Annotated in this window: 53 protein-coding genes and 2 tRNA genes (1 of these 55 running past the window's edge); 40 read left to right on the forward strand and 15 right to left on the reverse strand. The window is 63.2% G+C overall.

Features of this window, described 5'->3' with window-relative positions; all coding sequences use genetic code 11:
• Positions 1-160: 160 nt before the first annotated feature.
• The 7 genes from ectA to RXV95_RS09250 are packed head-to-tail and all read left to right on the forward strand — an operon-like array spanning position 161 to position 7,462.
• The gene (ectA, locus tag RXV95_RS09220; protein WP_338465758.1) at positions 161-727 is read left to right on the forward strand and encodes a diaminobutyrate acetyltransferase; all 567 of its coding nucleotides are present in this window, start codon (positions 161-163) and stop codon (positions 725-727) included.
• Between the two features lie 29 nt (positions 728-756).
• Entirely contained in the window at positions 757-2,061 is a 1,305-nt protein-coding gene (ectB, locus tag RXV95_RS09225) for a diaminobutyrate--2-oxoglutarate transaminase (protein WP_338465759.1), read from the forward strand.
• Between the two features lie 14 nt (positions 2,062-2,075).
• The gene (locus RXV95_RS09230) at positions 2,076-2,486 is read left to right on the forward strand and encodes an ectoine synthase (protein ID WP_338465760.1); all 411 of its coding nucleotides are present in this window, start codon (positions 2,076-2,078) and stop codon (positions 2,484-2,486) included.
• A gap of 33 nt (positions 2,487-2,519) precedes the next feature.
• Entirely contained in the window at positions 2,520-3,437 is a 918-nt protein-coding gene (gene thpD, locus RXV95_RS09235; protein WP_338465761.1) for an ectoine hydroxylase, read from the forward strand.
• Complete coding sequence (locus RXV95_RS09240; RefSeq protein WP_338465762.1) at positions 3,434-4,873, forward strand: aspartate kinase; 1,440 nt, start codon at positions 3,434-3,436, stop codon at positions 4,871-4,873. The genes thpD and RXV95_RS09240 overlap by 4 nt, the downstream gene beginning before the upstream one ends.
• A gap of 17 nt (positions 4,874-4,890) precedes the next feature.
• Positions 4,891-6,129 carry an MFS transporter gene (locus tag RXV95_RS09245; protein ID WP_338465763.1) on the forward strand — a complete coding sequence of 413 codons (1,239 nt, stop codon included), beginning with the start codon at positions 4,891-4,893 and terminating at the stop codon, positions 6,127-6,129.
• A 4-nt stretch (positions 6,130-6,133) separates the two neighbouring features.
• Positions 6,134-7,462: an MFS transporter gene (locus tag RXV95_RS09250; protein WP_338465764.1), complete on the forward strand. Its 1,329-nt coding sequence runs from the start codon at positions 6,134-6,136 to the stop codon at positions 7,460-7,462.
• A gap of 43 nt (positions 7,463-7,505) precedes the next feature.
• On the opposite strand, the gene RXV95_RS09255 is transcribed toward RXV95_RS09250, so the two are convergent.
• Both RXV95_RS09255 and RXV95_RS09260 read right to left on the reverse strand, forming a co-directional pair.
• Positions 7,506-7,853, reverse strand: a complete 348-nt coding sequence (locus RXV95_RS09255) for a PilZ domain-containing protein (protein ID WP_338465765.1) — start codon at positions 7,851-7,853, stop codon at positions 7,506-7,508.
• 154 nt (positions 7,854-8,007) lie between these two features.
• A tRNA-Ser gene (locus tag RXV95_RS09260) sits at positions 8,008-8,097 on the reverse strand.
• 188 nt (positions 8,098-8,285) lie between these two features.
• On the opposite strand from RXV95_RS09260, the gene RXV95_RS09265 reads away from it, so the two are divergent.
• Genes RXV95_RS09265 through RXV95_RS09305 form a run of 9 tightly spaced genes read left to right on the forward strand, consistent with a single transcriptional unit; the run spans position 8,286 to position 16,523 of the window.
• Entirely contained in the window at positions 8,286-9,278 is a 993-nt protein-coding gene (locus tag RXV95_RS09265) for a lytic murein transglycosylase (RefSeq protein ID WP_338468541.1), read from the forward strand.
• Positions 9,262-10,404, forward strand: coding sequence for an SPOR domain-containing protein (locus tag RXV95_RS09270; protein WP_338465766.1), 1,143 nt, complete (start codon positions 9,262-9,264; stop codon positions 10,402-10,404). Before RXV95_RS09265 ends, RXV95_RS09270 begins: the two co-directional genes overlap by 17 nt.
• A 46-nt stretch (positions 10,405-10,450) precedes the next feature.
• The gene (locus RXV95_RS09275) at positions 10,451-11,620 is read left to right on the forward strand and encodes a D-alanyl-D-alanine carboxypeptidase family protein (RefSeq protein ID WP_338465767.1); all 1,170 of its coding nucleotides are present in this window, start codon (positions 10,451-10,453) and stop codon (positions 11,618-11,620) included.
• 13 nt (positions 11,621-11,633) lie between these two features.
• Positions 11,634-12,263 (forward strand): dTMP kinase, encoded by a 630-nt coding sequence (gene tmk / locus RXV95_RS09280; RefSeq protein WP_338465768.1) that lies wholly within the window; start codon positions 11,634-11,636, stop codon positions 12,261-12,263.
• Positions 12,260-13,225, forward strand: a complete 966-nt coding sequence (locus tag RXV95_RS09285; RefSeq protein WP_338465769.1) for a DNA polymerase III subunit delta' — start codon at positions 12,260-12,262, stop codon at positions 13,223-13,225. The genes tmk and RXV95_RS09285 overlap by 4 nt, the downstream gene beginning before the upstream one ends.
• Before the next feature lie 25 nt (positions 13,226-13,250).
• Positions 13,251-14,816 (forward strand): methionine--tRNA ligase, encoded by a 1,566-nt coding sequence (metG, locus tag RXV95_RS09290; RefSeq protein WP_338465770.1) that lies wholly within the window; start codon positions 13,251-13,253, stop codon positions 14,814-14,816.
• Complete coding sequence (locus tag RXV95_RS09295) at positions 14,816-15,592, forward strand: TatD family hydrolase (RefSeq protein WP_338465771.1); 777 nt, start codon at positions 14,816-14,818, stop codon at positions 15,590-15,592. The genes metG and RXV95_RS09295 overlap by 1 nt, the downstream gene beginning before the upstream one ends.
• Positions 15,589-16,356, forward strand: a complete 768-nt coding sequence (locus RXV95_RS09300) for an MBL fold metallo-hydrolase (protein WP_338465772.1) — start codon at positions 15,589-15,591, stop codon at positions 16,354-16,356. The genes RXV95_RS09295 and RXV95_RS09300 overlap by 4 nt, the downstream gene beginning before the upstream one ends.
• A 2-nt stretch (positions 16,357-16,358) precedes the next feature.
• Complete coding sequence (locus RXV95_RS09305; RefSeq protein WP_338465773.1) at positions 16,359-16,523, forward strand: hypothetical protein; 165 nt, start codon at positions 16,359-16,361, stop codon at positions 16,521-16,523.
• A gap of 155 nt (positions 16,524-16,678) precedes the next feature.
• On the opposite strand, the gene ppdK is transcribed toward RXV95_RS09305, so the two are convergent.
• From ppdK to RXV95_RS09320, 3 genes are all read right to left on the reverse strand, one after another.
• Positions 16,679-19,342, reverse strand: a complete 2,664-nt coding sequence (gene ppdK / locus RXV95_RS09310) for a pyruvate, phosphate dikinase (RefSeq protein WP_338465774.1) — start codon at positions 19,340-19,342, stop codon at positions 16,679-16,681.
• Between the two features lie 60 nt (positions 19,343-19,402).
• A complete protein-coding gene (gene glyS, locus RXV95_RS09315; protein WP_338465775.1) occupies positions 19,403-21,763 on the reverse strand; it encodes a glycine--tRNA ligase subunit beta in 2,361 nt (786 codons plus the stop codon).
• 93 nt (positions 21,764-21,856) lie between these two features.
• Entirely contained in the window at positions 21,857-22,786 is a 930-nt protein-coding gene (locus RXV95_RS09320) for a glycine--tRNA ligase subunit alpha (protein ID WP_338465776.1), read from the reverse strand.
• Between the two features lie 127 nt (positions 22,787-22,913).
• Between RXV95_RS09320 and RXV95_RS09325 the strand changes: the two genes are divergently transcribed.
• The 8 genes from RXV95_RS09325 (at position 22,914) to RXV95_RS09360 (ending at position 29,602) form a co-directional block, all read left to right on the forward strand.
• A complete protein-coding gene (locus RXV95_RS09325; protein WP_338465777.1) occupies positions 22,914-23,858 on the forward strand; it encodes a TraB/GumN family protein in 945 nt (314 codons plus the stop codon).
• A gap of 9 nt (positions 23,859-23,867) precedes the next feature.
• Positions 23,868-24,761 carry a TraB/GumN family protein gene (locus RXV95_RS09330; protein ID WP_338465778.1) on the forward strand — a complete coding sequence of 298 codons (894 nt, stop codon included), beginning with the start codon at positions 23,868-23,870 and terminating at the stop codon, positions 24,759-24,761.
• Positions 24,762-24,911: 150 nt separating this feature from the next.
• Positions 24,912-25,556, forward strand: coding sequence for a 50S ribosomal protein L25/general stress protein Ctc (locus RXV95_RS09335; protein ID WP_338465779.1), 645 nt, complete (start codon positions 24,912-24,914; stop codon positions 25,554-25,556).
• 66 nt (positions 25,557-25,622) lie between these two features.
• Positions 25,623-26,192 (forward strand): aminoacyl-tRNA hydrolase, encoded by a 570-nt coding sequence (gene pth / locus RXV95_RS09340; RefSeq protein ID WP_338465780.1) that lies wholly within the window; start codon positions 25,623-25,625, stop codon positions 26,190-26,192.
• On the forward strand, positions 26,189-26,614 hold the full coding sequence (locus tag RXV95_RS09345) for a GNAT family acetyltransferase (protein ID WP_338465781.1): 426 nt from the start codon (positions 26,189-26,191) through the stop codon (positions 26,612-26,614). The genes pth and RXV95_RS09345 overlap by 4 nt, the downstream gene beginning before the upstream one ends.
• Positions 26,615-27,715: a redox-regulated ATPase YchF gene (ychF, locus tag RXV95_RS09350; protein ID WP_338465782.1), complete on the forward strand. Its 1,101-nt coding sequence runs from the start codon at positions 26,615-26,617 to the stop codon at positions 27,713-27,715.
• A 57-nt stretch (positions 27,716-27,772) separates the two neighbouring features.
• Positions 27,773-29,038 (forward strand): ectonucleotide pyrophosphatase/phosphodiesterase, encoded by a 1,266-nt coding sequence (locus RXV95_RS09355; RefSeq protein ID WP_338465783.1) that lies wholly within the window; start codon positions 27,773-27,775, stop codon positions 29,036-29,038.
• Between the two features lie 111 nt (positions 29,039-29,149).
• Positions 29,150-29,602, forward strand: coding sequence for a MaoC family dehydratase (locus RXV95_RS09360; protein ID WP_338465784.1), 453 nt, complete (start codon positions 29,150-29,152; stop codon positions 29,600-29,602).
• Positions 29,603-29,620: 18 nt separating this feature from the next.
• Here the strand turns inward: RXV95_RS09360 and RXV95_RS09365 are convergent, their stop codons facing one another.
• Positions 29,621-30,079, reverse strand: a complete 459-nt coding sequence (locus RXV95_RS09365) for a hypothetical protein (RefSeq protein ID WP_338465785.1) — start codon at positions 30,077-30,079, stop codon at positions 29,621-29,623.
• Positions 30,079-31,932, reverse strand: a complete 1,854-nt coding sequence (gene mutL, locus RXV95_RS09370) for a DNA mismatch repair endonuclease MutL (RefSeq protein WP_338465786.1) — start codon at positions 31,930-31,932, stop codon at positions 30,079-30,081. The genes RXV95_RS09365 and mutL overlap by 1 nt, the downstream gene beginning before the upstream one ends.
• Before the next feature lie 189 nt (positions 31,933-32,121).
• On the opposite strand from mutL, the gene RXV95_RS09375 reads away from it, so the two are divergent.
• The 6 genes from RXV95_RS09375 to RXV95_RS09400 all read left to right on the forward strand — a co-directional run bounded on the left by RXV95_RS09375 (position 32,122) and on the right by RXV95_RS09400 (position 38,043).
• Positions 32,122-33,168, forward strand: a complete 1,047-nt coding sequence (locus tag RXV95_RS09375) for a rod shape-determining protein (RefSeq protein ID WP_338465787.1) — start codon at positions 32,122-32,124, stop codon at positions 33,166-33,168.
• A gap of 78 nt (positions 33,169-33,246) precedes the next feature.
• Positions 33,247-34,146: a rod shape-determining protein MreC gene (mreC, locus tag RXV95_RS09380; protein WP_338465788.1), complete on the forward strand. Its 900-nt coding sequence runs from the start codon at positions 33,247-33,249 to the stop codon at positions 34,144-34,146.
• Positions 34,146-34,703, forward strand: coding sequence for a rod shape-determining protein MreD (gene mreD, locus RXV95_RS09385; RefSeq protein ID WP_338465789.1), 558 nt, complete (start codon positions 34,146-34,148; stop codon positions 34,701-34,703). The genes mreC and mreD overlap by 1 nt, the downstream gene beginning before the upstream one ends.
• Positions 34,704-34,706: 3 nt before the next feature.
• Positions 34,707-36,785 (forward strand): penicillin-binding protein 2, encoded by a 2,079-nt coding sequence (gene mrdA, locus RXV95_RS09390; RefSeq protein ID WP_338465790.1) that lies wholly within the window; start codon positions 34,707-34,709, stop codon positions 36,783-36,785.
• A gap of 2 nt (positions 36,786-36,787) precedes the next feature.
• Positions 36,788-37,900 (forward strand): rod shape-determining protein RodA, encoded by a 1,113-nt coding sequence (gene rodA / locus RXV95_RS09395; RefSeq protein WP_338465791.1) that lies wholly within the window; start codon positions 36,788-36,790, stop codon positions 37,898-37,900.
• A gap of 67 nt (positions 37,901-37,967) precedes the next feature.
• Positions 37,968-38,043, forward strand: a tRNA-Lys gene (locus RXV95_RS09400).
• Between the two features lie 191 nt (positions 38,044-38,234).
• Here RXV95_RS09400 and RXV95_RS09405 read toward each other — a convergent pair.
• Positions 38,235-41,168: a TonB-dependent receptor gene (locus RXV95_RS09405; RefSeq protein ID WP_338465792.1), complete on the reverse strand. Its 2,934-nt coding sequence runs from the start codon at positions 41,166-41,168 to the stop codon at positions 38,235-38,237.
• 240 nt (positions 41,169-41,408) lie between these two features.
• Between RXV95_RS09405 and ribB the strand changes: the two genes are divergently transcribed.
• Genes ribB through RXV95_RS09420 form a run of 3 tightly spaced genes read left to right on the forward strand, consistent with a single transcriptional unit; the run spans position 41,409 to position 44,024 of the window.
• On the forward strand, positions 41,409-42,680 hold the full coding sequence (gene ribB, locus RXV95_RS09410) for a 3,4-dihydroxy-2-butanone-4-phosphate synthase (protein WP_338465793.1): 1,272 nt from the start codon (positions 41,409-41,411) through the stop codon (positions 42,678-42,680).
• 4 nt (positions 42,681-42,684) lie between these two features.
• On the forward strand, positions 42,685-43,104 hold the full coding sequence (ribH, locus tag RXV95_RS09415) for a 6,7-dimethyl-8-ribityllumazine synthase (RefSeq protein ID WP_338465794.1): 420 nt from the start codon (positions 42,685-42,687) through the stop codon (positions 43,102-43,104).
• Positions 43,101-44,024 carry an aldo/keto reductase gene (locus tag RXV95_RS09420; protein ID WP_338465795.1) on the forward strand — a complete coding sequence of 308 codons (924 nt, stop codon included), beginning with the start codon at positions 43,101-43,103 and terminating at the stop codon, positions 44,022-44,024. The genes ribH and RXV95_RS09420 overlap by 4 nt, the downstream gene beginning before the upstream one ends.
• On the opposite strand, the gene RXV95_RS09425 is transcribed toward RXV95_RS09420, so the two are convergent.
• From RXV95_RS09425 to eno, 3 genes are all read right to left on the reverse strand, one after another.
• On the reverse strand, positions 44,013-45,107 hold the full coding sequence (locus RXV95_RS09425; RefSeq protein ID WP_338465796.1) for a hypothetical protein: 1,095 nt from the start codon (positions 45,105-45,107) through the stop codon (positions 44,013-44,015). The two genes, RXV95_RS09420 and RXV95_RS09425, sit on opposite strands and share 12 nt — an antisense overlap.
• Positions 45,107-46,198 (reverse strand): phosphotransferase, encoded by a 1,092-nt coding sequence (locus RXV95_RS09430; RefSeq protein WP_338465797.1) that lies wholly within the window; start codon positions 46,196-46,198, stop codon positions 45,107-45,109. The genes RXV95_RS09425 and RXV95_RS09430 overlap by 1 nt, the downstream gene beginning before the upstream one ends.
• 135 nt (positions 46,199-46,333) lie before the next feature.
• A complete protein-coding gene (gene eno / locus RXV95_RS09435; RefSeq protein WP_338465798.1) occupies positions 46,334-47,620 on the reverse strand; it encodes a phosphopyruvate hydratase in 1,287 nt (428 codons plus the stop codon).
• 239 nt (positions 47,621-47,859) lie between these two features.
• Here eno and RXV95_RS09440 point away from each other — a divergent pair, with 239 nt between their 5' ends.
• From RXV95_RS09440 to RXV95_RS09460, 5 genes are all read left to right on the forward strand, one after another.
• A complete protein-coding gene (locus RXV95_RS09440) occupies positions 47,860-48,480 on the forward strand; it encodes a hypothetical protein (protein ID WP_338465799.1) in 621 nt (206 codons plus the stop codon).
• Between the two features lie 30 nt (positions 48,481-48,510).
• Positions 48,511-48,927, forward strand: a complete 417-nt coding sequence (locus RXV95_RS09445; protein WP_338465800.1) for a phage holin family protein — start codon at positions 48,511-48,513, stop codon at positions 48,925-48,927.
• Positions 48,924-49,274, forward strand: coding sequence for a hypothetical protein (locus tag RXV95_RS09450; protein WP_338465801.1), 351 nt, complete (start codon positions 48,924-48,926; stop codon positions 49,272-49,274). Before RXV95_RS09445 ends, RXV95_RS09450 begins: the two co-directional genes overlap by 4 nt.
• Positions 49,271-49,819, forward strand: a complete 549-nt coding sequence (locus tag RXV95_RS09455) for a hypothetical protein (RefSeq protein ID WP_338465802.1) — start codon at positions 49,271-49,273, stop codon at positions 49,817-49,819. The genes RXV95_RS09450 and RXV95_RS09455 overlap by 4 nt, the downstream gene beginning before the upstream one ends.
• 88 nt (positions 49,820-49,907) lie before the next feature.
• Complete coding sequence (locus RXV95_RS09460; protein WP_338465803.1) at positions 49,908-50,132, forward strand: DUF4170 domain-containing protein; 225 nt, start codon at positions 49,908-49,910, stop codon at positions 50,130-50,132.
• A gap of 64 nt (positions 50,133-50,196) precedes the next feature.
• Here RXV95_RS09460 and greA read toward each other — a convergent pair whose 3' ends face one another.
• The 4 genes from greA to carA form a co-directional block, all read right to left on the reverse strand.
• The gene (gene greA, locus RXV95_RS09465; RefSeq protein ID WP_338465804.1) at positions 50,197-50,673 is read right to left on the reverse strand and encodes a transcription elongation factor GreA; all 477 of its coding nucleotides are present in this window, start codon (positions 50,671-50,673) and stop codon (positions 50,197-50,199) included.
• Between the two features lie 117 nt (positions 50,674-50,790).
• Positions 50,791-54,129 (reverse strand): carbamoyl-phosphate synthase large subunit, encoded by a 3,339-nt coding sequence (carB, locus tag RXV95_RS09470; RefSeq protein ID WP_338465805.1) that lies wholly within the window; start codon positions 54,127-54,129, stop codon positions 50,791-50,793.
• Positions 54,129-54,353, reverse strand: a complete 225-nt coding sequence (locus RXV95_RS09475) for a hypothetical protein (protein ID WP_338465806.1) — start codon at positions 54,351-54,353, stop codon at positions 54,129-54,131. The genes carB and RXV95_RS09475 overlap by 1 nt, the downstream gene beginning before the upstream one ends.
• 10 nt (positions 54,354-54,363) lie before the next feature.
• Positions 54,364-55,551 carry a glutamine-hydrolyzing carbamoyl-phosphate synthase small subunit gene (gene carA / locus RXV95_RS09480; RefSeq protein WP_338465807.1) on the reverse strand — a complete coding sequence of 396 codons (1,188 nt, stop codon included), beginning with the start codon at positions 55,549-55,551 and terminating at the stop codon, positions 54,364-54,366.
• A gap of 165 nt (positions 55,552-55,716) precedes the next feature.
• Between carA and RXV95_RS09485 the strand changes: the two genes are divergently transcribed.
• The gene (locus tag RXV95_RS09485) at positions 55,717-56,169 is read left to right on the forward strand and encodes a GatB/YqeY domain-containing protein (RefSeq protein WP_338465808.1); all 453 of its coding nucleotides are present in this window, start codon (positions 55,717-55,719) and stop codon (positions 56,167-56,169) included.
• 97 nt (positions 56,170-56,266) lie between these two features.
• Positions 56,267-56,940: the start of a DNA primase gene (gene dnaG / locus RXV95_RS09490; protein ID WP_338465809.1), read on the forward strand. The gene runs 1,165 nt beyond the window's last position; the window shows 674 of its 1,839 coding nt (coding positions 1-674); the start codon lies at positions 56,267-56,269; its stop codon lies off the right edge, out of view.

Here is a 56,940-nt window from a genome sequence, read left to right on the forward strand (position 1 = left end):
ATGAAAGAAATATGACGGCAAACTTTGCTGCAGTGCAAAAACCTTTGACCCATTATGGGTTGATAAACAGGGATGAATGCGCATATAGAGCGCGCCGCAGGGGGAGTTTGGTCGCTCCCGACAGACAATCAAATCCTTCGGGAGATGAAACATACTTGGAATGGAAAACCCCGCGACGGGTGCGTCGAACGGGGAAATTGCCGACAGTTCGGCAGGGGATGGCGACCCTCTCAGTTTTCGCTGCCCCACAGCCGAGGACGGTCCCGCCGTCACGGCACTGATCGCGGCCTGTCCGCCGCTCGACCGGAATTCGGCCTATTGTAACCTGTTGCAATGCAGCGACTTCGCGGAAACCTGCGTCGTCGCGGAGCAGGGCGGCAGTATCGTCGGGTGGATCTCCGGATATCGCCCGCCAGAGCGCCGGCACGAGTTCTTTGTCTGGCAGGTCGCAGTCTCCGCCGCCGCGCGCGGGCAGGGGCTTGGCGGACACATGCTGGACGAACTGATCGCAAGGCCCGCCTCCGCAGGCGTGACCGACCTGATCACGACCGTCACGGCCGACAACCAGCCGTCGCGCGCCATGTTCGCGGGCTTCGCCCGGCGCCATGGCGCAGAGCTCACCGAAGAGCCGCGCTTCGAGGAAGAAGCCCATTTCGCAGGGGCGCACGCAACCGAATACCAGTTGCGCATAAGCCCCATCAATTCGGCATCCCGCACCACGCGGTGAGGCCAGTAAAGTACGGAGCAAATACCGTCATGACGATGAAGCCCCAACCCACTCGCATCCGTCCCGATACGGATATCTACAAACGTCGCGAATCCACCGTTCGCAGCTATTCCCGCTCAATGCCGCGTCAGTTCGACAAGGCGCTGGGCTCGTGGCTCTACAGCAACGACGGTGGCCGCTACCTGGACTTTCTCGCCGGTTGCTCGACGCTCAACTACGGGCACAACCATCCGGTTCTGAAGGACGCGCTGCTCGAATACATCGAAAGCGACGGCATTGCCCACGGGCTCGACCTGCACACCGATGCCAAGGAACGTTTCCTCAAGACGCTGGAAGAGGTGATCCTCAAGCCGCGCGGGCTTGATTATCGCGCGATGTTCACCGGCCCGACCGGCACCAACGCGGTCGAAGCCGCGATCAAGCTGGCGCGCAAGGTGACGGGCCGCGAAATGGTGATCGCCTTCACCAACGGCTTCCACGGTATGACTCTGGGCGCGCTGGCCTGCACCGGCAACGCGCAGAAGCGCGGCGGTGCGGGTGTGCCGCTGAGCCATGTCAGCCACGAACCGTTCGACGGTTATTACGGTCCTGACGTGGACACTGCCGACCTGCTGGAACAGCGTCTTGCCGATCCTTCGAGCGGTCTCGATGCGCCTGCCGCGATCCTGGTCGAAACGGTACAGGGCGAGGGCGGCCTAAACGCCGCGTCGCCCGAATGGCTGCGCAAGGTGGCGAAGATTGCCAAGCGTCACGGCGCCTTGCTGATTGTTGACGATATTCAGGCCGGCAGCGGCCGTACCGGCAGCTTTTTCAGCTTCGAAGGCATGGGGTTCGTGCCCGACATGGTCACGCAGGCCAAGTCGCTTTCCGGCATGGGCCTGCCTTTCGCTCTCACGCTTGTGCGTCCCGAGCTGGACCAGTGGACGCCGGGCGAACACAACGGCACCTTCCGCGGCAACAACCATGCTTTCGTTACCGCCGAGGCGGCGCTGCGCCATTTCTGGAGCGACGACAGCTTCGCGCGCGACATCAACCGCCGCGCCGGCATCCTTGAGGACCGGCTTGGCCGGATCGCCAGGCGCCATGATCTCCAGACTCGCGGCCGTGGCATGATGCGCGGCGTGGTGATGCCTTCGGGCGACGCCGCCGACGATGTGACGTCAGCCTGCTTCGACCGCGGCCTTATCATCGAAACCAGCGGTGCGCATGACGAGGTGGTGAAGGTTCTTTGCCCGCTCACCATCGACGATGCCGAACTGGGCGCCGGGCTCGACATTCTTGAGGAATGCGTGAGCGACGTGCTCGCTCCGGCCCTTGCCGTCGCCGCAGAATAATAAGGAGTTACACCATGATCGTCCGTGATCTTAAAGACATTCGCAATTCCGATCGCAATATCAAGTCGAAGGGCTGGGAAAGCGCCCGTCTCCTGCTGAAGGGGGACGACATGGGCTTTTCCTTCCACGTCACCACGCTCTACGCCGGTGAAAAGCTGGAAATGCACTATCGCAATCACCTTGAAGCCGTGCTGATCCTGAAAGGCACCGGCACGATCGAGGATCTGGGCACCGGCAAGACGCACAAGCTTTCGCCGGGCGTGATGTATGCGCTGAACGAGCACGACAATCACATCGTGCGTCCCGAAACGCAGATCACCTGCGCCTGCGTGTTCAATCCGCCGGTGACCGGCAACGAGGTGCACGACGAGACGGGCGCCTATCCCGCCGATCCCGAGGCAACGCCGGAAACGGCTGACGCCTGATAAGGTCTTGAATTCGAATTATTCGGTAACGCGATGACAGATTATTATCCGTCCCGCGTCGCGGCGCAGCCCCGGATGCTGCCGCGCGATTACCCGGTCGTGCATTCGGCCTGGGATTCCTCGGCACCACTCAGTGCCGGGCAGACCGCGCAATTCGACCGCGACGGCTATCTTGTGCTGGAGGACGTCTTCTCGTCCGGCGAGATCGATTTTCTCCAGCGTGAAATGAGTTCGATCCTTGCCGATCCGGCAAGGCTCGACGCCGAAACCGTGATCAGCGAGCCGGATGGCAAGGAAATCCGTTCGGTCTTCGCGATCCATGACCAGAACAGGCTGATGGCGCGCCTTGCCGCCGACGAAAGGCTGGCAGGCGTCGCCCGCTTCCTTTTGGGCGACGAGGTCTACGTCCACCAGAGCCGGTTGAACTACAAGCCGGGATTCTTCGGCAAGGAGTTCTTCTGGCACTCGGACTTCGAGACCTGGCACGTGGAAGACGGCATGCCCAACATGCGCGCGCTTTCCATGTCGGTGCTGCTGGCGGAAAACACGGTCAACAACGGTCCGCTGATGCTGATCCCGGGGTCGCACAGGATCTTTGTGTCCTGCATCGGCGGGACGCCCGAGGACCATTACAGGATGTCGCTGAAGCGTCAGGAATTCGGCATTCCAGACGAACTCACTCTTGCAGAACTCGCAGCAGACAAAGGGATCGTCGCGCCCACGGGGAAACCCGGGACGGTCGTGATCTTCGACTGCAATACGATGCACGGGTCGAACGGAAACATAACTCCGTTCCCGCGTGCGAACGCGTTCTTCGTCTACAACGCGGTCTCCAACAAGGTCACGGCGCCATTCGGTGCCGACCGGCCGAGGCCCCGTTTCGTTGCGGCGCAGGACGCGAACCCGATCGCGCCCGTCAGGGGCGATCTCAGAGGGGAAATGGCAATATGACCGGACATAGTGTTGAAAAGATCGGCGGGACTTCGATGTCCGCCACCGCAACCTTGTTCGACAACGTCCTGATCGCAGGGCGCAAGGGGGCGGACCTTTATAACCGCATCTTCGTCGTTTCGGCCTATGCCGGGATGACGGACCTTTTGCTCGAGCACAAGAAAACCGGCACGCCGGGCGTCTATGCCCGCTTCGTGGACGAAGACGACGATGCGTGCTGGCGCGAAGGCATGGAAGCCGTGCGCGAGGCGATGCAGGCCCGCAACGCGGAAATGTTCGCCCGCGACGAAAGCCGGGCAAAGGCGGACGCCTTCGTGGACGAGCGCATCGGCACCATCGCCGCTTGCCTTGAAGACCTTGACCGGCTTCGCGGCCACGGTCGCTTCAGCCTGAGCGAACAACTGCTTACGGTGCGCGAACTGCTTGCGGGGCTGGGCGAAGCGCACAGCGCGCATTCGACCACGCTGTTGCTGAAAGAGCGCGGCGTGAACGCGGTGCTGGTGGACCTGACGCTGTGGGACCAGGACGACCTGCCCACGCTAGACCGCCGGATCGAGGAAGCTTTCAGCGGCATAGACCTTTCCGCGCAAATGCCGATCGTTACCGGTTATGCCGGTTGCAGCGAAGGCATGGTGAAGCGCTATGCCCGCGGTTATTCCGAACTCACGTTTTCGCGCATCGCGGTGCTGACCGGCGCGCGCGAAGCGATCATCCACAAGGAATTCCACCTGTCGAGCGCCGATCCCAGGCTGGTTGGCGAGGACAAGGCGCGCAAGATCGGCCGCACGAACTATGACGTGGCGGACCAGCTTGCGAACCTTGGCATGGAAGCCATTCACCCGCGCGCGGGCAGGGGGCTTCGACAGACGGAAATCCCGCTGCGCGTGCGCAACACCTTCGATCGGGAAGACGGTGGCACGCTGATCTGCGGCGATTATGTTTCCGACACGCCGCGCGTGGAAATCGTCACTGGCGTCAGCACGATCCACGCCCTGCAGTTCTTCGAACAGGACATGGTGGGCGAAAAGGGCTATGACGCAGCGATCCTGAAGGTCATCGCGAAATACAGCGCCTGGATCGTCAGCAAAAGTTCGAACGCGAACACGATCACGCACTATCTCACGGCGGACAGCCGCACGGTGGCGAAGATCGCGGAAGAGCTGCGCGATCTCTATCCGGGTTCTGCCGTTTCCACGCGGAAGCTTTCGATGGTCAGCGTGATCGGAAGCGACATCTCGCGCCCCGGCCTTGCGCAGGAAGCGTTGAAGGCACTGGCGGACGAGAACATCTCGATCCTGGCGTTGCAGCACCAGATCCGGAACGTCGATATCCAGTTCGTTGTCGAACCGGAATCGTTCAAACCCGCGATCCGCGCGCTGCACCGGGCGCTGGTCGAGGGTGAGGACGACGTGCTAGCGGAAAAGCAGGCCGCCTAGCTTAGGACTCGCACACCATGCTCACCGCCATCCTGCCGGTACGCAGCCTGCTGCTGGCAATCTTCATGCTGATGGCGGGGAGCGGGGTGCTTCCCACCCTTATCGGGCTGCGGCTTGAAAAGGCAGGGAATGGCACGCTTGCCATCGGTGCGGTGGCGACCGCGTATTTCCTGGGGTTGACGGTCGGCGCGATGCGGGCCGGGAACTGGGTGAAACGCGTGGGGCACGTGCGCTCCTTCGCGGCTTTCGTGTCGGTCTTTTCGGCCAGCACGCTTGCTTATGGAATATACGTTTCGCCCGTCGTCTGGGGCGCTTTGCGCGCGGTCGACGGGTTCTGCGCGGCGGGTGTGTTCGTGTGCCTGGAAAGCTGGCTGAACGAGCGCGCCTCTCCCGAAACGCGCGGCGGCATCCTGGCGGGTTACATGATCTGCCTCTATTTGGGGCAGGCGGTGGGGCAATACCTGCTCAACCTGGGCGGCGTGTGGCCTGCATTGCCGTTCGTCGTTGCCTCTATCCTGATCTCGCTGGCCGCCGTGCCGGTCCTCATGACCCTGATCCCGGCACCCGAAATCGCGGAAAATACGCCGTTTTCCCTGAAACGCCTGTACAGCGCCTCACCGCTGGGTCTCGTCGGTGCGACTGTAACCGGTGTGATGCTGGGGGCATTCTATGGCCTTGCAGCCGTCTATGCGCGGCGGCTTGGCATGGGACTGGGGCAAACCTCGCTGTTCATGAGCGCGGTAATCCTTGGCGGCGTTGCGCTGCAATGGCCGCTCGGCTTTTTGTCCGACCGCCTTGACCGGCGTAGTGTGATCGTCGCGGTCCTGATCGGGACGGCGTTCTGTGCGTTCGCCGTTGCCTTCACCACCACCGGCGGCGCCATGTTGCTCGGCCTTGGCGCGCTGTTCGGCGGGCTGAGCTTCGCGCTCTATCCGTTATGCGTCGCGCACACCAACGACCACCTCGAACCCGACGAACGCGTTGGCGCGAGCGGGGGGCTTGTCCTCCTCTATTCGGCGGGCGCGGCACTGGGGCCGATGGCGGGCGCAACCGCAATGTCTGTGCTGACGGCGTCCGGCCTGTTCTTCTTTATCGCGGCCTGTGCGACGGGCGCAGCCATATTCGGCCTTTGGCGCCAGATCACCTCGCCGCCCGTGCCGGTCGACGAACAGCAGAGCTACCAGATCCTGCCCCGCACCACGCCCGTGGCTGCAACCCTTGACCCCTATTCGCCCGAAGAGGGCATGACGGAGTGATCCCATGAGCAACTTTGCTCCCACCACCGCCATAACCGGCGATCCCGAACGCGATGCAACGCTGCGCCGGGCGATCGCGGCGTCGGCCATCGGCAACGCAACCGAATGGTTCGATTACGGGATCTATTCCTACGGCGTTGCCTATATCTCTGCCGCGCTGTTCCCGGGAACCACCGAACAGGCCACGCTCTTCGCGCTGGCGACGTTTGCGATCTCGTTCCTGATCCGGCCGCTGGGCGGGCTGTTCTGGGGGCCGCTTGGCGACAAGTTCGGCAGGCGGTCCGTGCTTGCCGTCACGATCATCGTGATGGCTGCCGCAACGTTTTTTGTGGGGCTTATTCCGTCTTACGAGCGGATCGGGTTCTGGGCGCCGCTGACGCTGATCCTGCTGCGCATGATCCAGGGCTTTTCAACCGGCGGGGAATACGGTGGTGCCGCGACGTTCATGGCCGAATACGCACCCGATGACAGGCGCGGGCTTGCAGGCAGCTTCCTTGAGGTGGGAACCCTGGCCGGGTTTTCCGGCGGTGCGCTGCTGATGCTGGGCTTCTCGCTCGCCTTCGGGGATCAGGCGATGTTCGATTGGGGCTGGCGCCTGCCGTTCCTCGTTGCCGGGCCGCTGGGGCTTGTCGGTATGTATCTGCGAAGCCACCTGGAAGAGACGCCGGTGTTCAAGCAGGACCATGAGCATGAGCGTGAATCGCACGGGCTTGCCCACCTGTTGAAGCACTATTGGCGGCAATTGCTTGTGCTGGGCGGTCTGGTGGTCGCCCTGAACGTCGTGAACTACACGCTTCTCAGCTATATGCCGACCTATCTGCAACGCCGCATCGGCCTGACCCAGGACGAGGCGCTGGTCGTCCCGATCCTGGGCATGCTGTTCATGATGGTGGTGCTGCCGTTCGCAGGTTCGTTGTCCGACCGGGTCGGGCGAAAGCCGATGTGGCGCTTTTCCCTTGTCGGGCTGTTCCTGCTTGTCGTGCCGCTATACCTGTTGATGGAACAGGGGCTGGTTGGTGCGATCATTGGGTTCATGCTGCTGGGCCTGCTTTATGCACCCCAACTGGCGACGATTTCGGCGACATTCCCAGCGCTGTTTCCAACCCCGGTCCGCTTTGCCGGCTTTGCAATCGGCTATAACGTCGCCACGTCGCTGTTCGGCGGCACCGCGCCCGCCGTCGGCAGTGCGCTGATCACCGAGACCGGCAACGAGCTCATGCCCGCCTATTACATGATGGCAGCCTGCGTCGTGGGTGCCATAGCCCTTCGCTTCATGCCCGAGACGGCGGGCGTGTCGCTAAGCGATATCGGCCACGAAAAGAAAACAGCCTGATCGGGCTTTTCGGGCCGGGGGAGGGCGACGCCGGCGCGCTCGCCTATCCCGCGGCAAGCGCCACTTCGGGCTGGCTCTGGCTGAGGTGCTCTACAATTGCCGGATGAAGCGGGCGCTGAAACTGCACGCCTACGATGGAATCTTCGGCCCAGCGAACTTCGCCCGCCCAGGATTCCATCCCGTCCAGCTTGATGGTCACGAAGTTTCCGGGTTCCGCCGAACCCGAAAAAAGGTCGATCTTGCATCCATGTTCGGAGATGTCGATCAAACGCCCGCCGATGCGGTTGTACCTGTTGTTACGGATGACGGCTTCCGCGCCAAACGGTTTGCGCTCGCTCTGGCGATGCACAAGTTCCCTTTCGGGCAGGTTCGGCTGCTCATCGGGCTCCATTGAAGATAGGCTCCGCTGCATGGACTTCGGTCGTTTGAACCAAATCCTATCCAGATCGGATCAATTTTCGGTAAACCCGCGTTTTCTCGCGGAGAGTGCGCTTGATCAGAAAGTGAGGGTTCGGATCAATTGGCCCGCGGGCAAAGAGAGGAATTGGCGGACAGGGTGGGATTCGAACCCACGGTGAGCTTGCACCCACGGCGGTTTTCAAGACCGCTGCCTTAAACCACTCGGCCACCTGTCCGTCTGCGCGAGGCCCGATGCGGCTAGCCGGTTGCGTTCGCTTTGTCACCAGCCAGAATGCGATAAGCCGTGCGTTTTGGCGGTAATGGGGGATTCCCAATTCCGTGCACCTGTGCGACACTCCGTTCCATGTCGATTTCCGGTAGATTGTCGTTCGTTTTCAAACTTTTTCTGGCGTTTTCGGGCGGCTTGCTCCTCTCCGTGCCGGCAGCCGCGCAGTCAGGCGACGAAGAAGCCGGGTTCCAGGGTTACCTCCAGCTTCTGGCGGCAAAGGCTCGCAGCGAAGGGGTGAGCGAGCAGACGATTTCGCGCGGACTTGCGGGCCTGACGTTCAATCCCAGGGTGATCCAGCTTGACCGTTCCCAGCCCGGGGGAGGGCCGCAAACGGCGATTCCGCCTTTCGCGCCTTATCTGCGCCGGCATGTCGATGCCGCTCGAATCCGCGGGGGGCAGCGAGAATATGCGGCGGCGATGGGTATGCTTTCGGGAATTGAGCGGCGCTATGGCGTGCCGGGTGAGATCCTTATCGCGATCTGGGGGCACGAAACGAATTACGGCAGTTACACTGGCGATTTTGATCTGCTGCGTTCGCTTGCCACGCTGGCCTACGAAGGGCGACGGCGCAAACTCTTCTCAACCGAGTTCATCGATGCGCTGAAGATGATGGACCGCGGTGTGCCGCGATCGCGACTGGTGGGAAGCTGGGCTGGCGCGTTCGGCAATCCCCAGTTCCTGCCAAGCGTTTATCTCCGCGTTGCGCAGGACGGCAATGGCGACGGATTTGCCGACATCTGGAACAACCGGGCAGACACCCTGGCATCCATCGCGAATTATTTCCGCGACGCGGGCTGGCGTCCGGGAGAGCCTTGGGGAATCGCCGTCAATGTGCCCGACGGCCTTGACCGTGCGGCCCTGGCGACGAAGTTGAACAGCCCGCGCTGCCCGCGCGTGTTCGCAAGGCACAGCCAATGGCGCACGATGCGCGAATGGCGCGCGCTCGGGATCGTTCCGCAAAGCGGGCGCTGGCCCGCCGATAACGTGATGGCAACACTGCTGGAACCGGACGGTCAGGGACAAACTGCCTATCTGCTAACCGGAAATTATCGAGTTATCCTCGATTATAACTGCTCCAATTTTTATGCATTGTCTGTGGGGCTGCTTGCCGATGCCATCCGCCAATAGGCCATATCCGATCGTTTCTATCGCCATCGCCATTCTTGCGGCCGCCGTTCCGGCCAGTGGCGCAATCGCCGCGCCGGCGCAGGCCGGTTCGCCCGGAGCGACCGGTCCGGCAGCCGATTATCCGGTGGTAATCGGCGATCCTTACGTGATCGACGGCAAGACGTTCACGCCCGCCGACACGATGAATTACGACGCGGTCGGCTATGCCATCGAGGACGATCAGGGGGCGACGGTCGATGCCGCGCATCGCACCCTGCCGCTGCCGAGCTATGTCGAGGTCACGTCGCTGGAAAGCGGCCGCACGATCCTGGTCCGCGTTACACGTCGCGGACCGATGCACGGAGACGTTGTTCTGGGCCTTTCCGCCGGTGCGTGGAAACAACTGGGGCTATCGAATGCGGAAAAGGCGGCGATCCGTGTGCGGCGGGTCAATCCCCCGGAAGCGGAACGCGCCATGCTGCGGCTTGGCAAAACTGCGCCAGAGCGAATGGAAACGCCGCCGGGGCTGTTGAAGGTGTTGCGCCGCCGCCTGGGCGATTCTGGCGGGGCAATACTAAGCGGACCGGCCCAACCGGCACCGAAATCGGCCGCGACCAGCGCCACCGCGGCGTCGGCCCCGGTTCCGGTTTCGGCAGGGAACCCACCCGTACCAACCGCTCCGCAAGGAAAGTCGCTTTCACCGGCGGCGAAAGCCGATGTATCCGCCGAGAAGGCAAATCCCGCCCGTGCCGGGAAGGTGTCGCGCGCGCAGGCGCCAGCCTTGAAGCCGGCGCCTGCGGTCAAGCCTGAGGGCGATTCCCCAAAACAGAAATCGCCCGGCGACGAAGGCCAATCGAAGTCCGAAAAGGTGGCTGAAACGCCTTCGGCCAAGGCGCCGGGCACAAAGCCCGATTCGTCCCCTTCCGTGGAAAAGGCGATGCACCGATGGACGGTGCAGGTGGCCACTATGTCGACCGAGGCGCGCGCGAAAGTCGTGGCAGCCAAGGTTAACGGGTCCGTGTCACCGGCCGGAAAATACTGGCGTGTGCGCATGGGGCCGTTCACTACAAGGGACAAGGCGGACGCGGCGCTGGCGAAGGCGCGCTCGGCAGGTTATGCGGACGCAAGGGTCCTGACCGAGCGTTAGCATCGTCCGGTGAAGTGAGCGGGGCCCGGAATCTCGGGGAAGCCGCTTGACCAGACTAGCCGCCGCATTGCTGATTGCCGTTTCCGCGGCCTTGCCTGTTCGCGCTGCCGCACCGGAGGCGTTGACCTCCACGCCGGATGAGGAATTCAGGCCGACCGCGCCGATTGCCTTGATGGTGGACATGAGTTCGGGCGAAACGCTGTTTTCCCGCCAGCCCGACAGGCGATTTGTGCCGGCATCGCTGACCAAGATCATGACGGCCTATGTCGCGTTTGAACTGATCGACGAAGGCAAGCTTGACCCGCAACAGCGCTTCACGATGAGCAATGCCGCGTTTCGCAAATGGCACCGGGTTGGCAGCACGATGTTCCTCGATCGGGGGAGCAGCACGACGGTCGAGGATCTGCTGATGGGAATCGTAACCGTTTCCGCGAACGACGGGTGCATCGTGCTGGCGGACGGAATTGCCGGGTCGGTGCCGAAATTCACCGCCATGATGAATGCCAAGGCACGAGAGCTTGGCATGACGAACAGCCATTACCACACGCCCAACGGGTGGATGGACCAGGGGCAGACCTATGTAACCGCGGGCGATCTGGTCAAGCTGGCGCGCGCGATGATTACGCGGCATCCCAGGCTCTATCGGCACTATTTCGGCCATGAGACGATGACCTTCAATGGCATCGAACAGCGCAACCACAATCCGATCTATGGCCACGTTGCAGGAGCGGACGGGGTGAAGACGGGCTTCACCAATCAGGCGGGATACGGCTTTGTCGGCTCTGCGGAACGCAATGGCCGGCGGTTGTTGATGGTGCTGGCGGGAATGGACAGCGGAAGCCGTCGCCGCACGGAAGCGCGCGAATTCATGGAATGGGGCTTTCATGCCTGGAAAACCCGGCCGCTGGTGGCGCAAGGCGGCGAGGTCGGCCGGGCGATCGTGCAGGGCGGTGATAAACGGACCGTGCCGCTCGTCGCACCGCAGGCTTATACAACCACGGTGCGGCGCGGACAGACCTCAAATCCGGTGATTTCGATACGGTACGATGGCCCCCTGCGCGCTCCCGTCAAGCAGGGGGCAACAGTCGCGACCATGGTCGTGAAGCAAGCGGGGCAGCCGGAGATCGACCTGCCGCTTGTCGCCGGAAAATCCGTGGCCGCGGGCGATACGTTCGACCGCATTCGCGACGGGCTTGCCACTCTGGTCGGTGCGTGATGGGGGTCGGCGCATGACGGGGCGTTTCATCACGTTCGAAGGTGGTGAAGGCGCGGGCAAGTCCACCCAGGCGCGTCTGCTTGCCGCCGCGCTGAAGGCGCGCGGACAGGACGTTGTCATCACGCGCGAACCGGGCGGTACGCCCGGTGCGGAAGCGATCCGCGAACTGCTGCTTTCCACCGAGGGACCGGGATGGCGCGCGCGCGCCGAGGCTCTGCTGTTCGCCGCGGCGCGATCCGATCATGTCGAAACGCTGATCCGCCCGGCGCTGCAGCGCGGAGCTTGGGTGGTCTGCGACCGCTTCATCGATAGCAGTCGCGCATATCAGGGCGGGGGAAGCGGGTTATCGGATGCCGATATCCTTGAACTGCACCGGATCGGCAGCGAGGAGTTGTTGCCCGACCGAACGGTCTTTCTCGCCGTTTCACCGGATGAAGCGGACAGGCGCCTTGCACTTCGCGACGGAAACAGCGCTGACAGGATCGGCGGCCGTGAAAGCGATTATCATGCGCGTGTGGACAAGGCGTTCCGGACTTTTGCCGCGCAAGACCCCGCGCGTTTTGTCGAAATAGAAGCCGACGCCGAACCGGAAGCGGTCCATGCCCGCATCATGTCTGCTCTGGCGGGATTGCTGCCGTCATGACGCGACTGTTCGGCCATGAGGACGCCTGGCGTGAATGGCATTCGGCGCAAAAAGGCAGCCGGATGCATCACGCGTGGATTCTTTCGGGGCTTGAAGGTCTGGGCAAGGCGACATTCGCGATGCAGGCCGCGGCCGACTATGTCTCGGTTCCCGGCGTGTCGCAGCCGGAATCCGATGCACATCCCGATATCAACGTGCTGGAGCGCCTGCCCGCCACCGAAGATGACGCAAAACGGCAGGCCGAGGGCAAGCCGTTCGCAACCAGGCGCAGCATCGCTGTCGACCAGGTGCGACAGATGCAGCGGCGGCTTACCACTCGGCCCACGCTTGGCCCCAGACGCGCGCTGGTGATCGATTCGGCCGACGATCTTGAAAAGAGCGCGGTGAACGCTCTCCTCAAAAGTCTTGAGGAACCGCCCGAAGGCACGGTCTTCCTGTTGGTTGCGCATCGCATCGGGCGCCTGTTGCCTACGGTCCGTTCACGGTGCCGCATTCTGCGGTTCCATCCACTGGGACCGGCCGATCTCGAACGAGTGGTCGACGGAGCAATGCCGGGCATCGAGCCGAGGGAGCGCAAGGCCGCGCTTGCCTTCTCCGGCGGTTCGCCCGGCGCGGCAATCGCATTTGCGGTGCACGACCTTGGCAAGGTCTACGATGTGTTCGAACGGCTTGCGACGCATGGCGATGCCGATTTTTCCCAACGCGCGCTCCTATCGTCCGCGCTTGGACAGCGGCCCTCACGCGACAGGCAGTTGGCGGCAATAGAGGCCGCGCGCATGGTGCTGGTCGAACGATTGCGCGAAGCGGACGAGGCGACGCGGCTGCGGATTGGCGATGCCCACGCCGCCCTGGTGCGGCTTGGCGCGCAAGCGACGACGTACAACTTCGATGCATCGCTGCTCTTGCTGGAAATCGGCGGGTTGCTGGCATCGGTAGGGCGCTCTAGGGAGGGCGCTCGATAGCCACAGACCGAAAGTACACGGCCCGATGGGCGAACCCTACTATATCACCACCGCGATCAGCTATCCCAACGGCAAGCCGCACATCGGCCATGCCTACGAAGCGATTGCCGCCGACGTTATCGCGCGCTTCCACAGGGCGTTGGGACGCGACGTGTTTTTCCAGACAGGCACGGACGAACACGGCCTGAAGATGGCGCAAAAGGCGCGTGAACTGGGCAAGACTCCGGCACAGCTCGCTAGTGAAATGTCGCAATATTTCATAGATATGTGCGCTGCATTGAATGTCGGTTACGATAACTTTCAGCGTACTACGGAAGACCGCCATCATCGCGCCAGCCAGGAAATCTGGCGGCGTATGGAAGCGAACGGCGACCTCTATCTCGATCGCTATGAGGGATGGTATTCGGTCCGTGACGAAGCCTATTACGATGAAAGCGAGTTGATCGAGGGGGAAGGGGGTGAAAAGCTCTCACCCCAGGGAACGCCGGTCGAATGGACGGTTGAGGAAAGCTGGTTCTTCCGCCTGTCGAAATACCAGGAACCGCTGCTAGCGCTTTACCGCGATCATCCCGCGTTCCTGAAGCCGGACAGCCGCCGCAACGAGATGATCGCCTTCGTGTCCGCCGGGCTGCGCGACCTTTCGGTTTCGCGCACCAGTTTCGACTGGGGCGTTAAGGTGCCCGGAAGCGAAGACCACGTGATGTACGTGTGGGTCGACGCGCTGACAAACTATCTTACCGGGCTGGGCTGGCCCGATGAAGCAGAAGCCTTTTCAAAGTGGTGGCCTGCAGACCTCCACCTGATCGGCAAGGATATCGTGCGCTTTCACACGGTCTATTGGCCGGCATTCCTGATGAGCGCCGGGCTTGAGGTTCCAAAGCACGTGTTCGGGCATGGTTTTCTGCTCAACCGGGGGCAGAAGGAATCGAAATCGCTCGGCAACGTGACCGATCCGCTGGCGCTGGCGGAATCGTTCGGTGTGGACGCGCTGCGCTATTTCCTGATGCGCGAAGTGGCCTTCGGACAAGACGGCAGCTATTCGCCGGAGGCGATCGTCCTTCGCTGCAACGCAGAGCTGGCAAACAGTTACGGCAACCTTGTTCAGCGCGTTTCATCCATGATTTTCAAGAATATGGATGGGAAACTTGCGACGTTTGAATCCAGGCCGGAGGATGACGAACTCCACGCCAGGGTCGCAACGGCTTGTCGCAACGAGCTTCCCCGCGAATTTGCCGCGCTGAATTTCTCGACGGGCATCGATGCATGGATGCGCGCGGTTTTCGCCTGCAACCAGTACATTGACGAGCAGGCGCCCTGGACCTTGCGCAAGACAGATCCGGAACGGATGCGCGCCGTGTTGCTTACCCTGTATATGGCTATCCGCGATCTCACCATTGCCATCGCGCCGGTCGTCCCGGCCAGCGCGGCGCGTATTCTGGATCAGCTGGGCATCCCGGCTGACGAGCGCGTCTATGCGGCGTTGGCCGACGCGGAATGGTATGCGCGGCGCGTGGCCCAAGGTGAGGCACTTGCGGCCCCGTCACCGGCATTCCCGCGACTGGAACTCCCGTCCGAGGAAGCGACTGCCTGATGCTGATCGATTCCCACTGCCACCTCAATTACAAGGGTCTCGTCGAAAACCAGGCGGGCGTGCTGACCCGTGCGCGCGAAGCCGGCGTTACGGGAATGCTGAACATCTCGACGCGGCAAAGCGAGTGGGAGGCCATCGTCGCCACCGCACGGCGCGAACCCGATGTATGGGCCAGCATCGGCATCCACCCGCACGAAGCGGATGGCCATCCAGACCTGGGCGCGGCCGCCTTGCTGAAGGCGGCGGACGATCCGAAGGTGATCGGGATCGGGGAAACCGGGCTCGATTATTATTACGATCATTCGGACCGTGACGCGCAGCGCGCGTTGTTTCGCGTTCACATCGGCGTTGCGCGCGAAACGGGCTTGCCACTGATCATCCACACGCGTGACGCGGAAGACGATACCGCCAGTATCCTTGCCGAGGAGATGGAGAAGGGGGCCTTCCCGGCGTTGATCCACTGCTTCACTGCGTCCGCGGGGTTCGCGGCCAAGGTGCTGGATATGGGATTGTCCATATCGCTTTCGGGAATCGTAACCTTCAAGAATGCCAAGGACTTGCAGGCGGTTTCTGCGGATGTGCCGGAAGACCGGCTGCTGATTGAAACAGACGCGCCGTTCCTGGCCCCTGTTCCGCATCGCGGCCAGGTTTGCGAACCGGCATTCGTTGCCGATACTTGCCGCTTCGTCGCCGGTCTGCGCGGCGTTGAAAGCGATGCACTTGCTGAAAAGACAGCGCGCAACTTTGCGGGACTTTTCAAGAAAGCCGGCTTGTGAAGTTGATCATGCTCGGCTCGGGCACGTCGACAGGCGTGCCGCGGATCGGCAACGACTGGGGTGATTGCGATCCGGCGGAACCGAAGAACCGCCGCACGCGCGTGTCGATAATTGTGGAAGGCGACGACGGCGCTCGCCTGCTCGTCGATACGTCACCCGACTTGCGCCACCAGCTGCTGGCCAACGATATCGACCGGATCGATGCGGTGTTCTGGACCCACGATCATGCAGACCACTGTCATGGCATAGACGACCTGAGGCCGTTTCGCTTCGGTCGGTCGGCGCCTTTGCCGGGGTATGGGGTCACCGAAACCGTCAGGCGACTGCGCAATCGCTTTGGCTATGTATTTGCAGGGCAGCACGGCTATCCGACGATCTGTTCCATCGACAACCTCGATCGTTTGAAGATGATTGGCGGGATGTCCGTTGCGCATTGCGTTATGCCGCACGGTCCTGCGAAATCGACCGGATACCGCTTCGAACAGTCTGGCAAGTCTATTGGATATGCCACTGATTTCAGTGCGATAACCAGTGAGATGGTCACTTTGTTCGAACGATGCGACCTTCTGGTTGTCGATTCACTTCGGCGCTTGCCGCATCCAACGCATGCTAATCTGGAAATGGCGCTGGAACTGGTCGAGGCATGCCGCGCAGGACATGCGATCCTGACGCATCTCGACAAGTCTATGGATTATGCGACCTTGTGCCGGGAATTGCCGGCGCATGTCGAGCCGGGATACGACGGGTTGCAAAGGATCGTTTGAACATGTCGCCATGGCTTCAGATCACCGCCTTGGCGATGGCTCTGGTGATCGTGCTTGGCGGTTTCCGGTACCGGCGGATGCGCTTTGAAAGCGTAGCCTGGATGTCGGTGGCGTGGTTGGTGATCATTATCGTTGCAGCGCTGATTTTCACGCGGTTTGGCTGGTAGGGGGCATTGCACCCTTCTCGTTGGACGACCACCCGCTCTTTACATAATACTTATTATCATCCTTATTTGCCCAAGGAATGAGAGGGCGCCTGGCGGCCCCTCTCGGTCCCCTATCGACTAAAACCGATCGAACAATCGCCACGCGGCGGACGGGATCATCCCAGCGTTGCCTGCGCTGCGGCCAGGCGCGCGATCGGCACCCGGTATGGCGATGCGCTGACGTAATCGAGCGCGACCTTTTCGCAGAACGCGATGCTGGCCGGATCGCCGCCGTGTTCTCCGCAAATGCCCAGCTTGATGTCCGTTCGCGTCTTGCGACCGCGTTCCGCCGCCATTTCGACCAGCTGGCCGACCCCGTCGATGTCAAGGCTGACGAACGGATCGCGCGGGTAAATGCCCTTTTCGACGTAAGGCCCAAGGAACTTGGCCGCATCGTCGCGGCTCACACCCAGCGTCGTCTGCGTCAGGTCATTGGTGCCGAACGAGAAGAAACGCGCTTCCTGCGCGATTTCGCCTGCCATCAACGCGGCACGCGGCAGTTCGATCATCGTGCCGACCATATAGTCCAGCGTGTGGTCCTTTTCGGCAAACACGTCCTTCGCCACGCGATCGACAAGCGTTTTCAGGATTTCCAGCTCACGCTTCGTCGCGACCAGTGGGATCATCACTTCGGGCACGATCGCTTCGCCGAATTCGTCTGCGACATCGCAGGCCGCCTCGAAGATCGCGCGGGCCTGCATCTCGTAGATCTCGGGGAACGTGATGCCGAGGCGACAGCCGCGATGGCCCAACATGGGGTTGAATTCGTGCAGTTCACCCGCGCGCCGCTTAAGGTGATCGACACCCAGACCGGTGGCTTCCGCCAGTTCCTCGAACTCCTCGTCACCCTGCGGCAGGAATTCGTGAAGCGGCGGATCGAGCAGCCGGATGGTGACCGGCAGGCCGCGCATCACTTCGAAGATCGCGGTGAAATCGGCGCGCTGTTCGGGCAGCAGCTTGGCCAGTGCGGCGCGGCGGCCCTCTTCCTTTTCGGCCAGAATCATCTGGCGCACGGCAAGGATGCGGTTCGCATCGAAGAACATGTGTTCGGTGCGGCAAAGGCCGATGCCTTCCGCGCCGAACTGGCGCGCAACCTGGCAATCGGCGGGCGTTTCGGCGTTGGTGCGCACTTTCATGCGGCGGTGCTTGTCTGCCCAGCCCATCAGCGTGCCGAAATCGCCGACGAGTTCGGGCTCGACCGTGGCCACCCGGCCCATCATCACGTCGCCGTTCGAACCGTCGAGCGTGATGACCTCGCCTTCCTTGATCTCGCGTCCGCCGATGCGCGCGGTGCGGCTCTTCATGTCGATCGACAGCGCCGATGCGCCGGAAACGCACGGGCGCCCCATGCCGCGCGCCACCACGGCCGCGTGTGACGTCATGCCGCCGCGCGCGGTAAGGATGCCCTTGGCCGCGTGCATCCCGTGAATGTCTTCCGGGCTGGTTTCCACGCGCACCAGGATCACCGCTTCGCCCAGTTCGGCGCGCTTTTCGGCGGTGTCCGCGTCGAACACGACCGCGCCCGATGCCGCGCCGGGCGACGCTGGCAAGCCGCGCGTCAGGATATCGCGCGTCGCTTCGGGGTCGAGCGTGGGGTGCAGCAACTGGTCAAGCGCCATCGGATCGACGCGCTTGATGGCCGTCGCTTCGTCGATCAGCCCTTCCCCGGCCATGTCCACCGCCATCTTGAGCGCGGCCTTGGCGGTGCGCTTGCCGTTGCGGGTTTGCAGCATCCACAGCTTGCCCTGCTCAACCGTGAATTCGATGTCCTGCATGTCCTTGTAATGCTGTTCCAGCAGCTCGAACACGTGGGCAAGCTCGGCATAGGCGTCGGGCATCGCCTCTTCCATCGAGAGCGGCTTTGCATTCGCCGCCTCGCGCGCGGCCCTGGTCAGGTATTGCGGGGTGCGGATGCCGGCGACAACGTCCTCGCCCTGCGCGTTGACCAGCCATTCGCCGTAATAGGCCTTTTCGCCGGTCGCGGGATCGCGCGTGAAGGCAACGCCGGTGGCGCTGGTTTCGCCCATGTTGCCGAACACCATCGCCTGCACGTTCACCGCCGTGCCCCAATCGGCCGGGATATCGTTCAGCCGGCGATAGACCTTCGCGCGCTCGCTTTCCCAGCTTTCGAACACCGCGCCGATCGCGCCCCAAAGCTGCGCGTTCACATCCTGCGGGAACGGGCTGCCCTGCTCGTCCTGGACGATGGCCTTGTATTCCTTGACCAGCTTCTGCCAGTCTTCAGCCGACATCTCAACATCGGCGAAGTAGCCATTGTCTTCCTTGGCAATTTCTAGCGCATCTTCGAAGCGGTGATGGTCCAGCCCCAGCACCACGTCGGAATACATCTGGATGAACCGGCGATAGCTGTCCCACGCAAAGCGCGGGTCGCCCGAACCGGCGGCCAGCCCTTCCACCGTTTCGTCATTAAGGCCCAGGTTCAGCACGGTATCCATCATGCCCGGCATCGAGACACGCGCGCCCGAACGGACCGAGACCAGCAGCGGGTTCTTCGCATCGCCGAAGGTGCGCCCGGTGGCTTTTTCAACGTGCTTTACGCCCTGCTCCACCGCGGCGCGCAGCGCATCGTCGAAGGTCTTGCCGTTCTGGTTGTAGAGCGTGCAGACTTCCGTGCTGATCGTGAAGCCCGGCGGCACCGGCAGGCCGATAGAGGCCATTTCGGCAAGGTTTGCCCCCTTCCCCCCGGTGATCGTCTTGTCGCGTGAGCGAGGATCGTCGCTGGTCGCGCCGCCGCCGAAGTGGAATACGTATTCGTTCATTTTTCCGGGCCGTTTCCTGATGAAGTTGACGGTGTTGACGGTTCCCTGGGGAGCGGTTGTTCAGCCTTCGATACGGCTGAAATCGGCCACTTTGTGCACTGCAGCACGAAAGCGGTCAAGCAAGGCGAGGCGCGCGGCGCGCTTTTCTTCGTCGGCGTCGTTGACGGTGACGGAATCGAAGAAAGCGTCAATCGGGGCGCGCAGCGAAGCGAGCGCTTCCATCGCGGCGGTAAAATCTTCCGCGGCCACGGCCGCGTCGGCGCGGGGTTCGGCGGTGTCGAGAGCGTCCATCAGCGCCTTTTCCGCAGGTTCGGGCGTGTAGGACAGGGGATTCGTCATGCCAGCGGACGCTGGCATCGCTGCCGGAGACGCGCCCCCGCCCGAGACCCCAGCTTCCGCTGGGGTGACGGTGGAGGATGGGTAGTCTTCCTTCTTCAGAATGTTCGCGGCGCGCTTGTATCCGGCGAGCAGATTGGTGCCGTCTTCGGTGCCGATGAAGGCTTGCAGCGCATGGACGCGGGCGAGCAGGCGGACGAGATCGTCTTCCCCACCGAGCGCGAAGACCGCGTCGATCAGATCGTGGCGGACGCCTGCTTCGCGTTGCTGGACCTTGAGGCGGTCGGCGAAGAAGTCGAGAAGGTCCATAGTTGCTGCCTTGGACCGGATCATTATCAAACTAGCCTGTTCATTAGACTGTTTGGTCGCAGCTTCGATCAACGGATCGAACATCTCGCGCCAACCGAGTGCTGTTCGCAATTTTGCGATAGAATCGACAGTCGGCCAAATTCGAGCAAGCGGCGATATTTGCTCACGAAACCCGACGTTTGACGCGGCGAATAGCCCGGCCAGCAACAGAGGGAGTCTAATGTCGTTGGATTGAATTACCGAGAGGAAGCCTATCGCTGCACGACGCAATGCGAACGGGTCTTTAGAACCGCTAGGAGGCATTTCACCATAGAAGAACCCAGCCAACGTATCCAGCTTATCCGCCAGCGATACCGCCACCGTCACCGGCGCAGTGGGCACTTCGTCGCCCTGCCCCACCGGCTTGTAGTGATCGCGGATCGCGTCGGCCACTTCGCCGGGCAAGCCCTCGGCGCGGGCGTAATAGCCGCCCATCAGGCCTTGCAGTTCGGGAAACTCGCCGACCATTTCGGTAACAAGGTCCGCCTTGCACAGGCGCGCGGCCTGTTCGGCCATGTCGGCCAGTTGTTCTTTCGTCATGCCAGCGGAAGCTGGCATCGCCGTCGGTTGCGCGCTGCCGGCAGCGGTCCCGGCTTTCGCCGGGACGACGATATCGGATTCCACCAGCCAGCGCGCCAGCTTGGCCACGCGCTCCACCTTGTCGGCCACGGTGCCCAGCTTCTCGTGGAAGGTGATGCGTTCCAGCTTCTTCGCCTGCTCGGCCAGCGGCACCTTGCGGTCCTGGTCCCAGAAGAAGCGCGCGTCCGAAAGGCGGGCGGCCAGCACCTTGCGGTTGCCGTCGACGATGGCCGTACCGCCGTCGATCGCGTCGATATTCGCGGTGCAGACGAAGGCGTTGGCCAGCTTGCCCTGCTTATCCTCGCACACGAAATACTTCTGGTTGACGCGCGCGGTGAGCTGGATGACCTCGGGCGGAACCTCAAGGAAGTCCTCTTCGAAACGGCCGAGCATCGGCACCGGCCATTCGGTCAACCCCGCATTCTCGATGACCAGCCCTTCGTCCTCGACCAGCGTGAGGCCGGCCTCGCTGGCCACTTCGCGCGCACGGTCACGGATCAGCGCTTCTCGCTCTGCATGATCCACGATCACGTGGGCCTGCCGCAGCTTGTCCGCATAGTCGTGCGCGCCGTCGATCACGACATCACCCGAATAGTGGAAGCGGTGGCCGCGCGTGACCTGGCCGGACGCGATGCCGCCCACCTCGCATTCGACCACGTCCTGATCCAGCAGCGCGACGATGCCCGAAAGCGGGCGCACCCAGCGCAGGCTTTCGGTCGAAAGCGATGCCGCGCCCCAGCGCATGGACTTCGGCCACGGAAACGCGCGCACGATCGCAGGGATCGCTTCGCCCAGAACGTCTCCGGTCTGGCGTCCCGGCTTTTCGGTGACTGCGAAGAACGTTGGCCGCCCCTTCACGTCGCGCACTTCCAGCTGGTCGCGCGTTACGCCGTTCTTGCGGCAAAACCCTTCCACGGCCTGGTCCGGCGCGTCGGCGGGCGGCCCCTTGGCCTCTTCGCTGACGGCTTCGGTCGCCCTGGGAAGATCGCGCGCGATCAGGGCAAGGCGGCGCGGCGTGGACCACACCGCGACCTCACCCACCGCAACGCCCGCCGCGTCCATTTCCTTGCGCAGCAGCTTTTCAAGATCGGCCCGCGCGCCGGCCTGCATCCGCGCGGGGATTTCCTCGCAGCGCAATTCAAGGAGGAAATCAGACATGATTTCCTCCGCAGCCCGCGCGCAGGCGGGGGCCGTGTTCATCGCTCACAACGATCCCGGCTTTCGCCGGGATCACGGAATTTGCGCCCTGCATCACTTCGTCCACCCCGGATATTCGCTTTCCCAGCGCGGAAGTTCCTTTGCCATGTAAGCCTCGCACGATCCGCGCGCGAGGTCGCGCACGCGGCCCATGTAGCTGGCGCGTTCCTGCACGCTGATCACGCCGCGCGCCTGCAGCAGGTTGAACAGGTGGCTCGCCTCGATCGCCTGTTCGTACGCGGCGATGGGCACATTGTTTTCAAGGCAGAGCTGGCATTCGGCCTCTGCCCGGCGGAAACCTTCGAACAGGCTTTCGGTATCGGCGACCTCGAAGTTCCACTTCGACATCTGCTTCTCGTTCTCGAGAAACACGTCGCCATAGGTCACGCCGTGATTGTTGAAGGCCAGGTCGTAAACGCTGTCCACGCCCTGGATATACATCGCCAGCCGTTCAAGGCCGTAAGTCAGCTCGCCCGCCACCGGCTTGCAATCAAAACCGCCCATCTGCTGGAAATAGGTGAACTGCGTCACTTCCATCCCGTCACACCAGACTTCCCAGCCCAGCCCCCAGGCGCCCAGCGTGGGCGATTCCCAGTCGTCCTCCACAAAGCGGATATCGTGCAGCAGAGGATCGATGCCGATTTCGCGCAGGCTCTTCAGGTAAAGCTCCTGCAGGTTTTCGGGGCTTGGCTTCAGGATCACCTGGTACTGGTAATAGTGCTGAAGCCGGTTGGGGTTTTCGCCATAGCGGCCGTCGGTCGGGCGGCGGCAGGGCTGCACGAACGCCGCGTTCCACGGCTCCGGCCCCAGCGCGCGCAGCGTGGTGGCGGTGTGGAACGTGCCCGCGCCCATGCGCATGTCATAAGGCTGAAGGATCAGGCAGCCCTGCTCGCTCCAGAACGCATGGAGGCGCAGGATCATGTCCTGCAGGCTCAGCACCTTCCTGCCGGAAGAACTGACAGTCGTTTCGGCGACGCTATTCATAGGCCGCCGCCTTTGGCGGATGGAAGCGGGCAAATCAACTGTAAGGCGGCCCGAATTCCCCCGCATCGCGCCACATTCGAACAAAAGGCAATGCTTCGTTCACGCCAAGCTGCTAGGCACCGGCCCCATGAGGATCCCGTTTCTTGCGCGCGCCATCGCCGCGTTCACCGCCGTCAGCCTTTCCGCAACGCCCGTTCTCGCCCAGACGCAGACGCTTCCCGCCCCGGTATCGCCCACGCAGGTTCCCGCTGCGGACAAAGAGGTTTCCGCACCGCTGCATCCCGCGTTGTGGGTGGTGAAGGACGATGACACCACGATCTATCTGTTCGGCACGATGCACGTGCTCAAGCCCGGACTGAACTGGTTCAACGGCCCGATTGCGCGCGCGCTGGACAATTCGGGCCAGCTTGTCACCGAAATCCTCGACCCGACCGGGGCCGACACGCAATCGGCCGTCCTTTCCCGCGCGGTGCTGCCCGCGGACAAGGATCTGCGCACCATGATGGATGACAAGCAGCGCACCGCTTACGAAGCGCTGCTGGCCCGTATCAAGCTGCCGTCCGCCGCCTTCGACCGTTTCAAGCCGTGGTATGTGGCGGTGGTGCTGTCCTCCCTGCCGCTGATCAAGCACGGGCTCGATCCGAAAAGCGGAGCCGAGGCGCTGCTGGAAAAGAAGGCGCGCGAAGACGGCAAGCCCCAGGGCGCGCTGGAAACGGTCGACTATCAGCTGGGCCTGTTCGATTCGCTGCCCTACGATGCGCAGCTTGCCTATCTTTCGGCGGTGGTGGACGAATACGACCAGGTGGTTCCGCAGATCGACGCGCTGGTAAAGGCATGGGGCAACGGCGATGCCGAGGCGCTTGCCAAACAGATGAATTCCGACATGGACGATCCGCGCCTGAAACAGACCTTGCTGATCCAGCGCAACGAACACTGGGCGAAATGGATCGCCGAACGCCTGGCAAAACCCGGCACCGTGTTCGTGGCGGTTGGCGCCGGGCACCTTGCGGGCGACGGCAGCGTTCAGGACCAGCTCAAGGGTCTGGGAATCAAGACCGCCCGCGTGCAATAGCACCGATCCATGTCGTTGCTTCGTAACGTCCTGCTGGCCGGTCTGGTCCTGCTCGTCTCCGCGTGCGGCGGGGCGGACGATCGCGGACCCGCGCAACCCGCGCCGCGCGTCGCGCTGTGGGAAATCGCCGACGCTTCCGGCCCGCGTGCATGGATCATGGGCACGGTCCACGCCCTGCCCGCCGGAACGCGCTGGCGCAGCAAGGCGATAGACGACTCGGTGGCCGCATCGGACCGGATCGTGTTCGAGATCGGGCAGGAACTGGACGAGAAGATCGCGGGCGAAGCGCTGGCAAGGCTGGCCTTCACGCGCGGCCTGCCGCCGCCTTCGCACCGGATCGACGCGAAATACCGGCCCGATCTTGCCGCGACCTATCGCGAACTGGGGCTGGACGATGCATCCTTCGCGGACGAGGAAAGCTGGGCGGTGGCCCTGCAACTCGCCGCGATTGCCGGGCGCAAGGAAGGCATCGATCCGGAACACGGGGTTGAACCCGAACTGCGCCGGATGGCGGGAAGCAAGCCCATAAAGGGTTTCGAGACGATCGACAGCCAGTTTGCGATCTTCGACCGCCTTCCCGCGTCCGACCAGAAGGTTCTGCTGGAACAGGTCGCCAGCGACGCGGCAAGTCCCGAAGACGAAGACACCGACATGATGAAGATGTGGCTGCGCGGCGATACCGAGGGAATAGACCGCGAATCGCGCAAGGGATTCCTTGCCGATAACGGCTTGCGCGATGCGTTGCTGATCCGCCGCAACCAGAACTGGGCACGGCAACTGGACAAACTGCTGCAAGGCGGCGCCCGGCCCTTCGTGGCTGTGGGCGCATCGCACGTTTCGGGGCCGGACGGGTTGCCCGCGATCATGGCGCAGCATGGCTGGACGGTGCGGCGCATCCAGTAAGCGCGCAACCGCAGGCCCGCCGCCGGTGCGCGCCATCGCTTGCTTTTTCCCCAATTTGCGCTAAGGGCCGCCGCTTCCCCGTCATGGTCATCCCTGGAGGCGTGGCGGAGGGAACGTTTATTTCAACAGCGAATTCGGAAGGTACAGACTATGAGCGACGCTCTTACCCTGTCGGCCGAGACGCGCGAACGGGCAGGCAAGGGAGCCTCCCGCGCCCTGCGTCGTGAAGGCCGCGTCCCCGCCGTCGTATATGGCGGCAAGCAGGAACCGCTTGCGATCCACGTCGAGGAAAAGGAACTGGTCCGCCAGCTTGGCACCGGTCACTTCTCCAACTCGATCGTGATGGTCGAAGTGGGCAAGGAAAAGATCCGCACCCTGCCCAAGGATGTTGCCTTCCATCCGGTCTCCGACCGTCCGCTGCACGTCGACTTCATGCGCCTTGCCAAGGATGCCAAGGTCGATGTCGCGATCCCCGTGGTCTTCGCCAACGAAGAAGCATCGCCGGGTCTCAAGCGCGGCGGCGTTCTCAACGTCGTGCGGCACGAGCTGGACCTGGTCTGCGAAGCGGACAAGATCCCCGACGAGATCGCCATCGACGTGACCGGGCTGGACGTGGGCGATTCGATCCACATCAGCCACGTGAAGCTTCCCGCCGGTTCGGAAAGCGCGATCACCGATCGCGACTTCACGATTGCCACGATCGTCGCTCCGTCGGCCCTCAAGAAGACCGAAGGCGCCGCTGCCGCCGAAGGTGAGGAAGCCGAAACGGAAGAAACCGAAGAGGGCGGCGAGTAAGCCCTCGCATCGCGTTAGCGCGTCCCTGCCCCGGCGGGGACGCGCCAACTTCTGGAGCAGGGTCAAGTGCAACTCTGGGTCGGCCTCGGCAACCCCGGGCAGCAATATGCGATGCACCGGCACAACGTCGGCTTCATGGCGGTCGACACGATTGCCGAAGTCCACGGTTTCGGGCCGGAACAGAAGAAGTTTTCCGGCCTGCTGCGCGAAGGGCGCATCGGACCTGAAAAGATCCTGCTGCTGAAGCCATCCACGTTCATGAACGAAAGCGGCCGTTCGGTCGCCGCGGCGCTGCGCTTCTACAAGCTGCCGGTGGACGCGCTTACCGTTTTCCACGACGAACTGGACCTTGCCCCGTTCAAGGTGAAGGTGCGCGTGGGCGGCGGATTGGCGGGTCACAACGGACTGCGTTCGATAGACCGGCATCTTGGCCCGGACTTCCGCCGCGTGCGGCTCGGCATCGGGCACCCCGGCCACAAGGAGCGCGTGCACGGTCACGTGCTGGGCAATTTCGCCAAGGCGGAACAGGACGACCTGATCGAAATGCTGGGCGCCGTCGCATCGGAAGCGGACTGGCTGGCAAAGGGCGATGACGCCCGCTTCATGAGCGACGTCGCGCTGCGGCAACAACGATGACCGGCATATTGCGCGCGGCATCGCCGGACGATGCGGACGCGGTAATCGCACTGTGGCGCGCGTGCGGCCTCACCCGTCCCTGGAACGATCCGCTGGCGGATTTCGAACGCGCCATCGCCTTCGCGGGATCGACCGTTCTGGTGATTGAGGACGCGGGTGCGATCATCGGGTCTGCAATGGCCGGGTTCGACGGACATCGCGGCTGGCTCTATTACGTGGGCATTGCGCCGGACCGGCAGGGCGAAGGCCATGCGCGGCGTCTGGTGGAGGCGGCTTGCGATTTCCTGCGCGCGCAGGGCTGCCCCAAGGCGGAACTGATGGTGCGGGATGGCAATCCGGCCCAAGGGCTGTATGAGCGCCTCGACTGGGATTTGCAGCCCGTGCGCGTATGGGCGCGCTGGCTGAACGAAAAGGACGATTGAATGGGTTTCCGCTGCGGCATCGTTGGGCTTCCCAACGTCGGCAAGTCCACGCTTTTCAACGCGCTGACCGAGACGCAGGCCGCGCAGGCCGCGAATTATCCGTTCTGCACGATCGAGCCCAATGTCGGGCAGGTCGGCGTGCCCGATCCCCGGCTTGACGAACTGGCGAAGATCGCGGGCAGCCAGAAGATCATTCCCACGCAGCTTGCCTTCGTGGACATCGCCGGGCTGGTGCGCGGCGCATCGAAGGGCGAAGGCCTGGGCAACCAGTTCCTTGGCAACATCCGCGAAGTGGATGCGGTCGTCCACGTTCTTCGCTGCTTCGAGGATGACGATATCCAGCACGTCGACAACAAGGTCGATCCCATCGCCGATGCGGAAACGGTGGAAACCGAACTGATGCTTTCGGACCTTGAAAGCCTGGAAAAGCGGGTTCCCGCCGCGCAGAAAAAGGCCGCGCAGGGCGACAAGGAATCGAAACTGATCGCATCGGTGCTTGGCCAGGCGCTCGACCTGCTGCGCGAAGGCAAGCCCGCGCGCCTGACGCAGCCGAAAGACGACGAGGAAGCGCGCGTTTTCCGGCAGGCACAACTGCTGACCGCGAAACCCGTGCTCTATGTCTGCAACGTGGAAGAAGACGCGGCGGCAAACGGCAACGCCCATTCCGCGCGCGTGTTCGACAAGGCCGCTGCCGAAGGGGCCGAGGCGGTTACCGTTTCCGCGGCGATCGAGGCCGACCTTGTGGGCATGGAACCGGACGAGCGGCTTGTGTTCCTTGAAGAAATGGGCCTGCACGAAACCGGCCTAGCCCGCGTGATACGCGCGGGATACGATCTGCTGCACCTTATCACCTTCTTCACTGTCGGCCCCAAGGAAGCGCGGGCGTGGACCGTGCACAGCGGCGCCAAGGCGCCGGAAGCGGCGGGCGAAATCCATTCGGATATGCAGCGCGGCTTCATTCGCGCCGAAACCATCGCCTATGACGATTACGTGTCGCTCGGCGGTGAAACCGGCGCGAAGGATGCGGGCAAGCTGCGGCAGGAAGGCAAGGAATATGTGGTGCACGACGGCGACGTGATGCACTTCAAGTTCAACGTCTGATGCGGCGTGCGCCCGGCCGCCGGACGGGGTGACTTCGAAATTTCGTGAAATGCGGGCATGACTCGTCCCATGCCCGCACCGATTCGCTTGATAACCGCGCTTTTCCTTGCGCTTGCCGTCACGTTCACGCCCGCGCTGGCGGATACGCCCGATGGGCGCCCGCCGGTTACGATCCTTGTTTCGATAGACGGGTTCCGTGCCGACTATCTGGACAGGGGGATAACGCCCAACCTGTCGAAACTGGCCGCGGGCGGCGTTACCGCGCGGATGCGGCCGTCATTCCCGTCGAAGACCTTCCCCAATCACTGGGCGCTGGTTACGGGCGACTATCCCGATCACAACGGCATCGTCGGCAACACCATGGAAGATCCGCGCCGCCCCGGCGAAGTATTCACCATGGCCAGCGACGATCCGTTCTGGTGGGACGAGGCAAAGCCCATCTGGGTTGCCGCCGAACAGGCGGGCATCCGCACCGCGACGATGTTCTGGCCCGGCTCCAACGTCGCGTGGGGTGGCACCAGAACCGGCAGGCATGGCGCCGTAGAAGGTGGCGTGCGCCCGCATGACTGGCAGCAGTTCAACCAGGCAGTAAGCGCACGCCAGCGGGTTGACGCGATACTCGACTGGCTGCGCCGCCCGGCGGACGATCGCCCCGCGTTCCTGACGCTTTATTTCGACACGGTCGATTCTGCCGGGCACCGTTTCGGTCCCGACGCTTCGGGAACCGATGCCGCCATTGCCGACGTGGATCGCAGCATCGGTTCACTGGTTGCCGGACTGGCCGCATTGCACCAGCCGGCAAACCTGGTGATCGTCGCCGATCACGGCATGGCCGCCGTCTCCAGCGACCGGGTGATCGCGCTTAACAAGATCGTCGATCCGGCGGACTACCGGCTGATCGTTGATGGACCATATGCCGCTTTCGTCCCGACCGACGGGCACGACGCGGCGCTGGCCAAGGCCTTGCTTGCGCCGCACGACCACATGACGTGCTGGCGCAAGGCGGACATTCCCGCGCGCCTGCACTATGGCACAAACCCCCGCGTCCCGCCGTTCCTGTGCCTTGCCGACGTGGGTTGGGTGATCCTTCAGGCCGCGCCGGCCAAACCGTTCCACGCAGGCGCGCATGGATATGACAATGCCGCCCCGCAAATGGCCGCCCTGTTCGTGGCAAATGGCCCGGCGTTCCGTTCCGGATACAGGCTGCCCCCGTTCGACAACGTGGACGTGGCGCCGCTGCTGCGTCGCCTGATCGGGTTGCCGCAAGACGAAGGAATCGACGGCAGCCTTGCCCCTGTCGAAAGCGCGCTTGCGCCGCGCTGACCCTGCCAGGTCCAAATATGTCACGAAGCTGACGCATTCACTCGACAAGCCTGCATCCGGACCACTAGGGGATGCACAGTCTTGGCCGTCATCTTGCAGGGAATTTGGCCTGTGCAGTATTTCGAAGATCTGGAACCGGGCGCTGTCCAGCGTTTCGGCCATTATGAAGTGACCCGCGAGGAAGTGATCGAATTTGCCGGGCGGTTCGATCCCCAGCCATTCCACCTGTCGGACGAGGCAGCCGCGCAAACGCATTTCGGCCGGATCTCGGCCAGTGGCTGGCACACCTGCGCAATGACCATGCGGATGGTCGTCGAAAACCTGAAGGAACAGGGCCAGGCGGGTCTGGGCTCGCCGGGCGTTGATGAACTGCGCTGGCACAAGCCCGTCTATCCAGGCGATACGCTACGCTGCGAAACGCAGTTGCTGGGCAAGAAGCGCAGCCGCTCTCGGCCCGAAATGGGCAGCTTCCGGTCGACGATGAAGGTTTACAACCAGAACGACGAACTGGTGATGAGCTTCACTTCCATCGGCCTGATCCGCGTGCGCAATCCGGAAGGCTGATCGCTTGAGGCCAATGGTCTACATCGGTTTGCACTGGATGTTGCCGTTCGCTGAATAGAGCACTTTCCCGGCCTTATCGGCCAGTTCCATCCTGCCATCGAACATGTCGAGCACGCCAGACTGCTTGTCCGCCGCTGCGCCCGAGCGCGACAGCGTGAGCGCATAGCCCCCGCCCGTGTATCGCGACCAGCCGTTTTTCGGCAGCCGCGCGCTTGCGGTATCCGGGTCTAGCGTCACCACTTTTCCGCCGATCTTGATATAGGCGTGCTTGTCCAGCCCCAGCGCATAGGCGCCCATCCCGCCGTCGCTGGGAACGAAGTTGCAGCCCGATCCGTAAAGCTTGCCGTCGGTGATATCGGGAAACAGGATCGGTTCGGGCGTAACCAGAGGTTTCGGAGACTTGTCGGCCTTCTGGCCGCAGCCCCCCAGCGGGGCGAGCAGGACGATTGCGGCAAGCGCCACGGCAGGCTTCAGCATCACTTCCTCCCGAAAAGTTTCTCGATATCTCCATGCGCCAGCTTCACCCATGTCGGACGGCCGTGGTTGCACTGGCCCGACCGCGGGGTGACTTCCATCTCGCGCAAGAGGGCGTTCATTTCGGCGACGTTCAGCACCCGCCCTGCCCGCACCGAGCCGTGGCAGGCCATCGTCGCCAGAACGAGGTCGAGCCGTTCGCCCAGCAGCAGCGCCTCTCCGTGCTGGGCAAGATCGTCCGCGACATCGCGCAGCAACTTCTCCGGATCGCCCTTGGCCAGCGGCGCGGGAACCGCGCGGACCAGCATGGCCTGCGGGCCGAACCGTTCGGCCACAAGTCCGAAGCGCGCCAGCGTTTCGGCCGCGTCTTCCAGCCTGTCGCACGCCGTCTCTTCCATCTCCACGACTTCGGGGATCAACAGGGTCTGGCTGGGCGCTGCCCCTTCCCCCGCCCCGGCCGCACGAAGGCGTTCCAGCACGATGCGTTCGTGCGCGGCGTGCTGGTCCACGATCACCAGTCCGTCCGCCGCTTCGGCCACGATATAGGTGTTGGCAACCTGCCCGCGCGCAATGCCCAGCGGATGCTCCGCCGCATCGGGCGCTGCTTCGGCGGCCTCTTCCGCCCTGCCCGCGGGCGCGGCCATGATGGATTGTTCATATCCACGCCACGCGCGCCCCGCGTCTTCCAACCGGCCCGGCGCGGTCCACCCGCCACCCGCGAATATGCTCGCCTGCGAAGCGGCGGGCGAGCCTTCGGGCGCAACCGGTTCCGCCTGCCAGGCATCCATCGCCGATTGCGCCGGCGGTTGCGCGCTCCGCCTGTCCTCGCTCGCCAGCGCATGGCGCAGCCCGCTGACCACCATGCCGCGGATCATCGCGGGATCGCGAAAGCGCACTTCGGTCTTCGCCGGATGAACGTTCACGTCCACTTCGCTGCCCGGAATATCCAGGAACAGCGCAAGAACCGCATGGCGGTCACGCGCCAGCATGTCGGCATAGGCGCCGCGCACCGCGCCAACCAGCAGCCTGTCCTTCACCGGCCGCCCGTTGACGAACAGGTACTGATGATCGGCCACGCCCCGATTGTAAGTCGGCAGCCCTGCGATGCCGGTCAGCCTGACCTCTCCGCGCTGAAGATCGACCGCCACCGCGTTGTCGGCCAGTTCGCGCGCGACAAGGCGCGCGACACGCGGAGCAAGCTCTTCACCGGGCTGGACCTGCAGCGCGCGGCGCCCGTCGTTTTCAAGCGTAAAGCCCACATCGGGTCGCGCCATGGCCAGTCGGCGCACGATGTCCAGCGAAGCTGCCCATTCCGAACGCGGCGTGCGCAGGAACTTCCGCCGCGCCGGCACCTTGGCGAAAAGCTGTTCCACCCGCACGCGCGTTCCCGGCGGCAGGGCGGCCGGTCCTTCCGACACGATGTGTCCGTGATCGACGATGCGCTGCCAGCCTTCGCCCGCGCCGTGCGGACGGCTTTCGATGGTCACGCGCGCAACGCTGGCGATGGAGGGCAAGGCTTCTCCGCGAAAGCCCAGCGTTTCCACCGCCTCGATCGCCTCGTCGGGCAGCTTGGACGTTGCGTGCCGTTCCAGCGCCAGTTGGATTTCGTCCGGCGCCATGCCGCAACCGTCGTCCGTCACCTCGATCAGCGACAGGCCGCCTTCGCCAAGCCGTATGGAAACGGACCGCGCGCCGGCATCTATGGCGTTTTCCACCAGTTCCTTCAGCGCGCTTGCGGGCCGCTCCACCACTTCGCCTGCGGCGATGCGATTGACCAGCGTTTCCGGCAGGCGACGGATGGTCCGGCCGGAGCCTGGCGTGGTGCTTGACGCGGTGTTTGACGGGGCATTCGGCATGGTCCGCGCGAGCCTAGCGGCGAAGACGCGGCATTTCGAGACGGATGGTGTGGACAACCTTGCCTTCTGTTGCAAAAAAGCATGGGTTTTCCGCAAAGCATCGGCTAATGAGCCGCATCCCCGGATAACACGACCGGTCGGCCCCGCTTAAATGCGCGGTCAAGCCCGCAGAAATACACGGATTCCCTGATGGCCTCGATGTTTTCTCGATTCTTCAAGTTCGGCACCCAGAATATCGCGATCGACCTCGGCACGGCGAACACGCTTGTCTATGTGCAGGATCGCGGCATCGTGCTGAACGAACCTTCGGTGGTTGCCATCGAAACGCTCAACGGCATCAAGAAGGTCAAGGCCGTTGGCGACGATGCGAAGATGATGATGGGCAAGACCCCCGACAGCATCGAAGCGATCCGCCCGCTGCGCGACGGCGTGATCGCCGAAATCGACGTGGCCGAGGAAATGATCAAGCATTTCATCAAGAAGGTGACGGGCAAATCCTCGATGTTCCGCTATCCGGAAATCGTGATCTGCGTCCCTTCGGGCTCCACCTCGGTCGAACGTCGCGCCATTCGCGATGCCGCATCGAACGCGGGCGCCAGCCAGGTTTACCTGATCCTTGAACCGATGGCCGCCGCGATCGGCGCCGACATGCCGGTTACCGAACCGGTCGGTTCGATGGTCGTCGATATTGGTGGCGGCACCACCGAAGTCGCGGTACTCAGCCTGCGCGGCCTTGCCTACACCACTTCGGTCCGGGTCGGCGGGGACAAGATGGACGAAGCCATCGTCAGCTATGTCCGCCGCCACCACAACCTGTTGATCGGGGACGCCACGGCGGAACGGATCAAGAAGGACTATGGCATCGCGACCGTCCCGGCAGACGGCGTGGGCGAGACGATCCACATCAAGGGGCGCGACCTGGTGAACGGCGTGCCCAAGGAAATCACCATCACTCAGGCCAACATTGCGGAGGCCCTGTCCGAACCGATCGGCGCGATCATCGAAGGCGTGCGCATCGCGCTTGAGAACACCGCGCCCGAACTGGCGGCGGACATTGTCGACCAGGGCATTGTGCTGACGGGTGGCGGGGCGCTGATCCGCGGCCTGGACGAACACCTTCGCGCCGAAACCGGCCTGCCGGTGAGCGTGGCCGAGGACCCGCTGTCCTGCGTCGCGCTCGGCACCGGCCGCGCGATGGAGGATCCGATCTATCGCGGCGTGCTGATGACCGCGTAAGGCGCGGTTCACCCAGCAATGCTAGACACAGCGCGGGGGGCAGCTTGAACAGGCCCTCGCAAGGGAAAAACGGAGACGATGGCGCCGAGCAAGGACCGGCGCCCGGGCTTTTCGCGTAGGGCGCAATACGGAATTTTCACCCGATACGTGGTCGCCATTTTCGGCGTCGCGATCGGGCTTGGCCTGCTGGCACTGTCAATCACCAATCCGCGGGCGTTCTCGCCCGCGCGCGGGGTGGCAGCCGAAGCCGCGCGCCCGTTGGGTGAAGCGAACGCGCACGTTCGCAGCGCCGGGCAGGGAATCTGGTCGACCATAGCCGGATACCTGACGATGGGCAGCCGCAACGCACAAATGCAGCGCGAGGTGGAAGCAGCGCGCGCCAATGCGTTGACCATGCGCGCCCTTCAGGATGAGAACCGCCGGTTGAAGGCGCTGCTGGGCATCGTGGAGCCGGAACGCAAGCCCGTGGCGGCCGCGCGCCTGATCGGGTCGTCCTCCGCCAGTATGCGCCGCTATGCGCTGATGTCGGTGGGCACGAACCAGGGCGTGCGCGTGGGCCAGCCGGTGCGGGCATCGACCGGCCTTGTCGGCCGCGTTCTCGACGCATGGCCCAATACCTCGCGCGTGCTGCTCGTCACCGATCCCGAAAACGTGGTGCCGGTGCGGCGTGCGTCCGATGGCCTGCCGGCGATGGTGACCGGCGCTTCGGACGGGCGCATCGCCATCCGCCTGATCAACACCGGCGTTGCCGTGGTGCGCCCGCGCGACGTGTTCCTGACATCGGGCTCCGGCGGGCTTTATCCGCCGGGTATCCCGGTTGCCGTGGCGGTGGCGACAACGCGCGACGGCGCCGACGCGCGGCTTGCCGCCAACCCGGCGGACAGCGAATTCGTGGTGGTCGAGCCGGTTTTCGAAGCGGCGGTGGCGGACGAGGTGCAAAGCGGCAAGACCGCGCCCGAACCGAAGGATCTTCCGTAATGGCAACGCCCAGGATCGTTGCCCGGACCGACAACCGCCGCGCACCGAACCAGATCAATCGCGATACTTCGCCCATTCTCGCCATCGGCGTGCCCTGGGCGTCGATCCTGCTCGCCTCGATGGCCAGCCTCTCGCCGGTGATCGCATCGGCGCCGATCATGCCGCCGCTGGGCTTCATGCTGCTGATTACATGGCGGATGATGCGCCCCGGCCTGTTGCCGGTGTGGGCCGGCCTGCCGCTGGGTGCGTTTGACGATCTCTATTCGGGGCAACCGATGGGAAGCGCGGTCGTGCTGTGGTCGCTTGCGATGCTGGCGATGGAATTCGTTGACGAACGCTATCTGTGGCGCGGTTTCTTCCAGGACTGGCTGGCCGCCGCAGGGCTTTTTGCAGGCTATCTTCTGCTGGGCGCGGTGATCGCGGGGATCGCTTCGGGATATATCCTTCCCTTTGCGGTTCTTCCCCAGCTTGTGCTGACGATCGCGCTCTATCCGGCGGTAAGCGGGCTTGTCGCCCTGCTGGACCGCTTCAGGCTGACCCGGTTCCGGACACTGTAAGCGATGCGCCGCCCCCTGCCCATGAATGCCGCGAAGCTGGTCAACACCTTCAACCGCCGCACTTTCGTGCTCGGCGTGGGGCAGGCCGGCGTCGGCGTCCTGCTGGCGGCGCGTATGGGATACCTGTCGCTGGCGGAGCAGGACAAGTATCGCGCCGCTTCGGAAAGCAACCGCGTCAACCTGACGCTGATCCCCCCGAGGCGCGGGTGGATCATCGATCGCAACGGCGCCGCGCTGGCATCCAACCGCGCCGATTTCCGCGTGGACATCATTCCCGACAGGCTGGTCGACGCGGACAAGACGGTCACAACGCTGGGCAACCTGCTGAAGCTTCCGCCGGACAAGGTCCGCGACGTGCGCGACAAGCTGGAGAAGGCGCACGGGTTCCAGCCCGTCGAGGTTTCGTCCAACCTCGCGTGGGAGCAATATGCCGCTGTCAGCGTGCGCCTGCCCGAATTGCAGGGCGTGATCCCGCAGCGCGGTTATTCGCGCTTTTATCCGACCGGCGCGGTGGTCGGCCACGTAACCGGTTATGTCGGCCCCGCCTCTGCCGAGGATTATGAAAAAGAGCACAACCCGCTTCTGATCACGCCCGGCTTCAAAATCGGCAAGGACGGGCTTGAAAAATACTTCGATCACCGCCTGCGCGGAACGCCCGGCGCGCGGCGTGTGGAGGCGACGGCCACGGGGCGCATCGTCCGCGAACTCAGCACGCGCGAGGATATTCCCGGAAAGCCGGTAAAACTGGCGCTCCACGGCCCCTTGCAAGACTATGCGGCACGGCGCCTGGGGCTCGAATCCGGGTCCGTAGTGGTGATGGACTGCCGGACGGGCGATGTCCTGACGATGGCTTCGATGCCGTGTTTCGATCCCAACAGCTTTTCCGACGGTATCGGCCGCATCGAATGGAAGATGCTGTCGGAAGACGATCACGTTCCCTTGCGCAACAAGGTTCTGCGCGGGCTCTATCCCCCCGGCTCCACCGTGAAGCCGATGGTGGCGCTGTCATTCCTTGAGGCGGGACTGGACCCGAACGCAACGGTGGTCTGCAATGGCGGGTTGCGCGTGGGCAACCGCGTATTCCACTGCTGGAACCGGCACGGACACGGCGTCGTCAACATGGAAAAGGGCATCTACCAGTCCTGCGACGTCTATTTCTATTACTTCGCCCAGAAGGTGGGCATGGACCCGATCGCGGCGATGGGGCGACGCCTTGGGCTGGGCCAGGAATTTCCGCTGCCGGTTAACGGCCAGTCTTACGGCACGGTGCCGGACCCTGCGTGGAAGATGCGCAAGTACCACAAGGAATGGCAGGACTACGACACGGTCAACGCGACGATCGGCCAGGGCTATATGCTGGTGAACCCGTTGCAGATGTGCACGATGGCCTCACGCCTTGCATCGGGCAAGAAGCTGATGCCGCGCATGCTCTATGAAGACCAGCACCCTCATGTGGAATCGCTGGGCATCCCGCAGGATCATCTCGACCTGATCCACAACGCGATGAACGAGATGGTGAACGGGCGTGGCACCGGACACCGGGCGCAACTTCCCATTCCGGGCGTGAAGATGGCTGGCAAGAGCGGGACCGCCCAGGTCGTCAGCCTCAGCGTCGCCAACGGCAAGTCCGGCCCGTGGAAATACCGCGATCACGGTCATTTCATGTGCTTCGCACCCTATGACAACCCGCGCTATGCCTGCGCGGTGACCATCGAACATGGCGGCGGGTCGAGCGCGGCCATGCCGGTGGCGCGTGACGTGATGACCTATATCTTCGACCCCGCGAAGGCGATGGAAGCGCTGGAAACGCTGGAAGCCCAGTGGGGCGGCAACGTCGAACAGCGCATGGCCGCCAAATACGCGGCGTTCGCGGCCAAATACGGCGCCAATGCGCCCAAGGCGGCGGACGATGCGCAAGTCGCCGAAACCGTGGCGGACGACAACAGCCCCGCTGCCGAACCCCAGACGCCGCAGACCACGGCCGCCTCTCCCGCGCCCGAGCCGACCGCCACGGTGGCCGCACCGCCCGCCGCAAGCGCGACCGCGCCTGCCGTCAATATCCCGCCGGCAAGAGGGAACTGACGGTGCCGCGCACCTATGCCCCCGGATGGATTGCGGCGCAGCCCTGGAAGGTGATCCTGCCGCTGTTCCTGCTCGTGCTGTTCGGCGGCGCAGTGCTCTATTCCGCCGCGGGCGGGCATATGCGCCCGTGGGCGGCCATGCACGTAATCCGGTTCCTGGTGTTCCTGGTGATGGCAATCGTCATCAGCTACCTGCCGCAGCACTGGTTCAAGCTGGCGGCCTTCCCCACCTACGTTATCCTTTGCGTGCTTCTGGTGCTGGTGGAACTGATCGGCGGCATCGGCGGCGGCAGCCAGCGGTGGCTGAACCTCGGGTTCATGACCTTGCAGCCGTCCGAGCTGATGAAGCCGGGCATCGTGCTGGTGCTGGCATGGTTCTACGATTCGCTGCCGCCAGGAGAGGTTCGTAACTGGCGCTCGATCGTTCCGGCGGCGATCCTGCTGGCGGTTCCGGCGGGATTCGTGATGCTCCAGCCCGATCTCGGCACGGCGCTGGCCATCACGTTCGGCGCGGTCGTGATCATGTTCCTGGCGGGCCTGCCGCTCAGCTGGTTCATCGGTGGTGGCCTCGCGGCAGCCATAGCCGCGCCCATCGCCTTTTTCACGCTGCTTCACGATTACCAGCGCAAACGCGTTTTCACGTTCCTGGACCCTGAAAGCGATCCGCTGGGGTCGGGCTATCACATCACCCAGTCCAAGATCGCCATCGGATCGGGCGGACTGTTCGGCAAGGGGTTCGGCAACGGCAGCCAGAGCCACCTCGACTATCTGCCCGAATCCCACACGGACTTCGTTTTCGCGACGATGTTCGAGGAATGGGGGATGCTGGGCGGGCTGTTCGTTTTGCTGATCTTCGGCATCGTGCTGGCCTGGGGCCTGAAGGTCGCCACCCGCGCGCCAGACCGCTTTTCCCGCCTGCTTGCCGCGGGGATGACGACGACGATCTTCTTCTACATCGCGATCAACCTGATGATGGTGATGGGGCTTGCTCCGGTGGTCGGCATCCCCCTTCCCTTCATGAGCCACGGCGGATCGTCGATGATGACCAACATGATCTGCTTCGGCACGATCATGGCCGTGGAACGCTGGGGCAAACGACCGGGCGGACTTAATTGAACCTGTCGTTCAAAAAGGGGTTGATGCCCCAAAAAACATCGTTATAGGGGCGGCTCCGCGACGGAACGGACGCATAGCTCAGTTGGTAGAGCAGCTGACTCTTAATCAGCGGGTCCTAGGTTCGAGCCCTAGTGCGTCCACCATCGCCTCTCCTCACAAATCGCTGAATCCCACGCTCCATTCGGTCAGACGGTGTTGCTGCTGCCGGATCGGTCGCGTGCGCGATCCACGGCCGCGGGAACGGAAAACGCCGGGCCCAACGGACCCGGCGCCATCCCGCCGTCGATGCGGCGGTACGCCCCGGCCATGCGGCCGGGACGCCCCCATTGTATCGTCAGAACTTGAAGCCGGCCGCGATGCCGTAGCGGCGCGGTTCGAGCGTGAAGATGTTGGTGAAGTTACCCGACGACTGGTCCGTTACATAAAGACCGGTAACCGGGTTGGAGTTCGCCAGGTTCTGCACATAGCCACGGATGAACCAGCGCTTGTCCGGACCATCAAGCTGGATCTGCGCGTTGATCTGGGTGTAGCTGGCGATCCGGTTGACGTTGCCGTTGAAGATGCTTCCGGTCGTATCGCCGGTCAGGATCGCGTCAACGCGCGGCGTCAGCGTCATGTTGCTCACCGGGATTTCATACTGGGCACCGGCAGCCACCTTGAAGTTTGGTGCACCGGGCAACTTGTTGCCACGGATGTTCTCCGCAATGCCCGAAGAATAGACGGTGATGCCATTCGGATCGAAGCTGGTGCCAGCTGCCTGCGCATATCCGGCAAGCGCCGCGCAAATGCCGAAGGCGCCGGTCGAATTGATGCCACTACCAGCAGGGAACGCCGTTGTGGGCTGGAGACCAGCCCCGGCGGCCACGCCCGGAACGTTGCCGGCGTTGATCTCGCTGTTCACGAAGTTCACGAAAGCGTTGACGCCCGCCGCGTTGCCCGCGGTATTAGCACCCACAGCACAGTTCGATGCGTTGGTGATGTCCTTGATAATCACTGCATCCGAACGGCCCCCGCCGAAGTCACGCGGGTTGGCAAGATACTTGTCCTGCGAAACCCGGGTGTGGAGGTAGCTGGCGGTCACGTTGACCGTCATCGCGCGCACCGGATGGATGATCGCTTCGATTTCGGCACCGTAGATGTCCGCGCTGACATTGTCGTTGACCGAGGTACGGGCGACGATGCGCGAAAGCTGCAGGTCCTTGTACTTGTAATAGAAGCCGGTGAGGTTCAGCGTCAGCCCGCCCCACTGGTTTTTCGAACCGATTTCGAAGGCGTCGATGAATTCGGGCGAGAAATTCTCGGGCACCGAGAACACCGGCGACAGCGGCGGATTGATGCCGCCCGACTTGTAGCCGCGCGAATACGACAGGTAGATCATGTTGTCCGGCGACAGGTTGATGTCGAGGACGGCACGGCCCGTAAGCGCATCGAACTTCGCATCGCGGATCTGCAGGGGCTGGATGCCCGGCGTGTTGGCATCCGCATCGTACGTACCGAAGAAGGGCGAATCATACGCATTGGTCGAGCCATAGGGGGTCAACCAGCTGGCCAGCGTGGTGCGCGCCTCGATGTGCTTCTTGTCGTTGTTGTAGCGCAGGCCGAGGGTCAGCTTCACGTCAGGCGTAAACTGGAAGTAGGCCTCGCCGAAGATGCCGTAGCTTTCGACATTCAGACGGGTCGAATTGTTACGGTAGAATGGCGTTGCCAGGTATGACGGCGGCAGTCCGTTGGTCAATGAAGCAAACGAACCGAGCAGGCCAGTTGCGTAATCGAGGCCGAACGAGTCAACGTAATAGCTGTTTTCGTTCAGATCGAACTTGCTGTAGTTGGCGCCCAGCAGGAAGTTGAACATTCCGTCCCACTTCGAGGTGAGCAGTGCCTCGCCCGACCAGCTCGTGTTGTACTGGACCGACCGGTCGAACGCGAGCGGATAGTCCGAACAGACGCTGTGCCCGCCAAACACGCCGGTGCCAGTCGTTTCCGGCGCCGATGTGCACAGTTGTCCGCCAGGGCCGTTGGGCATCAGGGCGCTTGCGAGCGGGCCAAGATAGGTGCTGAGCGGCAGACCGCTGGAAGCATCAAGGCCACCCGCTGCAGCATAGGCAAGCGTGTTGAGGCCGGCCTGCATGCCGGCCCTGCTCTGGATCGCGTTGTTGTAATCCTGGCTGGAATCGACCGCCACCTGCTGCCAGTCACCCGACAGCTTCAGGGACAGGCCATTACCCAGTTCCTGGTTCCACGATCCCTGGACGATCCATTCGTCGGTGAAATACTGGGGCGTATAGGCCGTGTTCACGACGCGCGGATCGCTCGGGTTCACAACGCCTGCGAATGCGTCCGTTCCGTAGAGGTCGTTCAGCGCAAAGGCAGTGGGGATGCCCTGGATGGCGAAAAACTGTTTCGACGTCAGGATCGATGCCAGCGTCGAATTCGCATTGGTCGTCCCATAGGGCGTTGTCGAATTCAGGCAGCCCAGGATGCCGGTCGGATCGTTCTGGCACAGCTGCTTCTGGATGCGCATACGATGATCTTTTTCATGGAAATACTGTGCCATGAGATCGATCGTGGTGCTGGATGACGGCTCGAAGCGGATGGAACCGCGCAGGCCGTACTGGTCGCGGTCGTCGATCTTCGAATTGTCGAAGAGGTTCTTCGTCATGCCGTCGCGGTTCAGATAGTACCCCGCGAAGCGCACGCCCAGCGATTCGGTCAGCGGCACGTTGAGCATGCCCTTGACCTTGATCGAGTTGTAATTGCCGTATTCTGCTTCGCCCGCCGCGTGGATTCCATTGAGATCGGGCTTCGCGGTGCCTATATCGACAACGCCCGACGTGGCGTTACGCCCGAACAGGGTGCCCTGCGGACCGCGCAGAACCTGGATGCTGCCAAGGTCGTAGAATTCGCCTTCGAAGAGGCGCGTCTGGAACAGCGGCGAATCGTTGATCGCGATGCCGGTGGCGCTGTCGCAGGTCACGCCCACGCACAAATCGCCGATACCGCGAATGGTGAAGCTGGCAGACGTGAAGTTCGTTTTGGTGAACGTCACGTTGGGAAGCGACAGCTGAAGGTCGCTGGTCGTCTTGATCTGCTGTTTTTCCAGCGCTTCGGAGTTGAAGGCACTGACCGCAACCGGAACGTCCTGCAACCGCTGCGCCTGGCGCTGTGCGGTAACGATGATCGGTGCGTCCTCACCAGTGCTCTGTGCAAAGGCGGGTGTAGTAACGGCGGCGGCACAAACGCCGGCCAGCAGGGTAAGCTTGCCCCTCATAGCAAAAGACCTCTCTCTCCAGCGGCGCCCGACTGAACGCGGGCTTTCCGGAAGACAGGACATAACGACCACGATTCATTGTCAACCTTCAATTCGAAAGTCCGGCATTCCGTAGGGTAAACCGCCCAGTCTAGTTGCTGGTCGGCAACACTTTGTCGAGAATCAGCCCTTTTTTGGATGTTTTCGAATGTGCGGTACGGCCCTTGCGCCTCACATTCAAATGTGAAATAGGATCGCGCCATGTCCACTGAACTGATAGAACGGATTCGCCGCATCGTCGTTGAAGGCGGCATGTCGCGGTCCGGCCTCGCCCGCGCGGCAGGGTTGCACGCCAACACCCTGCGCGATCTTACACAGGCCAACTGGAACCCCACGGCCGACACGCTTTCCAAGCTGGAGCGCGTGCTGATCGAATCGGACGACACCCCCGCGCTCGTCCCGATCGAGGAAATCATCGACGAAGCGCGCAATGGACGGATGTTCATCCTTGTCGATGACGAGGACCGCGAGAACGAGGGCGACCTGATCATCCCGGCACAGATGGCCACACCCGATGCGATCAACTTCATGGCCACGCACGGTCGCGGCCTTATCTGCCTGTCGATGACCCGCCAGCGAACGGAACAACTTGGCCTGGAACTGATGAGCCGCAACAACGGGACGCGGCACGAGACGGCATTCACGGTTTCCATCGAGGCGCGCGAAGGCGTGACCACGGGAATTTCCGCTGCCGACAGGGCGCGCACGGTTGCCGTCGCGGTCGATTCGGCCAAGGGGCGCGAGGATATTGTCACGCCGGGCCATGTTTTCCCGCTTGTTGCGCGCGACGGCGGCGTTCTGGTGCGTGCCGGGCACACCGAAGCGGCGGTGGATATATCGCGGCTTGCCGGCCTCAACCCCTCGGGCGTGATCTGTGAGATCATGCGCGAAGACGGCACGATGGCCCGGCTTGACGACCTGCTGCCTTTCGCACGGCGCCATGGCCTGAAGATCGGCACGATCCGCGACCTGATCGAATATCGCCGCAAGCACGATCACCTGGTCGAATGCGTGGCAAAAGCGCCGTTCGTTTCGGACTATGGCGGCGACTGGACGATCAAGACCTATCGCAACAAGGTAGATGGCTCTGAAAGCATCGTCTTGCAGAAGGGCGCGGTGCGTCCCGGAGAACCCACGCTTGTTCGCATGCACGGCATCTCGCTCCATTCCGACCTGCTGGGCCAGCCCGGCCCGCGCAAGCGCACGTTGCAACGGTCCATGTCGGAGATCGGCAAGGCCGGATCGGGCCTGATCGTCTTGCTGATGCCCAGCGAACAGGGATCGATCAGCCGAGAGGTAAGCGGTACGACCGATGGCGGAATGGACCTTCGCGCCTATGGCATCGGCGCGCAAATCCTGGCGGACCTTGGCGTGCACGACATGATTCTGCTGACCAACTCGCACCACAATATCGTTGCGATCGAGGGCTATGACCTCAACATCGTCGGCGAACGCCCGATACCGGAGGACTGATCGCATGGCCCGCTTCCTTATCGTCGAAGCCCGTTTCTACGACCACCTGAACGATATGCTTGTCGATGGCGCCCGCGCCGCGTTGAAGGCTGAGGGGCATACGGTTGACGTGATAACCGTGCCTGGCGCGCTGGAAGTCCCGGCGGCGATCGCGCTCGCGTCGGAGAGCGACCTCTATGACGGGTACGTCGGCATCGGCGTTGTAATCCGCGGAGAAACCTACCACTTCGAGATCGTCGCGGGTGAAAGTGCGCGCGGCATCATGGCGCTGACGATGGACGGAATGCCCATCGGCAACGGCATCCTGACGGTCGAGAACGAGGAACAGGCCCTCGTTCGCGCCGATCCGAAGCAGAAGGACAAGGGCGGCGAAGCTGCGAAGGCGGCAATGGCGCTGCTCTCGCTGAAGGAGAAGTTCGCATGAGCCATCCCGCGATCTCCGGCATCCCGCTGGTCCTGGGCGGAAACGTGTTCGGGTGGACCGCTGACCGGGACCGCAGCTTCGAGGTGCTTGATGCCTTCTATGAAGCGGGCGGACGGATGATCGACACCGCCGAATGCTATTCCTTCTGGGTGCCCGGCCATTCGGGCGGCGAAAGCGAAACGGTAATCGGCGAATGGCTGGAAAGCCGCGGGGTGCGCGGGGATATGCGGATCGCGACGAAAACAAATGTCGACGCGAAGCCCGGCGGATTGAAGCCCGATGCGCTTCGCGAACACCTGGACAAGTCGCTGGAACGCTTGCGTACCGATTACGCCGATCTTTTCTATTCGCACCGCGACGATCCCGAAACGCCACAGGATGAAGTGGCGCAAGGGTTCGCGGACCTGATTGCAGAAGGCAGGGTGAGAGAGGCCGGCGCGTCAAATTTCTCTGCCCAGCGGCTGTCCGGCGCGCTTGATGCGGCGAAGCGCCTTGGCGTTCCGGGCTATGGCGTGCTGCAGAACGAATACAACCTCGTGGCCCGCGACGCCTATGGTGCGGACCTGCAAACGCTGTGCGTCGAGCGCGGCGTGGCGATGTTGCCGTTCTATGGCCTCGCCAGCGGGTTCCTGTCCGGGAAATACCGGACCGAGGCAGACCTGAGCAAAAGCCCGCGTGGCGGTGGGATGAAGAAGCTGCTCGACAAGGGCGCGGCCGTCCTTGCGGCGATGGACGAAGTATCGTCAGAAACTGGATCGCCGCTTGCCGAAATCGCGCTGGCCTGGCTGCTTTCACAGCCTGGAATCGCCGCTCCCATCGCCAGCGCGACGAGCGTCGAACAGCTGGCGCAACTGATCGCCGCCGTCTCGCTGAAACTGGACGACGACCAGATAGCCCGGCTCACCGCGTCATTGGGCTAGATCGAACATCTCCTTGAAGCCCATCGGCGCATAGGGGCCGATCACAAGCTGTTCGAACACGCCAACGCCCTCCTCGCCGGTTTCGGCGATGCGGACCTTGCAAATCATCTGCACGTGCAGGTTCTGCGGCTGTCCGGGTTCGCAGGCGGCAAGGTCTATATCCTCGCGCTCCACTTCAAGCGGGCCGTGATAGAGCCCGTGGCTCCACTTGGGAGAGGTATAGCCCATGCCGCGCATCTGGAACCGGCCGATCGGTTCGAAGCTGACGTGAAGGTCGCCGTCCGCGGTCGGCAGGGTAAGCGTCCCGCCAGAGGGCCAGCGCGTGCCCGGCTGCAACGTGGCGGCCATCTCCGCATCCTCAATGTGGATCTGTTCGTCCGGCCCTGCCCCGTCGGGCACGATCACCGCGCGCGTGTTCCACGCCGCGCCCCTGGTATTGGCGTTGATGTGGAAGAACATCGAACGGTTCGCGAAATTGAGCGGCGTCCACTGCCAGAAGAAGGCCGGCACCAGCCCGCCCGGATGCGGTTGCGCGTCAGACGTGCCGACCGGGCGGATGCCCCATGACCGGTCGCGCGTTCCCGCCGTTCCTTCGGCAAGCTGTTCGCGCTTTCCGTCGACTTCGATCCAGCCGGAATAATGTCCATTCTGCGTCATCCGCGTATAGTCCATGAAGGTGCGCGGCCCGTAACGATGGACGAAACGCGGTTCCTCGATCGGGAAGGATCGCCCGGTAAAGGTGATGTCCGCGCTGATCCCGTCATGCCCGGACACGATCACACGCAACACCTTGAGCGGTTCGATCACGTCGATCCTGATCGGGCCTACCTCAAGGCTCAGTCGCTCCATGTTAAGCTCGCATGATGCGTGCAGGCAGTATTCGGTGCCGTCGCGGATTACCGTGAAGTGCGCATCGGCCACGTTCAGGTGCGGATAGACGCCGAACGCAACACCGAAAAAGGTCGATCCGTCGGGCGAATAGCCATTGAAGAAATAGCGATCGTAGAAATTTCGGTCTGTGCCGGCGTAGGCGATCGGTTCCGGGGTCTGGTGAAGCGGATATTCGTCACCCTTGGTCAGCATCAGGCAGTTTCCTTTGCGGTTTTCAGGGCGCCGAGGCTGTCATGCTCAAGCGCCAGCGCGCAGGCTCCGCGCGCCATGGACAGGAAGTTCTCGTCTCCGCGCGGCGTGCGCTCGACATAGGCGGCGCTGAACACCGCCGTTGAAACGCCGTGCAATGCGCCGACGCGATATTCTTCCCACATCGTTTCACGCGAAAGACGCACGCCGCGCCGCCCCATCTCGTCGGCATAGAGGTCCAGCAGCTCGCGCTCGTGCTTGCGGCGCAGATCGTTCCCGATCCCGCAGCCGAGGAAATAGCCGATGTCCGTCATCGCCGTGCCGATGGCAACCGTCTGCCAGTCGAGTATCGCAATGGGTTCGCGCCCGCCGCCAACGCCGAACAGCATGTTGTCGAGCCGGAAATCGCCATGCACGACGCATTGCGGATTGGGATCACGCATGAACCATAGCGCGCCCGCGTCGCAAAGGCCTTCGCACACCGCCATCAGTTCCGGTTCCAGCGCATCGGCATAACGTTCGCGAAAGATGGCCTGCGCATTGGGATAGAGCGTCATCACCTGTTGCGACACGCCTGATACCGGCCGTATCCAGTCCAGCTCAAGCAAGGCATCGTTATGCCAGCTTGGCGCATGAAGCGCTGCGGCCTGGCGAATACCGGCCCGTGCGTCTTCGATGCCGCAACCGTGGATCTGGTTGCCGCCGCGCTCTGGCGCCAGGTCTTCGAACAACAGCACGAACTGCGCGCCACTTTCGTCGACTTCGGCGGCAAGTGCGCGCGGAACCCGCACTGCCACGTGCGGTGCAATATCGCGGTAGAAGTGCACTTCCTTGCGATAGAGCCCGAACATCGCCGCGGTGTTTCGGCTTGTCTCGTCTTCGGCCGGGAACTTTGCGGCAAGCGTGGCGGGGCCGGCCCTCGCCCGGTCATAATCAAGGTGGATGCGCACGCTGTCGCCCACCTGGCCCGTGCCGATCGGTTCCCAGCGCGCGGTCGTTACCGCGGCATCATGCCCAAGCAGGCCCGCTTCGTGCAGGCGCTGCGTCAGCCAGGTAACGTCAAGCGCATCGGGGTGCGCCGGGAATCCGGCCATGCCCTCTCCTTCCAGTCATTCTCTTCCCGGCTTGGAGCATATCGCGCGATAGGCATTTGTCATCCGCTAAACGGACGAACCGGGAAATGACCGGAGGGGGGACCGGGAAAGTCGCAACTTTCCCGGTGATCGCGATCAGCCCGCAAGCCGTCCGAACGCGCCTTCGCCAGCGTAATGCGCGGAATCGCCCAGCTCTTCCTCGATCCGGATAAGCTGGTTGTACTTGGCGAGCCGGTCGGACCGGGCAAGGCTGCCGGTCTTGATCTGTCCGCAGTTGGTCGCGACCGCGAGATCGGCGATCGTCGAATCCTCGGTTTCACCCGAACGATGGCTCATCACCGCGGTATAGCCCGCGCGTTGCGCGATGCTGACGGCTTCCAGCGTTTCGGTCAGCGTGCCGATCTGGTTGACCTTCACCAGAAGCGAGTTCGCCAGCCCCTTTCCGATGCCCATCTGCAACCGCTTGGGGTTCGTCACGAAAAGATCGTCACCCACCAGCTGGGTGCGGTGGCCGATCAGACCGGTCAGGGCCGCCCAGCCCTCGAAATCGTCTTCGGCCATGCCGTCTTCGATCGAACGGATCGGATAGGCATCGGTCAGCGCGGCAAGGTAATCGGCAAAGGCTTCGGGCGTCAGGCTCAGCCCTTCTCCGCTGATCTCGTACTTGCCGTCGCGGAAGAATTCCGTCGACGCGCAATCGAGCGCCAGCGCGATTTCCTCACCCGGCTTGAAGCCCGCCTTTTCGATCGAGGCGACAACGAAATCCAGCGCGTCGCGCGTGCTGGCAAGGTTGGGGGCAAAACCGCCCTCGTCGCCAACCGACGTGGACAGGCCCTTGTCGGCAAGGCCCTTCTTGAGGGTGTGGAACACTTCCGCGCCCCAGCGCACGGCCTCTGCCAGCGTCGGCGCGCCGACCGGCATGATCATGAATTCCTGGAAGTCGATCGGGTTGTCGGCATGTTCGCCACCGTTGATGATGTTCATCATCGGAACCGGCAGCACATGCGCGGAAACGCCGCCGATATAGGAATACAGCGGCAAACCGCGCGCGGCGGCGGCCGCCTTCGCCACGGCAAGGCTGACACCCAGGATCGCGTTCGCACCGATCTGGCCCTTGTTGTCGGTGCCGTCGAGCGCGATCATCGCAAGGTCGATATCGCGCTGGTCTTCGGCGTCGAGGCCCAGGATCGCGTCGGAAATCTCGCCATTTACGGCGGCGACAGCCTTGAGCACGCCCTTGCCCAGATAGCGCGCCTTGTCGCCGTCGCGCAGTTCCACCGCTTCGTGCGCGCCGGTCGACGCGCCCGAAGGCACGGCGGCGCGGCCCATGCTGCCGTCTTCCAGCAAGACATCGACCTCCACTGTGGGATTGCCCCGGCTATCGAGGATTTCACGCCCGTGGATGTCGATAATCGCAGTCATTTTCGGCTCCCTGAAATGCGCTGCAAACGGTAGTTTGCCGCCTTGGCGCGGCTCCTATCCGCTGGAACCTTGGCAGGCAAGCGGCGTTCAGGAATTGTGACTGGACGGACCAGCCCGTTTCTTTGTCGATTTCGCAGGTGCGAAGTTGCCTTTCACGCGTTATCATCAATTCGTCGCCGCGCTGGTGGCGACGGGCTGGCACCCGACGTGGGCAACGGAAAAAGGAGGATCATACAACAATGGCCGACAACACCGACACTCCCGCCGCCCCGCCGAAGCCACGCAAACCTGCGGCGCGCAAGAAGGCTCCGGCCAAGCCGGCCGCTGCCAAGGCGCCGAAGGCCGCCGCCGCCAAGGTGAAGGCGCAGCCGGTTGCCGCCAACCACACAGACAAGGCAAAGTCGCGCTTTTCCGCGGCAATCGACGAGGCGAAGGCAGGCGTCGAGGCTCTGCGCGACGAAGCCAGGGATCGCACCGCCGGATATCGGGCCAAGGCAAGCGACAATGCCAAGGGTTGGGCCGAAGACGCAAAGGGCTATGCCGGACAGGCCAGGGACGCAGCCAGCGGCTATGCCAGGGAAGGCAAGGCGCGCACCAGCGACGCGCTTGGCGCGCTGGGCAAGTCCATCGGCGACACCGCTTCGACCATCGATGAGAAGCTGGGCGTGAAGTATGGCGATTATGCCCGCTCCGCCTCGCGCCAGATGCAGGAAGCCGCGGTCAAACTCGACAGCAAGAGCGTTGAGGAACTGGGCGAGGATGCGCGCGAATTCGTGCGCAAGAGTCCGGGCACCGCTCTGGGCATCGCGGCCGTGGCCGGGTTTTTCGTCGCGCGTATGTTCCGCGGGTCGAAGGACTGACCGGCCGCGCGCCGGGCCGCTGCCGCGACGATGGATTCATCGAAAGACAAACCCCTGGCCGACAAGCGTCCGGACGAAGACGGTTCTGCCGAAGAGCCGCTGGTGTTCGATTCGCTGCGCGACCTGATCGATGACGGGCAGACGCTGGTCCAGGCGGAACTGGCCTATCAGCAATCGCGCATCGTCTATGCCTGGGGTCGCAGCAAGATCATTGCCGGCCTGGTGGTGCTTGGTCTGGCGTTCTTCTTTTTCACGCTGATGGCGCTCGTCGTTGGCCTGTTGCTGGCGATTGCGCCGCTATTCGGCAAATGGGGCGCTCTTGCGGTTGTAACGGGCGGGCTCGCCCTGCTGACCGCGCTGTGCCTCGGCTCGGCCATCATGTTGTTCCGCAAGGCCCGGACGGTGCTTCTCGCCAATGACGATGCTTCCGGGGAAACGCAGCGATGAGCGAGCGCAAGGATGCCGAAGCGCTTGCCGAAGCGCGCGAATTGCGCGCCGAAGCATGGCGGCTTGTGCGCGGGGACATTGACGAAGTGCGCGAGGGCTTGAACGGGCGTGTGCTGGCCAACCGCGTAAAGGACCGCGCAACAGAAGAGGTCGCCGACGCGATTGAGCAGGCCCGCGATATCGCCAGCAGTCACAAATCCGTTGTCGCGGGAACAATTCTGGCGCTTCTGGGCTGGTTGTTCAGGGATCCGGTTTTCGGCCTCTTCCGGGCGATCGGCGACCGAAGCACCGATCCGTCGGAAGGCGACAGCGACGCCGGCGGCAATGTCACAGGAGACGGGAATTGAGCGACGAGCGCAGGGAACGGGTTCGCGAACGGATAGAGGCCGCACGCGAACGTGTTGAGCAAAGGGCCGGTGTGGCCGCGCGCGAGGCGAAGGACGCTGCTACCGCGACGCGTCAGTTCGTCCAGGAACATCCGTTCGCCGTTATCGCAGGCGGCGTGGCCGTAGGCGGGCTTGTGGCGGCGCTTTGGCCCCGTCGGCGGCGGAAGCAGGAATCGGGGGCCGGCAGGTTGTCGCGCCTTGCCGCCGCCGCGGGCGAGATGGCGGTTGCCTATGCAACCCGCGCCGCGTCGGGCGCGCGCGAGGCTGGGCGTGACGGCATGGAGCGGCTTGAGGATCTGGGTGAAAGCGTGGGCGATGCCACGTCGCAGGCGCGCCGTGTGGCTGGCGGAATTGCCGAATCCTCTGGCGAACGCATTACAGAGGCCTCTTCCGAAATGCGCAAGATGGCGGCGGACCTTGCCGAAGCCGCAATCGAGTCCGCCCGCGAGGCGAGCGATGCCGCCTTGCGCCGGGCAAGCGAGATCACGGCCCGCTTTCGCGATTGAGTTGCACGTTACGCAACTTCGCACCTTGCGCTTTGATGTCTGTTTTGCCAGTGGCTTGCCTTGAATCCTCTCCCAACGGAAAGCAGCGATGCAGCAGAAACTCCATCTCGTCATGGGCGGGCGGGTCAAGAACCCGCAGGGCCTTGAATTCGTAGATCTGAACAAGGTCCACCTCGTCGGGGTTTTCCCCGATTATGCCTCGGCCGAGGAAGCCTGGCGCAGCAATGCGCAGCGCACCGTGGACGACGCGGAAATGAAATACGTGATCGTCCACCTTCACCGCCTTCTGGAACCCGAACTTCCCGGCGAGTGAATCGAAAAGGGGAGCCTGCGGGCTCCCCTTTTGCGTTTTGCGATCTGTCAGCGGGAATGCCGGTTCAGATGAACTCGATCTTGTTGACCAGATAGAACTTGTCGCCCGATGGCACGGTGACTTCGATCTCTTCTTCCACCTTGCGGCCGATCAGGGCGCGCCCCAGCGGCGAGTTATAGCTGATGCGGCCGACCTTGGCGTCCGCTTCGGCCTGGCCCACGATCTGGTATCGCACCGGCTTGTCGTCCTCGTCGAGCAGAGTAACGGTCGCGCCAAACACGATGCGGTCGCCCGAAAGGGTCTTGGGGTCGATGATCTGCGCGCGGCTGATCTTGTCTTCAAGATCCGCGATGGTCGCTTCCACCTGCCCCTGCCGTTCCTTGGCGGCGTGATACTCGGCATTTTCCGACAGGTCGCCGTGAGCGCGCGCTTCCTCGATCGCGTCGACGATCTTCGGGCGCTCCTCACGCAGCGCCTTCAACTCGCGGGTCAGCTTTTCATAGCCTTCCGCCAGCATCGGCAGCTTGTCCGTGGTTGCCATTCAAAAACCTTTCCTTGCCTCGTTCCTCCGCAAATTCAGCGACAAGTCCGGCCTGCCGTCCGGCATTCCGCCGGTCCGGCCGTTACCTGTCGCAATGCATGGGAACACGTAAGAGCGTCAGCTATAATAGTCCTGCAATGAACGCACCGCAAGTTGCGCCGTTCGCATCGCCTCGATCGCCTCCGCCGCGGCTACGCTGGCAGCGGCCGTGGTGAAATAGGATACCCGCCCCGTAAGCGCCGAAGCGCGGATCGACGCGGAATCCTTGTGGCTCTGCCAGCCTTCGGTCGTGTTGAAGATGAGCGAGATATCGCCGTCGATGATCCGGTCCACGATATGCGGGCGGCCTTCTGCCACCTTGTTCACGCGCTCTACCGGCAATCCGGCCTCTGCCAGGTAACGCTGGGTGCCGCCGGTTGCGATCACTTCGAAGCCCAGGTCGAGCAGCTTCCTTACCGCGGGCAGGATGTGCGGCTTGTCGCTGTCTTTCACCGATACGAACAGCACGCCTTTCTGCGGCAGGGTCATCCCCGCGCCAAGCTGCGACTTGGCGAAGGCGACCGCGAAATTGCGGTCGATCCCCATTACTTCGCCGGTCGATTTCATTTCCGGGCTCAACACCGGGTCGACGCCGGGGAAGCGCGCGAAGGGGAACACCGCTTCCTTCACCGCCATGTAATCGATCTCACGCTTGATCGGCGGAAGGTCCGACAGTTTTTCGCCCGCCATCAGGCGCGCTGCAAACTTGGCGATGGGCTGGCCGATCGCCTTGGCGACGAAGGGCACGGTGCGGCTTGCGCGCGGGTTCACTTCGATCAGGTAAACCTCGCCGTCCTTCACCGCGAATTGCACGTTCATCAGCCCGCGCACGTTCAGCGCCTTGGCCAGAAGCACCGCCTGGCGCTCCATCTCGTCCACCACGTCGGCGGGCAGGCTGTAGGGCGGCAGGGTGCAGGCACTGTCACCCGAATGGATGCCCGCTTCCTCGATATGCTGGAGGATGCCCGCAACGGTAACGTCCGTCCCGTCGGACAGGGCATCGACATCGCACTCTATCGCGTCGCGCAAATATTGATCGATCAGCACCGGGCTTTCGCCCGAAACGTGGACCGCCGTGGCGATATAGTCGTCAAGCTGGGCCAGGCTGTCGACGATCTCCATCGCGCGGCCACCCAGCACATAGGACGGGCGGATCAGCACCGGATAGCCGATGCGTTCGGCCACGGCGACGGCCTCGTCGCGGCTGCGCGCTATGCCGTTGGCCGGCTGCTTCAGCTTCAGCTTCTCGATCAGCTTGGCAAAGCGTTCACGGTCTTCGGCAAGGTCGATGGCGTCGGGCGATGTGCCCAGGATCGGAATGCCCGCCTTTTCCAGCGCGCCCGCCAGTTTCAGCGGCGTCTGCCCGCCGAACTGCACGATCACGCCGACCAGCGTTCCCTTCGACTGTTCGACCTCAAGGATTTCCAGCACATCCTCAGCGGTCAGCGGCTCGAAATAGAGACGGTCTGACGTGTCATAGTCGGTGCTCACCGTTTCCGGGTTGCAGTTGACCATGATGGTCTCGAAGCCCCCGCCCACTGCATCTGGATCGGCCAGCGCGAAGCAGGCGTGGCAGCAGCAATAGTCGAACTCTATCCCCTGCCCGATGCGGTTCGGCCCGCCGCCCAGGATCACGATCTTCTTGCGGTCGCTGGGATCAGCCTCGTTCTCGGCCTCGCCGAACAGAGGAGCCTCGTATGTCGAATACATATAGGGCGTGATCGCCTCGAACTCGGCCGCGCAGCTGTCAATCCGCTTGAACACCGGGCGCACGCCCAGCTTGTGGCGCAGCGCGCGCACTTCGTCCTCGCTGGTCGCGCCGGCCATGGCGCGCAGCGTATCGTGGAGCAGCCCCGCGCTTTTCGCCTGCGTCTCGCCCATACCGCCGGCAACACCGACCGAACGCACCGCCAGCGTGGCAAGGCGCCTGTCGGAAAAGCCCATGGCCTTCAACCGCCGCAGGCCCGCCGCATCGTTGGGCAGCCCGCCCGCAACGATCTTTTCTTCTTCCTCAACGATTTCAAAGATGTGACGCAGGAACCACAAGTCATACTTCGTCACCGCGTGAACGTCTTCCACGGTCAGCCCTTCGCGGAACGCCTGCGCGACGTAGAGCAGCCTTTCGGGCGTCGCGCGGCTGAGCGCGGCGGTAATCTCGTCGCGGGTCGCGCCTTCCAGCTCTTCCACGCGATTGAAGCCGTCCAGCCCGGTTTCAAGCCCGCGCAGCGCCTTCTGCATCGATTCCTTGAAGTTGCGGCCGATGGCCATGACCTCGCCCACCGATTTCATTGCGGTGGTCAGCAGCGGTTCCGATCCCTTGAACTTCTCGAACGCGAAGCGCGGGATTTTGGTCACGACATAGTCGATGGTCGGTTCAAAGCTCGCGGGCGTGGCGCCGGTGATATCGTTGGTGATCTCGTCCAGCGTATAGCCCACGGCCAGCTTTGCCGCGACCTTGGCGATGGGGAAGCCCGTCGCCTTGGACGCCAGTGCAGATGAGCGGCTGACGCGCGGGTTCATCTCGATCACGATCAGGCGCCCGTCCTTCGGGTTGACCGCGAACTGAACGTTCGAACCGCCCGTTTCCACACCGATTTCGCGCAGCACAGCAAGGCTGGCGTTGCGCATGATCTGGTATTCCTTGTCGGTCAGCGTCAGCGCCGGAGCGACGGTGATCGAATCCCCGGTGTGGACGCCCATCGGATCGACGTTTTCGATCGAGCAGATGATGATGGCGTTATCGGCGCGATCGCGCACGACCTCCATCTCATATTCCTTCCAGCCGAGCAGCGATTCCTCGATCAGCACCTCGTTCGTGGGGCTGGCCTCCAGCCCGCCGCGGACGATGGAAAGGAACTCTTCCTTGTTGTAGGCGACGCCGCCGCCGGTGCCGCCCAGCGTGAAGCTGGGACGGATGATCGCCGGAAGGCCGGTGCGTTCCAGCACCGCCAGCGCCTCGTCCACGGTATGCGCGATGCCCGAACGGGCGGATTCCAGCCCGATCTTGTCCATCGCCTCACGGAATTTCATCCGGTCCTCGGCCTTGTCGATGGCTTCGGCGTTGGCGCCGATCATCGTTACGCCGAACTTTTCCAGCGTGCCGTCCTGCGCCAGCGCCAGCGCGGTATTCAATGCCGTCTGGCCGCCCATCGTGGGAAGCACCGCGTCTGGCCGCTCCTTCTCGATGATCTTGGCGACCATCGCGGGCGTGATCGGCTCGACATAGGTCGCGTCCGCCATTTCGGGATCGGTCATGATCGTCGCCGGATTCGAATTGACCAGGACGATGCGATAGCCCTCTTCCTTCAGCGCCTTGATCGCCTGCGTGCCCGAATAATCGAACTCGCAAGCCTGGCCGATGACAATCGGCCCGGCGCCGATGACGAGGATCGAGGAAATGTCAGTGCGTTTGGGCATTAGAAGTGCTTTTCCGCCAAAGTCTTGAGTTGCTCGAACGCCGACTTGGTCAAGCGTAAGCTCTGAGATACCTTCCCAGGGATCGCTCGATCCTTGGAACCATAGGTGTCGATTTGAACGAACTTTTCGCCATCCGCTTCGACCAATGAAATTGTTGCTTCGACCTCGGAGTGCTTGCTCGGACGGTCCAACTCTTTCTCGTCGAAAGTGCGAACTACTGCCATTTTCTGCCTCCTAGCTGAGCATCCCCACGAACTTCTCGAACAGATAAAAACTGTCCATCGGTCCCGGCGACGCTTCGGGGTGGTATTGCACGCCGAAGGCCTTCTTGCCCTTGATTGCGATGCCGCAGTTCGATCCGTCGAACAGCGATACGTGGGTCTGCTCCACGGTGTCGGGCAGCGTTGCGCCGTCCACCGCGAAGCCGTGGTTCATGCTGGTGATCTCTACAAGGCCGGCGGTTTCGCCCCACCCCTCGCCCACTCGCTGCACCGGATGGTTCGCGCCGCGGTGGCCCTGGTGCATCTTGGCGGTCTTCGCGCCCGCCGCGATGCCCAACATCTGGTGGCCAAGGCAGATGCCGAACAGCGGAATGTCCGCATCCAGCAGTCCCTTGATCACCGGCACCGCGTATTCGCCGGTCGCCGCCGGATCACCGGGGCCGTTGGAAAGAAACACGCCCGCGGGCTTCATCGCCAGGATCGCGCTCAGCGGGGTTTCGGCGGGGACGACCGTTACCTTCGCGCCCGCCTTCACCAGATTGCGGAAGATGTTGTCTTTCGCGCCATAGTCTATGGCGACAACGTGCGGCCGGTGATCGTCCGGCGCTTCGCCGTAACCGTGGCCCAGCGTCCACACGCTGCCTTCCCAGTCGAACGGCTTTGCGTGCGTCACGACCTTGGCGAGGTCCATGCCTTCCAGCCCCGGCCATTCCTGCGCGCGTTTCAGCAGAGCGGGAATGTCGAACTTGCCTTCGGGATCGTGCGCGATCGCCGCGTTGGGCGCGCCAGACAGGCGGATGCGGCGGGTGAGCGCGCGGGTGTCCACCCCGGCAAGGCCGATCTTGCCCATTTTCTCCAGCCACGCCTGAAACGTGCCGGTTGAGCGGAAATTGCTGGGCGCGGTAATATCCTCGCGCACCACGCATCCCACCGCGCCCGGCGTATCGTGACTTTCCACGTCTTCGTCATTGGTGCCGACGTTTCCGATATGGGGGAACGTGAAGGTCACGATCTGCGCGGCGTAAGAGGGATCGGTCATCACCTCTTCGTATCCGGTCATCGCGGTGTTGAAGCACACTTCGCCCACCGCGCTGCCCACCGCGCCAAAGCCCTTGCCCCAGGCCACCGAGCCGTCTGCAAGGACAAGAACGCCCGTCGCGTCTTTCGGTTGAGGCGCGTGCGAAGATGCGGGGTCGGCCATGGACAAGGGCGCTCCGTTACGATGGGTTTTCAGCGATGTTTGCTAAGGCACCGCCGCTAGACCTCGAAGGGGCAAGCGTCAACCTAGCGAACCGCGAAAGTTTCGCTTAAATGACGTCTTTTCCGCCAAGGCGTGAAACCGTTCCAGAATGAAAGCGAAAGACACATGATCCGCGACTCGATCAAGGCCGCGCAGGTTTCGGCGATGAAGGCGGGCGACAAGCCGCGCCTGGCCGCCGTCCGGCTGATCCTCGCCAGGCTGAAGGACAAGGACATCGAACTGCGCACGGCATCGAACGTGCCGGACGACGACGCGCTTGTTACCGATGTGCTGCAGAAGATGGTCAAGCAGCGGCGCGAATCGATTGCGATGTACGAACAGGGTGGCCGGCAGGAACTGGCCGATGCCGAAGCCGGTGAGCTGGCGGTGATCGAGGAATTCCTGCCCGCGCAGATGGGCGAGGACGAGGTGAAGGCCGCAATCGAATCGATCAAGGCCGAACTCGGCGCTTCAGGCATGAAGGACATGGGCAAGGTCATTGCCGAACTGAAAGCACGCCACGGACCGCAGCTCGACATGGGCAAGGCAAGCGCGCTGGTGAAGGCGGCGCTGGCGTGACACGGCCCCTCCCGCCTGCGGGAGGGGTTTGGGGCAGGCCGTCAGGTCTCGCCCGGTTTCGCCCGCCCCCGGCCCCTCCCGCGCGCGGGAGGGGAGGATGCTGACGCCACAATGGCTGGATGAACTGCGGTCGCGCATCTCGCTTTCGGGCGTGATCGGGCGGACGACGCGGCTCACCAAGGCGGGGCGCGAATTCAAGGCGTGCTGCCCGTTCCATAACGAGAAGTCGCCCAGCTTCACCGTCAATGACGAAAAGGGCTTCTATCACTGCTTCGGCTGTGGCGCGCATGGCGACGTGATCCGCTGGATGACCGACCAGCGCGGCCTTTCGTTCATGGACGCGGTGAAGGAACTGGCAGTCGAAGCGGGAATGGAACTGCCCGCCCCCGATCCGCGCGCGGCGCGGCGGGCGGAGGAACAGAAGTCGCTGCATGACGTCATGGCCGCCGCGCAGTCGTTCTTCGTGCACGAACTCTCCACCGAAGGCGGCGCGGCGGCGCGGCGCTACCTTGAAACGCGCGGGTTTCCGGCGAGAATCGTGCAGGAATTCGGCTTCGGCTTCGCGCCGGACAGCCGCACCGCGCTGAAAGAGGCGCTGCACCAGTTCCCGCACGAAATGCTGGTGGAGGCAGGCCTTCGCATCGTTGTGGAAGACCGCGATCCCTATGACCGTTTCCGGAACCGGCTGATGCTGCCGATCCACGATGCGCGCGGACGGGTGATCGCGTTCGGCGGGCGCATCCTGGATACGGCGAAGACCGACGCGCCCAA

Origin of the sequence: Novosphingobium sp. ZN18A2, assembly GCF_036784765.1 — a bacterium.
In the GTDB taxonomy this organism is placed as follows: domain Bacteria; phylum Pseudomonadota; class Alphaproteobacteria; order Sphingomonadales; family Sphingomonadaceae; genus Novosphingobium.

What these genes read in the sequence shown, in the direction of transcription:
- ectA (WP_338465758.1), top strand. Translation starts at nt 161, where the DNA reads ATGGAAAACCCCGCGACGGGTGCGTCGAACGGGGAAATTGCCGACAGT.
- ectB (WP_338465759.1), top strand. Translation starts at nt 757, where the DNA reads ATGACGATGAAGCCCCAACCCACTCGCATCCGTCCCGATACGGATATC.
- RXV95_RS09230 (WP_338465760.1), top strand. Translation starts at nt 2,076, where the DNA reads ATGATCGTCCGTGATCTTAAAGACATTCGCAATTCCGATCGCAATATC.
- thpD (WP_338465761.1), top strand. Translation starts at nt 2,520, where the DNA reads ATGACAGATTATTATCCGTCCCGCGTCGCGGCGCAGCCCCGGATGCTG.
- RXV95_RS09240 (WP_338465762.1), top strand. Translation starts at nt 3,434, where the DNA reads ATGACCGGACATAGTGTTGAAAAGATCGGCGGGACTTCGATGTCCGCC.
- RXV95_RS09245 (WP_338465763.1), top strand. Translation starts at nt 4,891, where the DNA reads ATGCTCACCGCCATCCTGCCGGTACGCAGCCTGCTGCTGGCAATCTTC.
- RXV95_RS09250 (WP_338465764.1), top strand. Translation starts at nt 6,134, where the DNA reads ATGAGCAACTTTGCTCCCACCACCGCCATAACCGGCGATCCCGAACGC.
- RXV95_RS09255 (WP_338465765.1), bottom strand. Translation starts at nt 7,853, where the DNA reads ATGGAGCCCGATGAGCAGCCGAACCTGCCCGAAAGGGAACTTGTGCAT.
- RXV95_RS09270 (WP_338465766.1), top strand. Translation starts at nt 9,262, where the DNA reads ATGCCATCCGCCAATAGGCCATATCCGATCGTTTCTATCGCCATCGCC.
- tmk (WP_338465768.1), top strand. Translation starts at nt 11,634, where the DNA reads ATGACGGGGCGTTTCATCACGTTCGAAGGTGGTGAAGGCGCGGGCAAG.
- RXV95_RS09285 (WP_338465769.1), top strand. Translation starts at nt 12,260, where the DNA reads ATGACGCGACTGTTCGGCCATGAGGACGCCTGGCGTGAATGGCATTCG.
- metG (WP_338465770.1), top strand. Translation starts at nt 13,251, where the DNA reads ATGGGCGAACCCTACTATATCACCACCGCGATCAGCTATCCCAACGGC.
- RXV95_RS09295 (WP_338465771.1), top strand. Translation starts at nt 14,816, where the DNA reads ATGCTGATCGATTCCCACTGCCACCTCAATTACAAGGGTCTCGTCGAA.
- RXV95_RS09305 (WP_338465773.1), top strand. Translation starts at nt 16,359, where the DNA reads ATGTCGCCATGGCTTCAGATCACCGCCTTGGCGATGGCTCTGGTGATC.
- ppdK (WP_338465774.1), bottom strand. Translation starts at nt 19,342, where the DNA reads ATGAACGAATACGTATTCCACTTCGGCGGCGGCGCGACCAGCGACGAT.
- glyS (WP_338465775.1), bottom strand. Translation starts at nt 21,763, where the DNA reads ATGTCTGATTTCCTCCTTGAATTGCGCTGCGAGGAAATCCCCGCGCGG.
- RXV95_RS09320 (WP_338465776.1), bottom strand. Translation starts at nt 22,786, where the DNA reads ATGAATAGCGTCGCCGAAACGACTGTCAGTTCTTCCGGCAGGAAGGTG.
- RXV95_RS09325 (WP_338465777.1), top strand. Translation starts at nt 22,914, where the DNA reads ATGAGGATCCCGTTTCTTGCGCGCGCCATCGCCGCGTTCACCGCCGTC.
- RXV95_RS09330 (WP_338465778.1), top strand. Translation starts at nt 23,868, where the DNA reads ATGTCGTTGCTTCGTAACGTCCTGCTGGCCGGTCTGGTCCTGCTCGTC.
- RXV95_RS09335 (WP_338465779.1), top strand. Translation starts at nt 24,912, where the DNA reads ATGAGCGACGCTCTTACCCTGTCGGCCGAGACGCGCGAACGGGCAGGC.
- RXV95_RS09345 (WP_338465781.1), top strand. Translation starts at nt 26,189, where the DNA reads ATGACCGGCATATTGCGCGCGGCATCGCCGGACGATGCGGACGCGGTA.
- ychF (WP_338465782.1), top strand. Translation starts at nt 26,615, where the DNA reads ATGGGTTTCCGCTGCGGCATCGTTGGGCTTCCCAACGTCGGCAAGTCC.
- RXV95_RS09355 (WP_338465783.1), top strand. Translation starts at nt 27,773, where the DNA reads ATGACTCGTCCCATGCCCGCACCGATTCGCTTGATAACCGCGCTTTTC.
- RXV95_RS09365 (WP_338465785.1), bottom strand. Translation starts at nt 30,079, where the DNA reads ATGCTGAAGCCTGCCGTGGCGCTTGCCGCAATCGTCCTGCTCGCCCCG.
- mutL (WP_338465786.1), bottom strand. Translation starts at nt 31,932, where the DNA reads ATGCCGAATGCCCCGTCAAACACCGCGTCAAGCACCACGCCAGGCTCC.
- RXV95_RS09375 (WP_338465787.1), top strand. Translation starts at nt 32,122, where the DNA reads ATGGCCTCGATGTTTTCTCGATTCTTCAAGTTCGGCACCCAGAATATC.
- mreC (WP_338465788.1), top strand. Translation starts at nt 33,247, where the DNA reads ATGGCGCCGAGCAAGGACCGGCGCCCGGGCTTTTCGCGTAGGGCGCAA.
- mreD (WP_338465789.1), top strand. Translation starts at nt 34,146, where the DNA reads ATGGCAACGCCCAGGATCGTTGCCCGGACCGACAACCGCCGCGCACCG.
- mrdA (WP_338465790.1), top strand. Translation starts at nt 34,707, where the DNA reads ATGCGCCGCCCCCTGCCCATGAATGCCGCGAAGCTGGTCAACACCTTC.
- RXV95_RS09405 (WP_338465792.1), bottom strand. Translation starts at nt 41,168, where the DNA reads ATGAGGGGCAAGCTTACCCTGCTGGCCGGCGTTTGTGCCGCCGCCGTT.
- ribB (WP_338465793.1), top strand. Translation starts at nt 41,409, where the DNA reads ATGTCCACTGAACTGATAGAACGGATTCGCCGCATCGTCGTTGAAGGC.
- ribH (WP_338465794.1), top strand. Translation starts at nt 42,685, where the DNA reads ATGGCCCGCTTCCTTATCGTCGAAGCCCGTTTCTACGACCACCTGAAC.
- RXV95_RS09420 (WP_338465795.1), top strand. Translation starts at nt 43,101, where the DNA reads ATGAGCCATCCCGCGATCTCCGGCATCCCGCTGGTCCTGGGCGGAAAC.
- RXV95_RS09425 (WP_338465796.1), bottom strand. Translation starts at nt 45,107, where the DNA reads ATGCTGACCAAGGGTGACGAATATCCGCTTCACCAGACCCCGGAACCG.
- RXV95_RS09430 (WP_338465797.1), bottom strand. Translation starts at nt 46,198, where the DNA reads ATGGCCGGATTCCCGGCGCACCCCGATGCGCTTGACGTTACCTGGCTG.
- eno (WP_338465798.1), bottom strand. Translation starts at nt 47,620, where the DNA reads ATGACTGCGATTATCGACATCCACGGGCGTGAAATCCTCGATAGCCGG.
- RXV95_RS09440 (WP_338465799.1), top strand. Translation starts at nt 47,860, where the DNA reads ATGGCCGACAACACCGACACTCCCGCCGCCCCGCCGAAGCCACGCAAA.
- RXV95_RS09445 (WP_338465800.1), top strand. Translation starts at nt 48,511, where the DNA reads ATGGATTCATCGAAAGACAAACCCCTGGCCGACAAGCGTCCGGACGAA.
- RXV95_RS09450 (WP_338465801.1), top strand. Translation starts at nt 48,924, where the DNA reads ATGAGCGAGCGCAAGGATGCCGAAGCGCTTGCCGAAGCGCGCGAATTG.
- RXV95_RS09460 (WP_338465803.1), top strand. Translation starts at nt 49,908, where the DNA reads ATGCAGCAGAAACTCCATCTCGTCATGGGCGGGCGGGTCAAGAACCCG.
- greA (WP_338465804.1), bottom strand. Translation starts at nt 50,673, where the DNA reads ATGGCAACCACGGACAAGCTGCCGATGCTGGCGGAAGGCTATGAAAAG.
- carB (WP_338465805.1), bottom strand. Translation starts at nt 54,129, where the DNA reads ATGCCCAAACGCACTGACATTTCCTCGATCCTCGTCATCGGCGCCGGG.
- RXV95_RS09475 (WP_338465806.1), bottom strand. Translation starts at nt 54,353, where the DNA reads ATGGCAGTAGTTCGCACTTTCGACGAGAAAGAGTTGGACCGTCCGAGC.
- carA (WP_338465807.1), bottom strand. Translation starts at nt 55,551, where the DNA reads ATGGCCGACCCCGCATCTTCGCACGCGCCTCAACCGAAAGACGCGACG.
- RXV95_RS09485 (WP_338465808.1), top strand. Translation starts at nt 55,717, where the DNA reads ATGATCCGCGACTCGATCAAGGCCGCGCAGGTTTCGGCGATGAAGGCG.